This is a genomic window from Salinibacterium amurskyense (genome assembly GCF_002797685.1).
Lineage (GTDB): Bacteria > Actinomycetota > Actinomycetes > Actinomycetales > Microbacteriaceae > Rhodoglobus > Rhodoglobus amurskyensis.
The window spans coordinates 168,477-226,147 of the sequence record NZ_PGFH01000002.1 but is presented as its reverse complement, the minus strand read 5'-3'; the positions used below and the strand labels follow the sequence as shown (position 1 = coordinate 226,147).

Genomic DNA, 57,671 nt, shown 5'->3' with positions numbered 1-57,671 from the left:
CAACGCCATCGCGGTCCTGCAGCAGCTGAGCCACGTCTTCGATGGCGGGGGTGCGCAGCCGAACACTGCGCACGCGCGAGCGGATCGTCGGAATGAGATCTGCTTCGCTGGGCGCACAGAGAATCCAGACGGTACGCGGCGGTGGCTCTTCGAGCGCCTTCAGAAGAACGTTAGAGGTGCGCTCGACCATGCGGTCGGCATCCTCAATAATCATGACGCGGTAGTGGCCAACCGAGGGAGAGAATTGCGACGAGGCGACGAGCTTGCGCACTTCGTCGATCGAGATGATGACGCGTTCGGTGCTGAGCACGCTGAGGTCGGGATGCGTGCGGGCGACTACTTGCTTGTAGACCGACTCTTCGGTCTCGTCGCCACGCGTACCGAGCAGCGCCGCCGCAAAGGCGTAGGCAATGTTGGAGCGGCCCGAACCGGGAGGCCCCGTGATCAACCACGAGTGCGTCATGGACGATTCCCCGGTGCTGCCCAACGCCGAGGATGAGGCCGCAGCCTCAAGAACGGCGATCGCTTCAGCTTGGCCCGTTAGGCCTTCCCACAACGACATGCGCCCAGTCTAGGCGGGTTGCGGGAGGTGATTCTGGATGCGCTCACGGATCGCCGTAGCGATCTCGCTGATCTCGCGCGCGGCATCCACCACCAGGATACGTTCGGGCTCTTTGGCGGCACGTTCGAGGAACGCGTCGCGCACTCGAGTGTGGAATTCTTGTTTCTCCGCTTCGAGGCGATCGTAGCGAGTGCGAGCACTGTCGAGCCGCTTGCGGGAGTCGGTGGGGTCAAGGTCGAGCAACACCGTTACGTCGGGAAGAAGGCCCTCGGTTGCCCACAAAGACAGCTCGCGCACTTCGTCCGAGCCGAGCACTCGCCCGGCACCCTGATACGCCTCCGAGGAGTCGATGTAGCGATCCTGCACGACGATCTCGCCGCGTTCGAGCGCCGGGCGCACGACGGTGGCGATGTGGTGGGCACGGTCTGCCGCATAGATGAGCGCTTCCGCGCGCGGGTCCATATCGCCCCGGCGATGCAGCACGATCTCGCGCAGTTCGAGTCCGAGATCGGAGCCACCCGGTTCACGGGTCACTACAACGGTGTGCCCCGCTTCGGTAAGCCAATCGACAAGAAGCTGCGACTGCGTGGTCTTGCCCACGCCGTCGCCGCCCTCGAGAGTGATGAAGAGCCCGGGCACGCTACTCCGCTTCGGGAGCGGCCGACGCTGAGGCCTTAGCGGCAGGCTTGCCTGCTGCCGGCTTCTTCGCTGCGGGCTTTTTGGCCGCGGTGGTCTTCGCTGCCGCAGACTTCGCCGCCGTCGCCTTAGCTGCTGTCGTCTTAGCTGCCGCGGTCTTGGCCGCCGGCTTCTTCGCAGCAGGCTTCTTGGCCGCGGACTTCTTCGCTGCCGGCTTCTTCGCCGCAGGCTTCTTAGCCGCCGGCTTCTTCGCTGCCGTCTTGCGCTTGACCGGCCCCTTGGCGCGCTTGTCAGCGAGCAGTTGAACGGCGCGCTCGAAGTCCACGTCTTCCACGGTCTCGCCGCGCGGGATGGTGGCGTTGGTGGTGCCGTCGGTTACGTACGCACCGAAGCGGCCATCCTTGATCTTGATCGGCTTTTCGCTCACCGGGTCAGCGTCGAACTCTTTCAGAGCACTGGATGCTGCGCGGTTGCCGTACTTGGGCTGGGCGTAGAGCTCGACGGCTCCGGCTACATCGATGTCGAAGATCAAGTCTTCGCTCGGCAACGAACGGGTGTCGGTGCCCTTCTTCAAGTAGGGGCCGTAGCGACCGTTTTGGGCCGTAATTTCGGCACCAGACTCGGGGTCTACGCCCACCACGCGGGGCAAGCTGAGCAGCTTGAGCGCGGTGTCGAGGTCAACAGTGTCGAGGTCCATCGTCTTGAAGATGGATGCCGTACGCGGCTTGACCGCAGCAACCTTCTTCGGCTTCTTGGCCTTCTTCACTTCGCCGGTCTTGGGGTCGATCTCTTCGACGGGCTCCGGAACGGGTTCGGGATCTGGCTCAAGTTCGGTCACGTACGGGCCAAAACGGCCATCCTTCGCGACGATCTCTTTGCCATTCTCAGGGTTGACGCCAATGACACGGTCACCGATAACGGGCGCTTCGATGAGTTCGACTGCCTTGGCGAGGGTGAGCTCGTCGGGCGCAAGCGCTTCGGGAATGTTGACGCGGCGCGGCTTCTCCGGGTCGTCACTGGGGGTCTCCAGGTACGGGCCGTACTTTCCAATGCGCAGGGTCACGTCATCCGACAGCTTCATCGAGTTGATTTCCTTGGCATCGATCTCGCCGAGGTTGTCGATGACTGTACGCAGACCCCGGTATTTGTCGTCGCCGAAGTAGAACGACTGCAGCCACTCAACGCGGTTCTGGGTTCCTCCCGCGATGCGGTCGAGGTCGTCTTCCATGCCGGCAGTGAAGTCGTACTGCACGAGGTCGCCGAAGTACTCTTCGAGCAAACGGATCACGGAGAACGCAATCCAGTTGGGCACGAGTGCCTGGCCGCGCGGCGTGATGTAACCGCGGTCGATGATCGTGGAGATGATCGACGCGTAGGTCGACGGGCGACCGATGCCGAGCTCTTCAAGCTTCTTGACGAGGCTTGCTTCGGTGTAACGCGGGGGCGGGCTGGTCTCGTGACCCTTCGCTTCGATGTCGAGAAGCGTGAGGGTCTGGCCTTCCTTGAGCGGAGGCAGCTTCGCTTCCTTGGGCTCAGCGGTGGCGTTACGCTCTTCGTCTTGGCCTTCTTCGTAGGCCTGCATGAAGCCGCGGAAGGTAATGATGGTTCCGCTGGCCGAGAATTCGGCAACGGGAGCTTCGCCAGCAGCGATCGTGATGGATGCCGTTGAACCCTTGGCATCAGCCATCTGCGAGGCGACGGTGCGCTTCCAGATGAGTTCGTAGAGCTTGAAGTCGTTTCCGCGCAGCGTGGACTGCAGTTCGCTCGGCGTGCGGAAGGTGTCTCCCGAGGGGCGAATAGCTTCGTGGGCCTCTTGAGCGTTCTTGCTCTTGCTGGCGTAGACGCGGGGCTTGTCGGGCACAGCGTCAGCACCGTAGAGGGCAACGGCTTGGGTGCGGGCGGCGGTGATGGCCTGCTGCGAGAGCGACGAGGAGTCGGTTCGCATATAGGTGATGTAACCGTTTTCGTACAGCGACTGGGCAACGCTCATGGTCTGGCGGGCGGAGTAGCGCAGCTTGCGGCCGGCCTCCTGCTGCAGCGTTGAGGTGGTGAATGGTGCTGCGGGGCGACGAGTGTAGGGCTTGGTCTCGACCGTTTTCACGGTGATGGTGGTGCTCGGCATCCGCAGGGCGTCTGCGAGCGTTTGAGCGGCCTTCTCATCGAGGGCAACCGCTTCGCCCTTGAGGTTTCCGCGGTCGTCAAAGTCGCGACCGGCAGCAACGCGCTTGCCGTCGAGGCGTACGAGCTTTGATTCGAAGCCGTTGGTTTCACTGTCGGGCGAAAGCTGGGCGATGAGGTCCCAGTAGTTGGCGGTGATGAAGGCGAGACGTTCGCGTTCGCGTTCGACGACGAGGCGAGTAGCGGCGGACTGCACGCGGCCAGCGGAGAGCCCGGGGCCGACCTTGCGCCAGAGCACTGGCGAGATTTCGTAGCCGTAGAGACGGTCGAGGATGCGGCGGGTTTCCTGAGCGTCAACGAGCGCGGTGTCGACGTCGCGAGTGTTGTTGATGGCCGCTTCGATGGCGTCTTCAGTGATCTCGTGGAACACCATGCGCTTGACGGGGACGTTGGGCTTCAGCACTTGAAGCAGGTGCCACGCGATGGCCTCACCCTCGCGGTCCTCATCAGTTGCGAGGAAGAGTTCGTTCGCTCCGCTGAGCGCTTTCTTCAGTTCGCTGACGGTTTTCTTCTTGGCGTCAGAGACGACGTAGTACGGCTCGAAGCCGTTATCGACGTCAACCGAGAACTTACCGAGCGAACCCTTTTTGAGCTCGGCCGGCAGATTGCGGGGCTCGACGAGGTCGCGGATGTGACCGACCGAGGAGAGCACTTCGTAGTCGTCACCGAGGTACTTTGAGATCGTCTTGGCCTTGGTGGGCGACTCAACGATGACAAGTTTTTTGGTGCCAGACACGGGACTCCTTGGATGATGACGCACTAGACCGGTGGCAGCGCCACTGTCAGCGACACAATACACACACCGACCGCTCACTTGCCTAATTCGCCCCGGTTGGGGGTGGGCCTGCTGTGGCGCTCGTTGTGACCAGTATGCCGAGGATGCGGCGACTGGCGGTAACTGTCACGATACGCCCATCTACAGTGCACTCCTTTATATGGGCGTCATTTACGCGTGCGAGCAGTTCAGCGTTGTCGCAGGGGTAGCCGGCCACGAGCCCGCTCGCGGTATCGGCGGCGGCGAGCGCCGCAGCATCCGTTGCCGCAGCGAGGGCGTGACGAACGCTGAGTGCCCAATAAAGGGGAATGACGACGGTGGTGATCGCTACGACGGTGGCGATAAGCCCCACCATAAGAATGGTGCCCGCACCGCGCTCGTCGCTCAGGCGTCGGCGCAGGGCGCTCCCCAGCAGAGGAGCTCCCTGAATGCGCATTGTCAGCATTGTCATCATTTACCACCGGCAAGAGCACAACTGCTGGCACTGAGCGTGATCGGAAGCAGCCCGAGCAGTGCGTTGCGCGCGGGGGCGCTCACGGTGGCGCACACAAGATCGTCGCGGTGGTGAGTGGCAAGTCGTGATGAGGGAACGAGAGCGGATGCGGTGGCCGCGACCGTGCCGGAGCTTTCGTCTCGTGCCAGGCTGCGGGCTGACGCGGCTGCCGCATCCTGCAAGCGAATTTGCAGCCCGGCGAGCTGCACCCCGCTAAGGCAGCACACGAGCACGAGAGCGACGGCGGGCATCGCCAACGCGAACTCTGCGGTGACGCTGCCTCGCTCGGTGCTGAGTGCGAGCGAGGGTGCTGGCGTTCGCACCGTCGCTCGCTGGCGCGTGTGGCGGTGCCCGCGCTCAAGCAGGGATAGAAAGCGCACTGCGCACGATGTCGGTGAGCATGCCGCGCACTTCTCCTGAGCGCAGTACGACGACGAGAAGACCAGCGAACCCGACCGCAGCAAGAGTCGTGATGGCATATTCGGCGGTGGCTGCACCGCGCTCAGAGCGGAGACGAACGCGCAGGCTACGCGAAAGTGAAGTGACACCGTTGAGCCGCGAGCGCTGAGCGCGCCCTGGTTCAAGGGCAGGAAAGTTGATGAGGTGCGGGTCGTTCATGAGGTACTCCTTCGTGCGCTGTGCGCAGTCTGCGGCCGAGTGATTCCAGCCTGTCGCCTACAGCGACCGCGCAGCGAGGAGGCGCCCGATGTGTGGAACACCGCTAGAACCCTTCGACCGTGGAGGAGATAACCGCCACCATGAGCGGCAGCACGCCGAGCACCATGAACGCGGGAAGAACGCACAGCCCGAGCGGAAGCATGAGCTGCACCGAAAGCGCAGCGGCGGCGGCACGGGCATCCGCATCGGCGATCAGGCGCAGTTCGTCAGCCTCGGCGCGCAAGAGTTCAGCCGCGGGGACGCCTGCCTCGTGGGAAAGCTGCAGCACCTCGTCGAGGTGATCCCCGTCTCCGGGTAATGCGAACCGCTCGAGTGTTGCCGCGACGATCGAGCGGGCCTGAACGAGTGAGCCACCGCCGGAAACGGCGACAGCCATCAGCTCGCACTCGAGCCCCGGGGCCGCGCGCTCGGGTGTCGCCGAACGAACGAGCCTGCGGTTCCACCGCACGGCCACGAGAATCAGCCCGCCACCCACGACCAGGCAACCCCAGCCGATGGGCGTCGTAAACAGTACGCCTAGGGTGTCGAACCCGAGCAGCGCTCCAAACACGAGCCCCACCGCCGGCAACGCCAGAACCATGCGTGCGGTGGAAACCGGAGCAGCCAGAGCGGTGGCCACTTCGCGCTGGCTGTGCACGAGCATCCGCAATGCCCTCGCCTGAGTACGCAGCGCACCAACCAACGGCGCTCCCACTTGCGCGGCCACAAACCACGCTGCAGCGAGAGAGTTCCACGCTTGCCGATCAAGCACCGCAAGCCCCGCGGATGCCCGAAAGATGCGCTCTGGCGCCCCTCCCGGTTCGCCGCTCTCCACCGCTACCGCCGCGGCTACGTTGCTCTCGGCGCGGCCGCGCGCAACGTGCTGCCATGCCGAAGTGGGAGTCAAGCCTGCGTGCAGCAGTACGGCCAGGCGCTGGGTGGTGCTGGCAACGTCGGGCAGCTGACTGGGTGGGGCTTTCATTCGATTTCGGCGATCGTGAGGCGGTCGTTGGCGTCGAGTTCTAGCCGGCCGAGATGGGTGAGTCTGCGGCGACCGTCAACGCGGTCGACGTGCAGTACGGCGCCGATGGCGCTCACGGCTTGGCGGGCGATGGCGCTTGCATCGAGTCCGGCGAGCGCCCCGAGCGCTTCGAGGCGGCTGGGCACATCACGCAGTGAGTTGGCGTGCAGTGTTCCCGCGCCGCCGTCGTGACCAGTGTTGAGGGCACTCAGCAGTTCGCGAATTTCGGCGCCCCGGCATTCGCCGACGACGAGGCGGTCGGGCCGCATTCGGAGGGCTTCGCGCACGAGGGTGGGGAGCCCATAGCCGCCGGCCCCTTCGAGGTTGGCTTGGCGCGCCTCGAGGGAGACAAAGTGGGGATGGCCGACCCGAAGCTCGGCGACGTCTTCGATGGCGACGATGCGTTCGGTGGGGGAAGCCGCGGCGAGAAAGGCTCCGAGGAAGGTTGTTTTTCCTGCCCCCGAAGCACCGGAGATAAGCACGTTCTCGCGCCGGTCGATGAGCGACTGAATGCGTTCGCGAGGCACGTCGTTGAAGAACCCGGCGAAGTCCAACTCGGCAAGCCCGAACGGTTCGCGGCTGGGTACTCGAATCGAGAGCAAGGTGCCGTTCGCGGAGATGGGAGGCAGCACGGCGTGCACCCTCACCCCACCGGTGAGCCGAACATCCACGCACGGGGTCGCTTCGTCGATGTGTCGGCCACCGAGGCTGATGAGACGGACGGCGAGCGCGCGCAGGTCGGCCTCGGTCATGCCGACGTCCCCGACGGGTTCAAGGCCACCGCCGCGGTCGATCCAGACGTTGTGAGCGCCGTTGACGAAGACGTCGGTGGTGTTGGGGCGCCCCACGTAGGGCGCTAGTGGACCGAAGTCGTGCAGTGCACTGGCAGACGCGGCGGCTGCGCCCGACGCCGCTACAGACCGCAGCACCGCCGCCCCCACCCCAACACCGCTGCGGTGTCGCGCGCTTTCAACACTGTCGGGTTCAGCGGTAAGTAATCGACGGGCGACGAAAGGAACAGGGGCAGCGGTAGGGGCAGGGGCAGGAAGGCGCGAAGTGTCAGTCACCCCGCCACGCTAGAGAGTCCTCCGCAGCGGGAGCAGGGAAGCTGTGGTGCGCGTAACAAAACACTCCCCCTCGCCGTTGGGGAGGAGGAGTGCTTGGGTCACGCGAGACCTCCGCGACCGCCGAGCGATCACACGGAGATCGTGGCACGCTAGTCCTGAGCGACCGTGATGGTGACCTCGATGTTGCCGCGCGTTGCGTTCGAGTATGGGCAGATCTGGTGGGCAGCATCCGCGAGCGCTTGTGCCTGGTCGGCGGCAAGGTCGGGGATGACTACTTCGAGAGTTACGGCGAGCTTGAAGCCGCCGTCATCCGTGGGAAGCAAGTGAACTGCGCTACCCACGGAAGAGTGCTCAATGGCCACCTTCTGGTTGCGGGCGACGAGCTGAAGTGCCGAGTGGAAGCATGCGGCATAACCGGCGGCGAAAAGCTCTTCAGGGTTCGATCCGTTACCTGATCCCCCCATCGCCGTGGGCATCGCCAGATCGAGGTCGACGATGCCGGATGTTGTCTTCACGTGTCCATTTCGGCCTGCGCCGGTCGAGAGTGCTTCTGCGGTGTAGAGAGCTTCCATTAGTTCTGCCTTTCAATGACATCGGCTCCAGCTGCGGATGCGGTGGAGAGGTGTGAGGTGACGTTGTGCAGCGTCGACAACGTCGACGTAAATTCGGGAAAAGTGATGTTCGTGGCGTCAGCGATGCACGCGGGAATGTGCGCCAATTGCTCGCGCATGGCGAGGCCTTGTTCCGTGGCGCGGACGACTACACGGCGCTCGTCTGAAATGGACCGCTCTCGGGAAAGAAGGCCGCGCTCGTCGAGCCGCTTGACGAGAGGCGATGTGGTGCCGAGGTCGAGCATCAGCTTGTCCGCGATCTCGCTAATAGTGACCGTTGGTTGCTCCCACAACACAATGAGAACCAGATATTGCGGATACGTGAGCCCCCACGGCGCCAGCAGCGTTGTGTACCGACGATTCATGGCTCGGGCCGCTGCGTAGAGCCCGAAGCAGAGCATGCTGTCGAGCGCGGAGGGGCCGTGCTCTTCCGTGCTCTGATCGTCATCCATTATTCAAGCTTTGCACACAAACACTTTGTGCACAAAGGAATGTGAAAAAGGAACTCGGCGACGAAAGAAGAGCACACGCCGAAGCGTGCCCCGAGAAGGTCCCGTTAAAGAGAGAGGGGCGGCGCCCAGTGGGGGGAAAGGGCGCCGCCACAGCGGCCGACGATTGGGGGGAATCGTATTGGCCGCTTGCTGAACTTGCGCCCAGCGACTTTCAGTGTAACGCAACGGTATGGGCGCGCAACGGAGGTTCTAGAATCGGTGGAATACTTTCAGAAAGCTTGTGATCGAGAACCGCAATCACACGATCGAAGAGGATCAAATGACCAGTAATTCTATTGACAGTCTTTTGCATGAATCACGACGTTTTGCCCCGTCAGAGGCCTTTTCTTCCAGCTCCGAAGCGAGCGCCGATCTCTACACCGCCGCAAAAGAAGACCGTCTAGAGTTTTGGGCTGACAAAGCTCGCGAGTATGTGCACTGGCACAAGCCATTCACAGAAACACTCGATTGGTCTACCCCGCCCTTCGCCAAGTGGTTTGCCGATGGTGAACTCAATGTCGCCTACAACTGCCTCGACCGCCACGTGCTCGCCGGCAACGGTGACCGCGTCGCCATCCATTGGGAGGGTGAGCCCGGCGATAGCCGCAGCATTACGTACGCCGAACTGACCGCCGAGGTCAAGCGCGCAGCCAACGCCATGGCTGCCCTAGGCGTGGGCCAGGGTGACGTTGTCGCCATCTACATGCCCCTCGTTCCCGAGGCGGTTATCGCAATGCTGGCGACGGTTCGCCTCGGTGCCGCTCACTCCGTCGTTTTCGGCGGCTTCAGCGCCGAGAGCCTGCGCAGCCGCATCGACGACGCGAGCGCCAAACTTGTTGTCACCGCCGATGGTGGCTGGCGCAAGGGCAAGGTCTTCCCCCTCAAAGCGGCAGTGGATGCCGCACTCGCCAACGGGGAATCCACCGTCACGAATGTGTTGGTCGTCAAGCGCGGCGAGAACGACGTGGAATGGACCGAGGGTCGCGACCTGTGGTGGCACGATCAGATCGAGGCAGCGGAGCCTGAGCACGAGGCGCAAGCGTTCCCCGCCGAGAACCCTCTCTTTGTGCTCTACACCTCGGGCACGACGGGCAAGCCGAAGGGCATCCTCCACACCAGCGGTGGCTACCTCACGCAGGCCGCGTTCACCCACAAGAACGTCTTCGATCTCAAGCCGGAAACCGACGTGTACTGGTGCACGGCAGACGTCGGGTGGATCACGGGCCACACCTACGTGACCTACGGTCCCCTCGCGAATGGTGCCACTCAGGTGCTGTACGAGGGAACCCCTGACGCCCCGAACCCGGGCCGCTGGTGGGAGATCATCCAGAAGTTTGGGGTGAGCATTTTCTACACGGCGCCCACCGCCATCCGTTCGTTCATGAAGGCCGGGCGTCAGATTCCGGAGCAGTACGACCTCAGCTCGATTCGCGTGCTGGGTTCGGTGGGCGAGCCCATCAACCCCGAAGCGTGGATTTGGTATCGCGATGTGATCGGTGGCGGTTCAGCTCCCATCGTTGACACGTGGTGGCAGACCGAAACCGGCGCGATCATGGTTGCGGCGCTGCCCGGCCTCACGACGTTGAAGCCGGGTTCGGCACAGGTACCCATCCCGGGAATCAAGATCGACATCCTGGGTGAAGATGGCACGCGCGTTGACCCGCCCAACGGTGGACTGCTGGTTGTTTCCGAGCCGTGGCCTGCCATGCTGCGCGGCATTTGGGGCGACCCCGAACGCTTCAAGGAGACGTACTGGTCGAAGTTCCCGCAGCTCGATGGCGAACAGTACTTCGCTGGCGACGGCGCCCATGTTGACGAGGATGGCGACATCTGGCTGCTCGGCCGGGTGGATGATGTCATGAACGTCTCCGGTCACCGTCTGTCGACCACTGAAATCGAGTCCGCTCTCGTCTCCAACCCCATCGTGGCTGAAGCCGCCGTGGTGGGAGCGGCGGATGAGGCGACCGGTCAAGCTGTCGTGGCGTTCGTCATCATCAAGTCGAACCAGGAACACGCGCAGACTGCCGCCGAAGCGAGCGCGCTGCTGCGTCAGCACGTCGCGAAAGAGATTGGCGCGATCGCGCGCCCGCGGGAAATCTTCATCGTCTCGGAGCTACCCAAGACGCGGTCGGGCAAGATCATGCGCCGTCTGCTTCAGGATGTCGCGGAGGGCCGCGAGATCGGTGACACCACCACGCTCGCCGACACCACGGTGATGCAGATCATCTCCGACAAGCTCAACTAGCTCTCGCAGAAACGCTGAAGGCCGGGTCCCCGCGGGGACCCGGCCTTCGACGTTAGTACGCGGCAGCACTGCGTTCCGCTACTTCGCGCGCTCCTTGAGCAGGCGAATAGCGGTGTCGATGTCGCTGAACGGCACGCGCTCATCGCCGACAATTTGGTACGGTTCGTGACCCTTGCCCTGCAAGAGCACTACGTCATCCGAATTCGCGGCGTCAATCGCGTAGGCAATAGCGGTTGCCCGATCGCGGATCTCCACAACTCGCTCCGGATGCTCGAACCCAGCCCGAATATGCGCCACGATCTGGTCGCCATCTTCGTTGTGTACGTCGTCGTCCGTGACCACGATCACGTCGGAGGCTTCTTCCACGATGCGTGCCATTTCGGGCCGCTTGCCCGGATCGCGGTCGCCCGTGGCACCGAAAACGGTCACGATGCGAGCGTGACCCGATTCGCGCAGAGCGGTCACGGCCTGTTGCACGGCGTCAGGGGTGTGGCCAGCATCCACGACCACCAACGGCAGTTGGTCGTTTTCGCGGATGCGAGTCATGCGACCCAGCACCGGCTGCAGCGGAGCCAACACCTCGGCGATCTTTCGCGGCTCGACACCTTGCGCCCACAGCACCGTGGCGCACGTCAGCAGGTTGTCGACGTTGAAGCGCCCGATGAGGCCGCTCGCGACGTGGTGGCTCTCGTCCTCGATCACGAGATCGAACTCGAGACCCTCGGTCGTGAGCTGCACGTTGTCAGCGCGAACGCTTGCTTCGGACTGACCCCGCGAGCTCATTCCGATCGCACGCACTCCGGCCGGAACCGTGTGGTGAAAGTGGTTGAGCGCAGCATCGTCGTCAAGATTCAACAGCGCCGTCTGGATGCCCGGCAGCGTGAAAATCTTGGCCTTTTGTGCCGCGTACTCTTCCATCGACCCGTGATAGTCGAGGTGGTCGCGCGTGAAGTTCGTGAACGCCACGATGTCGAAGGCAACCCCATCGACCCGGCGCTGTTCGAGCGCGTGAGAACTGACCTCCATGGCAACGTTCTTTACGCCAGCACGGTTGAAGTCATCCAAGAACTGGTGAACAGCCGTCACTTGCGGCGTCGTCATGCCCATGTTGATGCGACGCTCACCCGTGATACCAGCACCGAGCGTGCCAATCGTGGCTGAGCTCGTACCGAGCTGAGCCCAGGCCTGCGTCAACAAGTGCGCGGTCGAGGTCTTGCCGTTGGTGCCGGTGATGCCCACCATCGCCATGGCTGCAGAGGGATGCCCTAGAAAAGCATCCGCCTGAGCCCCGACGACGTCGCGCAAGTTCGCAATCGCATACACACGCTCATCAAGCTCAACGCCCTCAGCCGCCTTTGCATCCACCAGTACCGCGACGGCCCCCAGGGCGAGAGCGGCGTCAATGTACGGCAGAGCCGACGACGCACTCGTACCGATGGCGACGAACACGTCATCCGCGCCCGCCTCTCGGCTGTCTTGCACGAGGCGACGAGCCTGAAGCGTTACTCCGCTGTGCGCCGCATCCCACAGACCGAGGTCTAGCGGGCGCAGCGGCGCGTTCTCTCCGGCTTGACCGGAGGACCACACTTCGATCACGCGAACTCGAATACGAACTCGACTTCAACAGGAGCGTCGAGGGGCAGAACAGCAACGCCGACAGCGCTGCGAGCGTGCTTTCCCATCTCACCGAAGATTTCAACAAGAAGCTCAGATGCTCCGTTGATGACTCCGGGCTGGCCGGTGAAGCTCGGGTCGGAGGCAACAAAGCCGACAACCTTCACGACGCGGGTGATGCGGTCGAGAGATCCGATAGCGCCCTTGGCCGCAGCGAGGCCGTTCAAGACACAGGTCTTGGCGTATTCGTGGGCATCAGCAGCATCCACTTCAGCGCCGACTTTGCCGGTCGCAGGAAGAGCGCCGTCGACCATGGGCAGCTGGCCGGCCGTGTAGACCAAGGTTCCCGAAACCATAGCTGGCAAGTAGGCAGCAAGAGGCTTTGAGGTTTCTGGGACGCTCAGGCCGAGTTCTGCGAGCCGTTCATCGAGCTGCGACATTTAGTTGTTCTCTTCCTTGATCCGTTTGAAATAAGCGACCGGGCCCCCTTCGGGGCCGGTACCGACCTGCACAAGTTCCCAACCCTCTGAACCCCAGTTATTGAGGATCGCGGTGGAATTGTGCACCATCAGTGGTGTTGTCAGGTACTCCCATTTAGGCATATTTGCGGCTCCCGTTCAGCATGGCGTTATCAATGATCCCCTACTGTTGATCATATGTCTGCCCTAAAAACTCCGCGTCGCGGCATCGTCTCGGCTGTAGCCGGACTGATCGGCTTCAGCGCACTCTCAGGCGTGCTCGTTACCGCCATGGTTGCGCCCGCGCTCGCCGTCACCGGCATCACCGCTTCTAGCACCATCGGAATCTTCGATGGGCTCCCCGATTACCTCGAAATCGACCAACAGCCCGAACGAAACACGATCTACGCCCAGTACACGGGCAAGGGCAATGTTGACGGTTACCTCCCCATTGCCACCATCTATGACCAGAACCGTCAAGAAGTCAGCTACGACGAGATTTCGCAGTATGCGATCGATGCCGTGGTCGCCGGTGAAGACCGCCGCTTCTTCGAGCACGGTGGCGTCGACCTCCCGTCGCTCGTGCGTGCGGCTGTCGGCAACGTTGTTTCATCCGGCATCGAGAGTGGTGCATCCACCCTCACGATGCAGCTCGTCAAGAACACGTTCATCTCCAAGGCTGAGTCGCTCACCAACGAAGACGAGCGAAAAGCTGCCTACGAGGATGCCGTGCGCACCTCCTTCGACCGCAAGCTGAAAGAAATGAAGCTCGCGATCGGCCTCGAGAAGCGGTACACGAAGAAGGAAATTCTTACGGCGTACCTCAACATCGCTAACTTCGGTAACGCTACTTACGGCATTCAAGCCGCCGCCCAGCGTTACTACAGCGTTGATGCCAAAGACCTGAACCTCGAGCAAGCAGCGAGCCTCGTGGCCATTGTTCAGGAACCCAGCATTCGCAACCTGTCTGATCCCGAGTACTTCGAGGCCAACCAGGAACGCCGCGACGTCATTCTGTGGGCAATGTTGGACTCTGGCGCGATTGATCGCGAGCAGTACGACGAAGCCCTAGCCATTCAGGTCGATGAAGAATCCGTAGTTCCGTCGGCACCGAACAATGGCTGCACCTCGGCGTATAAGTACGCCAAGTGGTTCTGCGACTACGTCGTCAAGAGCGTGCCCGACTTCGAGTTCCTCGGCGCCACCAAGGACGAGCGCAACGAGAACTGGAAGCAGGGTGGTTACAAGCTCTACACGACCCTCGACCTCGACGCTCAAATCCCGTCCCAGAAGGCCACGTGGACTTACGCCCCCAACAACGAGACCGCTTTCAACCTCGGAAGCGCCACCTCCACTGTGGAGGCCGGGACCGGTCGAGTTCTTGTGATGGCGGAGAACAAACTCTTCAACGACACCCTCGACGGTGGCGGCATCGAGAGCACAGCTGTGAACTACAACACGAGCTATGAATACGGCGGATCGAGCGGGTTCCAGCCCGGATCGACGTACAAGGTCTTCACGCTCATCGAGTGGCTCATTCAGGGCAAGGGAATTAACGAGCGGCTCGAAGGTACCGCCCGAGATATTCCCGGCTCACAGTTCCTCGATAGCTGCAACGGCCCTTACGGCGGCACCGTCGAGTTCGGTAACAACGCGAACGAAGCCGGAATCTATACTGTGGCCGAAGGTACCGCCGAGTCGATTAACGGTATTTTCTTCTCAATGGCGACCCAGCTTGACCTCTGCAACATCCGCAACGTCGCCGCCAGCATGGGCGTCGAGCGCGCCGATGGTAACGAGCTTCAGAGCTTCCCGTCATCGATCATCGGTACTAACGATGTGACGCCGCTCAGCATGGCTTCAGCCTACGCCGCAATTGGCGCTGGTGGATACTGGTGCGAGCCGATCATCATCGACAAGGCAATCGACGCTCGCAACAATGACCTCGGTGGTCAGGAGCAGAACTGCCGCCAGGCAATCTCATCTGAGGTCGCTGCAACCACGGCCTACGTGCTCACTGAGGTGCTGAACCGCGGTAATGCTGCGTACTCCGACCCCAACGACGGAATCCCGATCTTCGGTAAGACCGGAACGACTGACGGCGCCGTTCACACGTGGATGGCCAGCGGGACGACGCGCTACGGCACGGCGACCTGGGTAGGAAACATCTCGGGCTTCCAAGACATCAGTCAGGTGTACTACGCCGATGTTCAGGGCTACCGCCTGCGTCACTACATCACGCGTGCCACCGACAGCGCTCTGAACATCAAGTACCCGGGTGGTGCGCTGCCCGAGCCTGACGCGAAGTTGCTGACCGGCTCTGGAACGGAAGTACCAGACCTAACGCTTCAAACGCTCGAGCAGGCGAAGTCCGTCCTGGTCAGCCTCGGCTTCAACTTCGCGGATGGTGGCGAAGTCGATTCAGAGCTGCCCGCAGGCCAGGTAGTGAAGACGAACCCTGCGGCCGGCACACAGTCTGCAGCGGGCGCGACCGTCACGGTGTATACCAGCAAGGGAAACAAGGTGAAGATTCCGGATGCCGTGGGCGACGGTGAATCGAACGACTTTGCGACGGCTCAGGGAATCCTCGGCGGTTCTGGTTTCTCGAATGTGAGTCAGTCCTGTGAGGAAGTTCCGCCGGGTGACCCGAGCGACGGCAAGGTGACCGCTTCGAGCCCCTCGGCCGGCAGCTTCGCCAAGACGAGTTCAACGATCACTCTCACAGTGGCACAGTCAACGCCGTGCCCGTAAGTAAACACGTCTCCCCCGCAGCTACCGCACTCGGTGCGGTAGCTGCGGCAGGGGTCGCCGCGTTCGCGTGGGGTGCTCTCGTCGAACGCAATGCGTTCACCGTGCGGCACGAAACTCTGCCGATTCTTGATCCCAGCGCACGCGACATCACTGTGCTGCACATCTCGGATCTGCACATGGCGCCGTGGCAAACACGCAAGCAAGACTGGGTTCGCGCGCTCGCCATGTACGAACCTGATCTCGTTATCAACACGGGCGACAACCTCGGTCACACCGACGGCATCCTCGGCATCAAGCGTGCCTTCGAGCCATTCGAGGGAACTCCCGGTGTCTTTGTGCACGGGTCAAACGACTACTTCGGTCCGCAGTTCAAGAACCCCTTTGCGTACTTCACCGGGCCGTCGTCGGGGCACCGCCCCGTGGAACACCTCGACACGGATGCCCTCAATACGTTCTTCGAAGACGAACTCGGCTGGCTGTCGCTTAACAATCACGCGCGTGCCATCGAACTTCGTGGTTCGCGACTAGAGCTTTTCGGCACCGCTGACGCTCACCGCGGCTGGGAACGGCTTGATCGTCTCCCCGCCAATGTCGAAGAGATGCGCGAGAACGTGGGCTGGGCGGATGACCCGCACGGCCCCGAAACGGTAGCCCTCGGCGTGACGCACGCCCCATACCGTCGCGTGCTCGATGCTCTCGTCACGAACGGAGCCGACGCAATCTTCGCGGGCCACACTCACGGAGGCCAAGTTCGGGTTCCTGGCATGCCAGCGCTCGTCACGAATTGCGACATTCCTCGCGAGCAGGCTAGCGGTCTCAGTATCTGGCATCACTTGCGTCGGGCGGCATTCTTGAACGTCAGTGCGGGCCTCGGAACATCGATTTATGCCCCTGTTCGCTTCGCCTGCAAGCCTGAAGCTGTCGTAGTGACGCTCACTGCCGGAGATATCGGCTATTCTTGATCTATTCGTCGCGTCAGTGACGGATGATCGGGGTGTGGCGCAGCTTGGTAGCGCGCTTCGTTCGGGACGAAGAGGTCGTGGGTTCAAATCCCGCTACCCCGACAAATCACTGGCTCTGAGCCGCAGAATTGCGAGTCTCAGACAGTTCACTAATCGCTCTCCTTCGGGAGGGCGATTTGTGTTTGGTCACGGTGCGCGGCCGGCCGGCGCCGCAGCGCTTTAGCGGCGTTCGATTGACCCCCGAGCGGTGCCCTACTCTTGACAAGTGGCCGACGTAACACTTACAGCCGAACGAATCATTCGCCGCTTCGCCCGCGACACTAACCTTTTAGTCGCCGGCCGCAGCGTGCGCATCAGCGCAGCTCAGCCCGACACTGCTGACCTCAGCGCCACTTCTCGCGAACTGACGCGCATGTTCAGCGCGCTCGGTGCGCACGTTGTCACCGCTAGCCGCCACGACGCCACTGCCACCGCATCCGCAGCCGCATCCGCTCATCTCCTCGACATCCAGTTGGATGCCGCTGGCCCCGATTCAGAGATCACCGCCACGCTCCTTCTGGGTGGCGCTCCCCTGCCGTCGCGCGGAGACGCCGACGGACGCATCGACTTCGCGGGCGAACACATGCCCGTTTCGCGACTCGTAGCGAAGGGTCTCGGCGAGCGCGGCTCTGTACAGGGCTTACGCATCGGCATTGCCATGGTGCTCGAACCCAAAACTGCCCAGTTGGCGCTGCTGCTTGCCGCCGCAGGAGCTGAGGTCGCGGTGTACGCGCACCCGGATGAAATCGATGCGTCCGTTGCGGAAGCACTTCGGGCGCGCGGTATTGCTGTCGACGGCTCCGAGACGCTGAGCGGCCTAGCCGAGCGCGCTGCTGCGCTGGCGTTCCTCGAACGCGGTTTCGACATCCTTCTCGACGATGGTTCGCACCTCATCCGCCTTGCTCATGAAGATGCGCCGCACCTCGTGAAGCAGTGGATTGGCGCGAACGAGGAGACGACGAGTGGCTTGACGCCGCTTCGCCAGATGAGTGCTCTAGGCATCCTCGACACTGCTGTGTTTGCGGTCAATGACGCTCAGATGAAGACTCGTTTCGATAACCGTTACGGCACCGGCCAGTCGTGTGTGTTTGCGATTGCGGATGCTCTTGACCGGGTGGGCGTGACGGTGCGTGATCAGCCCGCTCTCGTGATCGGCTATGGCCCGGTGGGTGAGGGCGTCGCCGCTCACCTTGCGGCGCTCGGAGCCGAGGTGCGCGTGGCCGAGGTTGACCCCGTATTGGCGCTTCGTGCTGCCCATGATGGATACGACATCGGTGAGGCTGCCGAGCTCGGTGCCGGCGCCCTGGTCGTCTCGAGCACCGGCGTTGCGCACACGATCAGCGCCGACCTCGCCCGCACAGCGCGGGCCGTTGCTGTGGCCGGCGGAGTTCCCGGAGAACTCGATCTCGACGGAATGCTCATGGGCGATCCCGCCGAACAACTCACGCCGCTCGGCGCCCACGTTGATCGTGCTGATCCGGCGGGCACTCTCGTGCTCGACCGTGGCGGCTGCATCAATATCACCGCAGCCGAAGGCAATCCGATTGAGATCATGGATCTCTCGTTCGCTGTTCAGCTCGCCGCCGTCGAAGAACTCGTCGTCACGCGACCGGCCGTCGGAGTGCACGCACTGCCCGCCAGCATCGACGACACTGTCGCGCGCGCCGCCTTGGCCGCCCGCGGTGAACACATCGACACCCCCGCCGACGCCCAACTCGCCGCGGCCCACGACTGGCGCTCCCGCCGCTACCTCAGCTCTTCACCGAATCAGGAAACCCGATGAGTAACCTCCATCCCGAGGCACCCGCGAGCACCACTGCGGATGCCGACCACCAAGTCGTGCTGTACACCGCCGGCCTCGTGATCCCCATCACTGCTCCCCCACTGCTGAACGGTGCTATTGCCGTGCGCGACGGTCGCATACTGCACGTCGGCGAGCGCGACTGGGTACGCCGCTCCCTCGCCGACCGCGGCATCAGTGCGCGCGAGATCCACTGGCCCGGCGTCCTGCTGCCCGGGCTTGTCAACGCGCACTCGCACTTGCAGTACACCGGTATGGCTGAAGTCGGCCTCGGGCAGTACAACGGTTTCGACGACTGGTCGACCGCGTTCAATCCCGTGTACGACCAGCCCCACGACTGGGCTGCGGATGCCGCGGCAGGCGCTCAGCTCATGATTGAAGCGGGCACCACCGCCGTCGCCGACATCGTGACCGACGTTGAGGCATCTGCTGCGCTGCACGACGCCGGGTTGCACGGCATCACGTACTGGGAGGTTATGAGCTGGACCAATGACGACTGGGCTCGCACCGGCCGTCAGCAGGTCGAGGCTGCTCTGGATGCACTGCCCTCGCCTCCCGGAACCGGGCTCTCTCCGCACGCCCCGTATTCGCTCGAGGTCGTGCCGCTACTCGAAATCCCCGACATTGTTCGCGAGCGCGGTAGCCGCCTGCATTTGCACCTAGGCGAAGCGGCATTCGAGCGCGAGTTCCACCACGAGCACGGTGACCCGTGGCATGGCCGCGAACTGGGCAGCTTTCGCGAACTGCGCGCCGCCGGTTTCGGCACCGGCGCCACAGAGTTCGTCGACCAGCTCGGCGTGCTCGGGCCCGACTGCCACATCGCCCACGGCATCTACATGACCGCACGCGACCGTGCCCTTCTGCGGGCTCGCGGCACGAGCGTGGCACTCTGCCCCCGCTCCAACGCTGTTATCGGTCTCGACGAGCCTCCCGTGGCCGCCTACTTGGCCGAGGGCAACGCGCTGGCCATCGGCACGGACTCGCTCTCGTCGAGTCCTTCACTTGACCTGATGGCGGATGTCGCGGAGCTTTCCCGCATCGCCCACTCCCAAGGGCACACGATGCGTGACCTTCCCGAACGCCTACTGCGGGCAGCGACCCTCGGCGGCGCTCACGCCATGGGCATCGACGTCGGCCCCGACCGCACCGGTCACCTCGCTGTGGGCGCGCTCGCCGACCTCGCGTTCTTTGACATCCCCGTCACCGGAATCGAAGACACCATCGTTGCCCTCGTCGAGTCCGGTACCGGCCGCGCCGCTGCCACGCTCGTCTCCGGCCGCGTACGTTTTGCCAGCACCTCCTTCATGAACCAGACCGGAGTAACCGCCCATGACTAATCCCACTGCTGCCTCCGGCGCCGCTAATGCTGCCGATGCCGCTGATGCCGCCGATGACACCCGCCCGGCGACTGCGCAGCTGCTCAACCTCGAAGCGCACCCTGAGGGCGGCTGGTTCCGTCGTACCTGGGCAGGCACTAGCCCCGTCGAGACTCCGAACGGCGCACGGCCCTCGGCCACGTGCATCCACTACCTGCTCGTTCCTGGCGAGCACAGTGACTGGCACGTCGTAGCCAATGATGAAATTTGGATGTGGCACGGCCCCGGAACGCTTGAGCTCTCGCTCGGCGGAAGCGGTGACCTGCCCGACGCAGAGAACGTTCAACGCTTCGTTTTGGGCCCTGATCTCGCCAACGGGCACGTCGCTCAAGTCGTTGTTCCGGCCGGCGTCTGGCAAGCAGGCCGACTGACCGCCGACAGCGAGGTGCTCGTGAGTTGTTTTGTGTCGCCCGGTTTCGACTTCGCTGACTGGCGACTTGTAAACTAGCAAGTCTGTAATCCGTTTCTCCGCCCGAGGACAGCACCACTCGGGTGACGTTTGTTCAACCACCTCACGCACCGCAACTGGAGACTTCCATGACCTCATCACGGCATTTTCGTCGGGCCCTCGTCGCCACCGCAGCAGCAGCTGTTCTGGCATTGACCGCCTGCTCCGCAGACACCACCGCTGACACGAGCTCGACCGTCGATGAGGGATCGCTACCCACCCTGACCGCGGGCAAGCTCACCATCGCTACCGGCGAGCCCGCCTACGCCCCGTGGATGGTCGACAACGACCCCACGAACGGTGAAGGTTTCGAAGCTGCTGTGGCTTACGCTCTCGCCGACGAACTCGGCTTCACCGCCGATGACGTTGTCTGGGTTCGCTCGAGCTTCGACAGCGCGATTGCACCGGGCCCCAAGGACTGGGACCTCAACCTGCAGCAGTTCTCGATCACCGAAGACCGCAAGCAAGCCGTTGACTTCTCCAGCCCGTACTACACGACCACCCAGGCGATCATCGCGACGGAGAGCTCGGCAGCAGCCGACGCCACCACGCTCGACGACCTCAAGGACGTCGTTGTCGGCGTTGCCAGCGGCAGCACCAGCTACACGATCGCCGCTGAAGCTCTGGGCGACGACCTCTCGGTCTTCAACTCCAACGAAGACGGCGTTCTTGCGCTGACCAGCGGTCAGATCGATGCTTTCGTCATCGACCTGCCCAGCGCTTTCTACCTCGCCAACGTTGAAATTGATGGCGGCGTTATTCTCGGCCAGTTCGAGTCCTCCGCCGGTGGCGACGAGTTCGCTTTCGTGCTGCCGAAGAACTCCGAGCTCACCTCCGCTGTGAGCGAGGCTCTCGACGCTTTGGCTGCTGACGGAACTCTTCAGGCCATCCAGGACGAGTGGCTCAGCGCTGCCGTCGACGTTCCTGTTCTGAAGTAAGACCACGCCGATGAGCACCTCCACGAGCACGCCGTCGTGGCGCCCCAGCGAGCTTGAGCTGTCACGACGGAACGTGCGCCGGCGCGCCACCGGTCGTTCGGTGCTCATCGGCATCGTGAGCACGATTGCTTTTGCCACGATTGTCGGACTACTCATCGTCAACACCCCCGGTTGGGAGAGCGTCAAAGCATCGTTCTTCAACTTCGAGGTGGGGGCGGCAAGCGTTCCGTCGATCCTCGTTGGGCTGTGGCTCAACATTCAGGTGCTCTTTATCTCAGCGATCGGCGTTGCCATTTTTGGCACCCTGCTCGCTGTAACGCGATCGCTGCGCGGACCGGTTTTCTTTCCGCTCCGCGCAGCGGCAACGATCTACACCGACCTCTTTCGCGGGATGCCGCTGCTGATCGTTCTCTACCTGGTCGGCTTCGGGCTGCCGGCGCTCGATATCTTCCCGCGCATGCCCGCCATGTTCTGGGGAACGATCGCCCTCATCCTCACCTACTCGGCCTACGTGGCTGAAGTACTGCGAGCGGGCATGGAAGCCGTGCATCCGTCGCAGCGCATGGCGGCCCGCTCGCTGGGTCTGAGCCATGCCAAGACCCTGCGCATCGTCGTGATCCCGCAGGGCGTTCGCAAGGTCGTTCCCGCTCTCATGAACGACTTTGTCTCTATGCAAAAAGACGTGGGGCTCATCTCAATTTTGGGTGCCGTGGATGCCGTGCGTGCTGCCCAGATTCAGGTCGCCCAGAGCTACAACTTCACGCCCTACGTGATTGCCGCCCTGCTCTTCGTCGCCATGAGTTGGCCGATGATCAGGCTCACCGATTGGCTCACCGCACGACTCGCTAAGCGCGAGCAGATCGGAGGCGTCGTATGAGTGTTCTCGACGTGCGCGGAGTGCGCAAACAGTTCGACGATCACGAGGTTCTGCGCGGCGTCGACCTCTCGGTCAACCAGCACGAAGTCGTCGTGCTCATCGGGGCTTCGGGCTCGGGCAAGTCGACGCTGCTGCGAACAATCAACCTCATCGAGCGTGTGGATGACGGCCAGATCTTGCTCAATGGCGACGACATCACCGACCCCGGCATGAATGCCGACTCGGCCCGCAGCCGCATCGGTGTGGTGTTCCAGCACTTCAACCTCTTCCCGCACTTGCGCGTAATCGACAACATCACGTTGGCCGCGCGCGAGGTGCACGGAATGTCGAAGGCGGATGCCACGGAGCGAGCGATGAAGCTGCTCGTCTCGCTGGGCCTCGGCGACAAAGCGCGTGACTACCCCGATCGCCTCTCCGGCGGCCAGCAACAGCGTGTGGCCATCATCCGTGCGGTGCTCACCGACCCTGAGCTGCTGCTTCTCGACGAGATTACGAGTGCTCTGGACCCTCAACTGGTCGGCGAGGTTCTCGACCTCGTACGGCGCTTGAAGACCGACGGCTCGACGATTCTCATGGCGACCCACGAGATGTCCTTCGCGCGCGAAGTCGCTGACCGCATCGTCTTCATGCAGGGTGGCCGCATCGTTGAGCAAGGAACCCCTGCCCAGATCTTCGACTCACCTCAAGAGCCTGAAACCGTGCAGTTTCTCTCGCGCGTTCGCCACTAGGACGCGAGCAGCGGCAGCGGCAGCGAGAGCGAGACAGGAACGCGCGCCGGCACCGGCACCGGCAAACAGTGCCTACGAGAAGTCTGCGTCGGGCGCGCTTCCGTAGCTGAACTCGACCTTGGGGCGCCAGCCACTGTTGAGAACGCCACCGCTCTCTTCGAGGTAGCAGGCTCCGCAGAGCGACTGGTAACCGACATCCACACCATCGATGGCAACCTGGTCGCCATCGAAAATGAACTGGTCGCCGACCGTGCGCGCATTGAAGACGGCCTTGCGGCCGCAACGGCAAATGGTCTTGAGTTCTTCAAGCGAATGCGCGATCTCGAGCAAACGACGGCTGCCGGGGAACGCAACGGTCTGGAAGTCAGTGCGGATGCCGTAGGCCAGCACCGGAACCTTCTCCACGATAGCGATACGCAGCAAGTCATCGACCTGAGCCTCGCTAAAGAACTGGGCCTCATCCACGAGGAGACAGCTCACAGGCAAGCCGGTCTTCTCAAAGACTTTCGCACGCTCCCGCGCAAAAACGTCGTACACCTCATCGACGGGCGAGATCGTGAAATCTACCTGACGAGTGACTCCCAGTCGCGAGACGATCGCATTGTCGCCCTTGGTGTCGATGTGAGGCTTGGCGAGCAAAACCTGTTGGCCACGCTCTTCATAGTTGTAAGCCGCTTGCAACAATGCGGTGCTCTTGCCACTGTTCATTGCTCCGTAGCGAAAATACAGTTTGCTCATCAGCGTAGAAATCCATCCTCAGCGGCCCGACGAATCAGGTCTGCCTTTTTGCTAGCCGGCCGGTTGGCCTTTGCGTACTTTTCCCGCACTCGCCGCAAGTACGTCTTCGCGGTCTCATACTGAACATTCATGCGCTCAGCGACCTGCGGTGTGCTTAGTCCAGAAGCGTACAGGGTGAGAGCATCCGCCTCACCGGCACTCAGCTTCGGCTTGGATTGATCGGCCGAGCCCGAGGGCAGCGGGCGCCAGTCGTGCTGTTGCGCACCCTCCGCTTCGACGCCCATGATCTGGCGGGCGGCATCCATCACTTCATGCATGGGAAGCGACTTGGAGAGGAAGGTTGCTGCGCCGGCAGCGAGCGCCCGATCGCGCGCCTCGCGGCTATCGAGGCTCGAGAGCACGATCACTTTTGCTCCAGCTGCGCGACACGTGCGCACGCGCGCTTCGATCGAAACCGGCTCCTTGAGCTGGAAGTCCAAGAACACCAGTTCGGTCGGGAACTTGTCGCTGTGCACGAGCTCGAGCCAGGTGCTCGCGGTGAGCACGACATCGAAGTCGGGAGCGTTGTTGGTGATCCAGCTGTTGAGGCTATCGAGCAGCACTTCGTGATCGTCGAGGATGGCGAGCCGGATCGGCGGACGGTCACCGAGGCGAGCGCTGAGGTTGGTCTCAGGGGGTGTCATACGTGAACCTAACAGTGAGGGAGGGCGAGCGATAGGAAATGCGCAGTCCAGTAAAAACTACGCGCAAAACGGCAATGTAGGGCGCCAGCGTCGAACGCCAGGAGGATTCGTTCGAACCCACGCTGCCCGTTACGGTGATCGCGGCACCCGTGGGAGTTTTCTCGATACGCAAACGCACAGTGTCTGCGATCAAATCGGTGCCCGAAGCCACAGCGAGAACGGCCGCTCGGAGCGCCGTGCGTTGGTGAGGCGTCATGGCGGTCGCTAGACGCTGTGGGTCTTGCACTCGTCGCCCGTCATCGAGAGCGCCAAACGAGGTGGCAACCACAGATTCCAGCCAGCTGCGGTTCACTTCGCTCACCATCAGACTGCGAATGGATTCAGAATACTGAGCGGCGCGAGCGCGATCCTCGGGCGAGACGATTCCTCGCTGAGCAAGTTCGGTGAACAGCGGCACGACGTCGCGGTTGAGAATCGTGACGCGGTCTTGCTGCACAGAACGGGCGACGCTGTCGTGTTCACGGTCCAATTGACGACGCGCTGCCCGCCGGGCACGCGCTTCCCAGCGCTTGTGAGTGCTTGCCAAGGAACGAGCGAAGGCTGCACCGCCGAGCGACATCGTGAGCACGGGAGTCATCGTGAACAGCACCACGATCATCGGCGGTGCTGCGACGTCGGCCACCGACGATTGCACTAGACCAATAAACCCGGTGAAGATCGACGCCACAATTCCGAGAGTCACCAGTTCGGCAATGGGACGATAGGGCGCGAGCGCCATACACATCACCCCAATGACGAGCGGGCCCCAGAAGTCGGTGAGCAGTGCTCCCCCTGAACCGATGGATGCCGAGCTCAGTGCGAAGGCAATGATCAGCAATCCGACGATGAGGGCGTGCAGGCCGCCACTGAACGGCGGACGAATCGGGCTCGTCGTCACGATGTAGAGCACGGCGGATACGGCGATGAAGAACAACGCCGCGTTCGCAAGGAACGGATCCTCAATCTGCCCCGCCCGGTTGGCAGTCACCACGACGCTAAAGACTAGGGAGCCGACGACGGCGACGATCCCCGCCGGGCGCCCGTCGAGGGTTCCTAGCGGATCCAGCTGTTGAACGGTGGTGGTGTCGACGATCGATCTCATTCGCTCACCGACCCAGTAAGCGCTGGCTGATTCTCCGAGGTGGGCACTCGGATCATCACCGAGGTACCGAGGCCCGGCGTCGACCAGACCTGAACAGTGCCCGAAACCAGTTCAATCCGGCGACGAACAGACTGTCGAAGGCCCAGACGATCGTCCCCTGTTTCAGCCTCATGAAAGCCCTTGCCGCCGTCGACAACAAGCACGCTGACTTCATCGGGAGAACCGAAGACGGCGACCTCGGCTTGCATCACGCCCGAGTGCTTGATCACGTTGACGAGACACTGCTTCACTGCGGGGCCGAGCGCGGCCGCGCCTCGAGCATCCAACCGCGACAGTGCGGCGAGGTCGCCCGTCACCTCGACTCCAAGTTCAAGCGCGCGAGCTTCACTGATGGCGGTGTACAGCGGGCTGCCCTGCCAGTCAAAACGCGGATCGTCGACCTCGTCCGACGCCGCGGTGGAGAGCCATTCCTCACCGATGAGCACTTCAAGGTCACGCTTGATCTCGCGCTGGAGTTGCTCGCTCATCGCGCCGAAGGGTGCGTTCGCGATGGCCGCGAGATGGCTGAGCACGGTGTCGTGCATGACTGCAGCCGAGGTCGCCTCAATTCCGTAGCGCAGACTTGCGAATTCATCATCGCGAGCCGCCCGGTGCAAGTGAGACTGCACTCGGCGCACGCCGCGTTGGCTCGACCGAAGGATGAAGAGAACCACGACTACGGCGGCAAAGACGATGTAGCCAGTGGGGTGCCAGTGAGGGTCGCCGGTGAGCTGCCACGCAGCCAGCGCAGATGTACCTTGCGCCGCAACGAGCCCGAGCGTGACCCAGAGCACGCTCCAGGGAACAGTGCGCGCTGCCCCGCCCACCAGCATGAGGCCGACAACGGGCAAGTTGAGGAGATAGCCCCCCACCGGTCCCAGCGGACTGAGCTGAGAAACCACGGTCAGGGTGTACCAGTAGAGCGCCGGGGCTCCAATGATGAGGTGGGCCACCGTGAAATAGGTCGTGCGGTAGCGATTGACGAGAGTGACGGTGACGAGCATCGGCACTAATGCGAGTGCTGCCGGCCACATGACAAGGCCGATATCTCTCGCTTGCAGGCTGATGACGCCCAGCAACGCGATACTGAAACAGACGAAGGCCACCGTGTTGATCGTTCGGGCGAACGCTCGACTCACGCTTTCTTTGCGCAGGTGGGCAGGCAGGCCGATAGACATGCGTGCTCCCCTTCGCCGTGTCGCAGATGCAACTGCTCCAGTATGGCAGCATTCGGGGTACGCGGTGTACCCCGCAGACGGGGTACGTTTGCTCGAATATCCGGTTAATCAGGGTACAAAATGACCCTTATTGCCGACCTTACGGGTTAATGTGTAGCGTCTTAGCCGTGCGCTCGAGCGTGGCCTGAGCAAGCTCGGGCGAATCAGACAGCTGCTGACCGAAGCTCGGAACCATCTTCTCGATCTTCGGACGCCAGTCATTCATGCGTTCGGGGAAGCACTTTTCGACGAGCCCGAGCATGATCGGCACAGCCGTGGATGCTCCGGGTGATGCGCCGAGAAGACCCGCGATGGTGCCGTCAGCCGACGAGACAACCTCGGTACCGAACTGCAAGACACCGATCTTCTTCGGGTCTTTCTTCATGACCTGCACACGCTGTCCGGCGGTAATGCGGTACCAATCTTCTGGCTTCGCGTTCGGCACGAACTGCTTGAGCTCTTCGAACTTGGTCTCGGGGCTCGCCATGAGCTGGCTCACCAAGTACTTGACGAGAGAAAGGTTGCTGATGCCGGCCGCGACCATCGGCAACAGGTTGTGCCAGCGGATGGAGGCGAACAGATCGAGAACAGAACCGGTCTTCAAAAACTTGGGGCTGAATCCCGCATACGGACCGAACATGAGGCTGCCCGTGCCGTCGACGACGCGAAGGTCGAGGTGAGGAACAGACATGGGCGGCGAACCCACGGCCGCCTTGCCGTAGACCTTGGCGCTGTGCGCGGCAACGATCTCGGGGTTGTCGGTGCGCAGGAATTCGCCGCTGACGGGGAAACCGCCGAAGCCGCGGATCTCTTTGATGCCCGACTTCTGCAACAGGTTGAGGGCGTAACCGCCGGCGCCTACGAACACGAAGCGAGCGTTGATGGTGTCAACCGGAGTGCCACCGATGTCGTGGCGAAGTTTGAGATCCCACGAGCCATCACGCTGGCGCTTGAGGTTCTTGACCACAATTCCGGTGCTGAGTTCAGAACCTGACTCAACAAGATTGTCGATCAGATAGTTCGAGAGCGCACCGAAGTCGACGTCGGTGCCCGACGGGATGTGGGTGGCAGCAACCGGCTCCGACTTAAGGCGGCCCGGCATCATCAGCGGTGCCCACCCGTGAATCACGGCGGGGTCTTCGCTGTACTGCATTCCCGCGAAGAGCGGGTGGTCCTTGAGAGCGTCGAATCGCTTGCGCAGGTACTCGACGTTGGTTTCGCCCCACACGAAGCTCATGTGCGGGGTGGGGTTAATGAACGAGCGTGGCTCGGGCAGGGCACCTTCGTCTACGAGGTACGACCAGAACTGGCGCGATACCTGGAACTGCTCATTGACCTTCACCGCGCTCGAAATTTCGATCGAGCCATCGCTCTTTTGCGGGGTGTAGTTCAGCTCGCACAGCGCGGAATGTCCGGTGCCAGCGTTGTTCCACGGGTTCGAACTCTCTTGGGCCAAGTCGCCCAAGCGTTCGAAGATCTGGATCTCCCAGTCCGGCTGCAGTTGCTTCAACAGCGTTCCGAGGGTGGCACTCATGATTCCGCCGCCGATAAGCGCGACGTCGACGGTTTTCTTCACACCACCACTTTAGCCGTCTGTTAGAGCCCTAACGTGCGAAGAGCCTGATCCATCTGTGTTGCCATCTCGGCGTAACCGTCATCGTTGGGGTGCAGCCCGTCACTGGCCATCCACTCGGGGTGCCCTTCGATCCAGTGCGAGGCTCCCGGAATGTAGTCGGCACCGCTGGCCGCGGCCGCAGCTTCGACCCACGAAATGATGGTATCTACCGAGTCGGGCCGCTCATCCGTGTACCAAAACGGCTCAACAACAATGAAGCGGGCATCCGGCAGCGCAGTCGTCAGACGATCGAAGTCGTCAGTAATTTGAGCTTGGATGTCGCTTGCTCGCGCACCGAAACTGAAGTTGTCGTTCAGTCCCATTGTCACAAACACGATGTCGGGGTCATCCGCGATTATTTGGCTGGGCAGATCGCCATCACCGAATGTCGTGCGATTGTTGATGAACCCCAAGCCATTGACGCTCGGATTGAACTCGCTCCAGTCGCGCTGCTCGCTCACGACCGTCGACCAGCGGTTGTCGGTATCGGATGCTCCTGTTCCGAGCGTGTAGGAATCGCCGTAGAAGGCGACGCGCACGGCGTTCGGATCGCGCTCCTCCGCTGGTTCGGGCGTGCTGCAGGCTGCGAGGCCAAACGACGCCGCCACGACGACGGTTGCGGCAATGGTGCGGGTTACAGAGTCGAACTTCATGTCTAGGGTTCGGTGCGGGTGCCCCGATCGGTAGGGAGAACTCCCCCGCCAGCTGCCTTACAACCCCAGAACGCGCAGCGCTCGGTTCATGTGTCCCGCGATAGCGGCGTGGCCTTCGTCGTTGGGGTGAAGCTCATCGCTGGCCATCCATTCGGGATGGCCCTCAAGCCAGTACGAGGCGTGGGCGATGTATTCCGCGTCGACCGACTCAGCAGATTCGCGCACCCACGAGATGATTGTCTCGACCGACTCGGGGCGCTCATCCTTGAACCAGAATGGCTCGACCACGATGAGGCGCGCCTCCGGAAGCTCTGTCGCCAACCGCGTGAGATCGGTCGCGATGTTCGCGCGGATCTCGTCGGCTTGAGAGTCAAACGTGAAATTGTCGTTCAAGCCCATCGTCACAATCACCACATCGGGATTGTCGGCAATAATGAGGCTCGGCAGGTCTCCGTCGCCCACGATCGTGCGGTTGCGGGCGTAACCGAGACCACTCACGCTCGGATTGAACTCGCTCCATTCGCGCTGCTCGCTGAGCAGCGTCGACCAGCGCAGTGCTTGCACGGTGGCGCCGGAACCGCGCGTGTAGGAGTCACCGTAGAACGCGACGCGCACGGCGTCAGGGTCACGATCATCCACCGCAACGGCCGTCGATACGCACGCCGAAAGTCCGAGCGTCACGGCAACCATCACGGTTGTCAGGAACGCGCGCACTATCGAAGAGAAGCGCATCGCGGTGAAAGCGGAGTGCGGGGAGAAGGCTCCCGCTACACCGAAGCCTTCGCGATGATCTTCGCTGCGACGAGTTCTGCAATCTGCACCGCGTTGAGAGCGGCGCCCTTGCGCAGGTTGTCGTTGCTGATGAACAGCGCGAGACCGCGACCGTTCGGCACGCCCTCATCCGTACGGATGCGACCCACAAAGCTGGGGTCGGCACCGGCGGCTTCGAGAGGCGTCGGGATGTCGCTGAGGCTCACACCCGGAGCATCCGCCAGCAGTTCCGTGGCACGCTCGGGGCTCAAGGGCTTGCTGAACTCCACGTTGATCGACAGCGAGTGGCCGGTGAAGACGGGGACGCGAACGCACGTGCCGCTCACCAGAAGGTCGGGCAGCTCGAGAATCTTGCGGCTTTCGTTGCGCAGCTTCTTCTCTTCGTCGGTCTCGTTGAGGCCGTCGTCGACGATGCTGCCGGCGAGCGGAACCACATTGAAGGCAATGTTCTTGGGGAACTTATTGGGGGCGGGCATCGAGACGGCAGCGCCATCTTCAACAAGGCCCATCGCGTTCTGCGACACCGCGGCCGCAGCCTGCGCGAGCAGCTCTTCGCCACCGGCAAGGCCTGCGCCCGATACGGCTTGGTAGGTGCTGACGATCAGGCGTTCAAGGCCGGCTTCGGCATGCAGAACCTTCAGCACGGGCATCGCTGCCATCGTGGTGCAGTTCGGGTTCGCAATGATGCCCTTGACGGCCTGGTCGATCGCGTGCGGGTTGACCTCGCTGACCACCAAGGGAACCTCGGGATCCATGCGCCAGCCCGACGAGTTATCGATGACGGTGACACCGGCAGCAGCGAAGCGCGGTGCCTGAGCCTTCGAGGTCGTCGCTCCCGCAGAGAAAATCGCAACGTCAAGGCCCGTGGGGTCGGCAACAGCGGCATCTTCAACGGTGATCTGCTCACCCTTGAACGGAAGAGTCGTGCCAGCGCTGCGCGATGACGCGAAGTAACGAATCTCCGCTACCGGAAAATCGCGCTCTTCGAGCAGACGGCGCACAACAGCACCGACCTGACCGGTCGCCCCAACAACACCAATACGGATGCCTGCATTACCCATGAAAACCTCTACCTACAGTCTGCGTTCGGCAACACTAGCGCCGAACGGCCCAATCTACGACAAGCGGTGGCCGTGAGGCCAACGGGAAACTAGCGGCCCGTTCCCGCGTGAACGACGGCTTCTTCGTCACCGTCAAGCCCGAACGCGGTGTGAACAACGCGAACAGCTTCAGCAACAGTGTCGGCACGCGTCACTACAGAAATACGAATCTCACTCGTGGAGATCATTTCCATATTGATGCCAGCCTCGAAGAGCGCCGTGAACAGTCGAGCCGAAACTCCGGCGTTGGTACGCATACCGCCGCCGACAACGGACAGCTTGCCGATCTGGTCGTCGTGCTGCAGCGACTCGAAGCCGACTTCTTCTTGGCGGAAGGTCAGTGCACGCAGCACGTCTTCGGCATCCGACTTCTTCAGAGTGAAGGAGATGTCGGTGCGACCCGTGGATGCCAGAGAAACGTTCTGAACGATCATGTCGATGTTGGCATTGGCCGAGGCCACGATCGTGAAGATCTGCGCAGCCTTACCGGGAACGTCAGGAACTCCCACCACCGTGATCTTCGCTTCGCTCAGATCGGAGGCAACACCTGTGATGATTGCTTCTTCCACGCTCTCTCCATCCTTCGGATTGACCACTAACGTGCCCGTGTTGTTATTGAACGACGACCGCACGTGAATTGTGACGCCGTGACGGCGCGCATATTCCACCGCGCGCACATCAAGAACCTTGGCGCCGGCCGCAGCAAGCTCCAACATCTCTTCGCTGGTGACGACATTGACCTTGCCGGCCGACTTCACGATGCGGGGATCCGCCGTAAAGATTCCGTCAACATCGGTGTAAATCTCGCAGGTTTCAGCGCCGAGGGCGGCAGCCAAGGCTACGGCCGTGGTGTCTGAACCGCCGCGACCGAGGGTCGTGATGTCCCCCGTGACGCGGTTGAAGCCTTGGAAACCAGCAACGATGGCGATAGCGCCGTCATCGAGAGCTTCTTTCACACGGCGAGGAGAAACCTCCACGATGCGGGCGGAGCCGTGCTGGGCATCCGTGACCATGCCGGCCTGACTACCGGTGTAGCTGCGGGCGTCAACGCCCAAACTCTTGATCGACATCGCCAGGAGCGCCATCGAAATTCGCTCGCCGGCGGTGAGCAGCATGTCGAGCTCGCGGCCCGTGGGCACCGGCACTACCTGTTCGGCGAGGTCGAAGAGCTCGTCGGTGGTGTCGCCCATGGCAGAGACCACTACTACGACGTCGTTTCCCGCTTTGCGGGTCTCGACGATTCGCTTTGCGACGCGCTTGATACTCTCAGCGTCGGCAACGGACGAGCCACCGAACTTCTGAACGATGAGGCTCATTGTTCTCCTGAAGCTTGCGTTTGCGGGCGATTGCTGCCCGAAGTGCGAGTCTAACGGTGCAGGCACACCCGGCGAACTTCGTTACGGGAGTGCTAGTTGTCGATCGTTCGACGACCCTCAAATGCGCGACCCAGAGTTACCTCGTCGGCATATTCCAGATCTCCACCAACCGGGAGACCGGATGCGAGGCGCGAGATTCGAAGGTTCGGTTGAACGAGAAGCCGCGTGAGGTAGGTCGCGGTTGCTTCACCTTCGAGATTGGGGTCGGTCGCGATGATGACTTCTGTGACGACACCGTCAGCCAACCGGCCCAGCAGTTGTTTGATACGCAACTGGTCAGGGCCGATTCCGTCGATAGGGCTGATGGCCCCACCGAGTACATGATACAGGCCGTGGAATTCGCGGGTGCGCTCGATGGCGACGACGTCTTTCGCCTCTTCTACGACACAGATCGTGGCCGGTGAACGGCGAGCATCACGACAAATAGAGCATGTCTCCTGCTCCGTGACATTGCCGCAGATTGCACAGAAGTGAACCTTGTCGCGGATGTCGTTGAGCAGCTCTGCCAGGCGGCGAACGTCAAAGCTCTCGGTCTGCAAAATGTGGAACGCAATGCGTTGTGCCGATTTGGGCCCGATGCCGGGGAGCCGACCGAGTTCGTCGATCAGTTCTTGAACAATTCCGTCGTACACGGGTTACTCGTCTCTCGGCTGCGGAACCACGCGGGGCTCCACTTGCTGTTCTTCAATAAAAGTGGCGTTCAACAATTCGCGCACAACCGCTTCGCCGTAGCGCGAGCGATCCATACGAGCGGCTGTTGCCGACATCGCGACCCGTGCTTGCGACTCGGGCGGCGCGGGCGGTGCTGCGGCGGCTGCGGCGGCGAGGCGATCGACGGCGGGCCCATCACTGCTCTGCTGAGCGCGCTGCGCTTGCTGCTTCACGGTTTCGTGAGCGGCTGCGGCACCGCGCGGTGCTGACGGGTCGATCTCAGGTTCTGGCTCGGATTCCGGGATAGCGGCTACAGCCCATCCCCCGGGCTCACGATCTTCGGCCGGCGCAGGTTCCTCAGGCTCGGGGCCTTCGTCGACGGCGGGAGTCGTCTGCTGCGGAGCACGCGAGGGAGCCGAGGGCTCGGTCGGTGCCGCTGAGGGGCGCGAGTCGTGACTCGGCGCTGCCGGAGCAGCGGCTGCGGGCGGGCCGGCGGGCGGCGTAGACGGCGCTCCCTCAACCTTGGCGATGAATGCGGGCTCGAAACCGAGCACGTGCACGAACGCCTTCTTGAGGTAGTCGCCGACACCTTCACCGGGCGCGCTTCGCTGCTTGAGGGCTTCGACATCCCGTTCGCTCGGGAACGAGAGCACCAAAATCTTGTCATCGCGCAACTCGAGCGGCTTAGCGGTGAAGACGACCATCCAGGCGGTGCGCTTGAGAGTCTCGACGACTTCGAGAATCTCCGGCCAGGCATCTTTCACCTGCTGGATCGACACGGGAGTGGTGCGCGGTGCAGCCGGAGCCGAAAGGCCCGAGCTGGCGGCAGGAGCAGTAGTCGGAGCGGATGCCGGAGCTGGCTCTGCCGTGGGAGCGGCAGGAGCCGTAACTGGCGTCGCACCAGCGTCGCGCTCGCTCGCCGGAACCGAGGCCGGTGCAGCGCTAGGTGCCGAGGTGACAGGTGCAGGAGCAACCGAAGGAGCGGGGGTCGCCGTACGCGCGGCCGGGGCGGCAGCACGAGGCGCTGCAGGCGGCGTCGAGGCCGCAGCACCCGATCCGTCGCCTTCGATACCGATACGGCGCTCAAGGCGCTCCACACGAGCAAGAGCACCACGCTGGGTATCGTCGCTGGCGGGCACCATGATGCGCGCCACCATGAGTTCGAGATGCAGTCGCGGCGACGTTGCACCGGTCATGTCAGAGAGAGCCGCGTTGATCACGTCGGCTGCTCGCGAGAGTTCTGCCGCTCCCAGAGTGTGCGCTTGCTGCCCCATACGTTCGAGTTGGTCTTGCGGGATGCCGCGAAGAACTTCGGCAGCGCTGCCTGCGGTGGCGGCCACGACGATGAGGTCGCGCATCCGCTCAAGCAAGTCTTCGACGAAACGACGGGGGTCTTGACCGGTCTGGATCACGCGGTCGACCGACGAGAAGGCGGCACCGGCATCGCCGGAACCGAGAGCATCAATAACTTCGTCGAGCAGTTCAGCGTGGGTGTACCCGAGCAGCGCAACAGCGCGTTCGTAGCCAACAGTTGCGGTGTCGGAGCCAGCGATGAGCTGGTCGAGCAGCGACAACGTATCGCGCACAGAACCGCCACCGGCACGCACGACGAGCGGCAGCACTCCCGGCTCGACCGTCACGCTTTCGCTTTCACACAGCTGCTGAACGTAGTCGAGCATCTGGGCGGGCGGCACCAAACGGAAAGGGTAGTGATGGGTGCGCGAACGAATCGTGCCAATCACCTTGTCGGGCTCGGTGGTCGCGAAGATGAACTTCACGTGCTCCGGCGGCTCTTCAACAATCTTGAGCATCGCGTTGAAGCCCTGAGGCGTCACCATGTGCGCCTCGTCGAGAATGAAGATCTTGAAACGGTCGCGGGCCGGCGCGAACACGGCGCGCTCACGCAAGTCACGGGCATCCTCAACACCGTTGTGACTTGCCGCGTCAATCTCGACAACATCGAGCGAACCGCCACCATCACGCGACAGCTCAACACACGACGCACACACACCACACGGAGTGTCAGTCGGACCCTCGGCACAGTTAAGACAGCGCGCCAAAATGCGGGCGGATGTCGTCTTGCCACACCCACGCGGACCACTAAACAGGTACGCATGATTGACCCGATCGGTACGCAACGCTGTGCGCAGCGGATCGGTCACTTGAGATTGGCCGATGAGTTCAGCAAAAGTCTCGGGCCGGTATCGGCGATATAAGGCAGCAACCACGCCCCTAGCGTAGTCGTGCCCGCTGACGATCCCAACGCGCGGTGAGCGAACAGGCGCAGCCCGCACTCATCTCAAAGTTTCTCGAAATCGACCAAACTACCCGGCGGCCGGTTCCGAATCATCTCTGGTCGGCTGGTTACCGACCACAGCCACACCTGATCCGTGGCAAGCGTTACCCGAATAGACGTGCAGGGCCAACCCGGGGGGTGGGAAAACCCTGCACGCACTTAGCTCTCGAAGCGAGTGATTGGGTGGCAGCGCTCCAGTACGCTGCCACCCCTATTCACGCCCGGTGGCGACCGGTAGGGCGTCGAGAAATCATGAGCAGTCCGCCAGCGCCGAGGAGCGCGCCAGCGAGCCACGCAACGTGGTAGCCGGACGAACCAGTGAAGGCGAGTCCGTCATCCGCAGCCGCAAGCGTGGTGAGTTCGAAGGTGAAGCCAGGCGTGCTGACCTCGAGTGCGCCCGATGCGACCATCGCTGGAACCCACATTGCTTCGTGTTCCGGTGTGACCACGGTGGCGACGGTGTCGCTCAGTACTGTGAAGTTGGAGCCCCACACAGCACCAAAGCGGGCTCCGGTAGCAGTCGAGAATCCGGTTCCCCGAAGCGTCACGAGAGTGCCACCATCATCGGGGCCGACCAGAGGCGTCATCGACATGACGACGGGCGTTACGACGTAGGTGAAGTTGCCACCGTCAGCATCACCAATCGGATGCTGCACTACCACTGCCGCTGTGCCTTCAGAACCTGCAGGTGTGGTCACCGTGATTTCGGTATCACTCACGACCGTGAACGACGTCCCGTCATCCCCATCGAAGGTCACGCCCGTCGCCCCGGTGAAACCGGAACCGATGATCGTTACTTCGGTGCCGCCCGCGAGCGGGCCTTCATCCGGGCTGATCGAGGTCACTGCGGGCGGTGCCACGTAAGTGAAGTCAGCAGGGGCAGAGTTGCCAACTGCGTGAGCAACCACGACATCGATTTCTCCGGCCGAGTGTGCGGGGCTTGTCACCGTGATCTCGGTGTCGCTCACGACCGTGAACGACGTTCCGGCATCCCCGTCGAATGTGACGCCCGTCGCTCCGGTGAAACCAGAGCCGGTGATGGTGACGACCGTGCCTCCCGCTGTCGATCCGGTTGCGGGAGCCAGCGACGCAATCGTTGGTGCCGAAGTGTAGGTGAAGTCGCCGGCCGCGGCATTGACGATCGGATGCACGACCACAACGGCCGCGTCACCCGCTGCGTGAGCGGGGCTCGTGACGGTGATCTCAGTGTCGCTCACGACAGTGAACGACGTTCCGGCATCCCCGTCGAATGTGACGCCGGTCGCCCCGGTAAAGCCGGTTCCCGTGATGGTGACTTCAGTGCCGCCAGCCAAGGGTCCCGAGGTGGGAGCCAGATCCGAGACGCTCGGGTTCGCGAGGTACGTGAAGTCGCCGGCCGCGGCGTTTCCACCCGCGTGCTCCACGACGACCGCGACGTCTCCCGCAGCATGAGCTGGGCTGGTGACGGTGATCTCGGTATCGCTCACAACCGTGAACGACGTTCCGGCATCCCCATCAAAGGTCACACCAGTCGCCCCGGTGAAACCGGTGCCCGTTATCGTGACGGCAGTGCCGCCTGCGATTGGTCCCAGGTCAGGGCTCATTGCAGAGACCGTCGGTGCAACAACGTAGGTGAAGTCTCCTGCGTTGGCGTCGCCGGCAGGGTGCTCGACCACGACCGTGGCAGCACCCACCGTGCCCGCGGGTGTCGTCACAGTGATCTCGGTATCGCTGACGACGGTGAACGACATTCCGTCATCGCCATCGAACGTCACGCCGGTTGCTCCGTTAAAGCCAGTGCCCGTGATCGTGACTTCCGTGCCACCAGCGAGCGGGCCCTCATCGGGAGCGATCGAGGACACTGTCGGTGCGGCTTGATAGCTGAAAGTGCCCGGCGACGAATCGGATGGCGTGTTCTGCACGATGACGTCAACAACGCCAATAACGTGTGCCGGGGTAGAAACGGTGATCTCGGTGTCGCTCACCACAGTGAACGACGTTCCGGCAGCCCCGTCAAAAGTGACGCCCGTTGCCCCAGTGAAGCCCGAGCCGATGATGGTCACGGCAGTACCGCCAGCGACCGGGCCAATGTTCGGTGACAGCGACGAGATGATGGGCGCTGCAGTGTAGGTGAAGTTACCCGCCGCAGCGTTTCCAATCGGATGCTGCACAACGACCGCAATGGTTTCTGCAGCATGCGCGGGGCTCGAGACGGTGATCTCAGTGTCACTCCCGACAGTGAACGATGTTCCAGCATCCCCATCGAAGGTGACTCCCGTGGAGCCGGTGAAACCGGTACCTGTAATCGTCACTTCGGTGCCGCCCGCGAGCGGTCCCTCGGTCGGCGTCAGGTCTGAAACCGTTGGTGCTCCGCGGTAGGTGAACGTGGCGGGAGCTGAATCACCGGTTGCGCGTTCAATAATCAGGTCGACAGCGCCCAGGGCGTGTGCCGGGCTCGTCACCGTAATTTGAGTGTCGCTGTCGACGGTGAAGGACGTGCCATCGGTTCCGTCAAAGGTGACACCCGTGGCACCCGTAAATTCAGAGCCGGTGATGGTCACGACAGTGCCTCCAGCGATCGGGCCGAAGTTGGGTGTCAGGGATGAAATGAGCGGCACCGGTGTGTAGGTGAACTCGGCAGCATCCGAAGCACCCGCGGGATGTTGGATGATCACATCGACGTCGCCCGCAGCATGCGCGGGGCTCGTCACGGTGATTTCGGTGTCGCTCACGACAACGAAATCTGCGGCTGCGACGCCATCGAAAGTGACGCCGGTTGAGCCTCCGAAATCGGTTCCCGTGATCGTGACCGCTGTGCCGCCGGTTGCCGGTCCACTCGTGGGATCGACATCGGCGATAGCGGGGCGAACGCCAACACTATTGGGGCCTACGGCCGAGCGTGCGACATCCAGTTGAAGAAGCTCAGTCACCGGCCCTTGTTCGAGCAGGCCTACGCGAAGGGCAGTTTCTACAAACTCTTGGGCCGGGGCGACACCGAGCAGCTGTTGGTTGTTGACCGTGAGCGCGAGAACAGTATCAAGAGCTTCGAGCACCGGGTTGAGGAGCGTCACTATTGGGGTGATGACACCGGTCTGGAGTCCGTCGATGAACGCCTTGAGTGCGGTGGTACTTGGATCCAGGAGGTCCGACGCCAGCGGCGCAATGGCTGCGCCAACGATCGCGGTCGTGAGCGCAGAGATGTCTACGAGACCAGAGAGCGCTGAAATTCCGATAGTCGCCGTGGAGGTGGCAATTTCGCCGAGCGTGCCATCAACGGTGACCTCGACGATCGATACGACGCCAAGGACGGCTCCAAGGTCGAGACCCAACTCGACGGTGATGCTCACTTCGGCGGCCGTGAGCGCCGCCGTGACGGCATCTTCGACATTGTCAGCAAATTGCCCGACCAACGTTGTTACCGACGCTGTAATGGCAGCGAGCTCGGCGGAAGTAAGAACAGAGGTGTCCGCCGGCAGCCCCGACAGTGAACCACCTTTGAGCTCCGCCAAGTCCACGATGATCTCACCCGTGCCGAAATCAATCGTGACGGCGTCGGAGGTGAGCGGCGTGTACACAGGAGCCAACGCAGCCGGCAGGTCGAGCGTCACACTTGCTGAGGTATTCCCGACAGAGAGTACCCCCAAGCTGCTGAGGGTGCTGAGAGCGATACCGGAGACACCGCTCACTAGCGAACCGCTGGGCCCAGCTACGGCATCAACAGCGCCGGACAGAGTTGAAGCAAGGCCGTCCACTGTGGCGCTTACTCCGGCAACAGTGTCGCTGGTGAGTCGAAGTTCGGCGCCCACGATCTCGTAGGAGCCTGTCGGCGCGGCGGGAGCTTCGACAGCTGCCCGAGAGCTAGCTGCTCCAACCTCGAGGGAGAGCGCCGTCAGCTCGGTCGCAAGATCGGTTCCCAAAGCCTCGGCGAGACCTAAGGAAAGAGACGACGGTTGGTCTGTCAGATCGAAGAGGGAAGCCCCGATGTCTCCCGAGAGATCAGCCAATCCTGTAGCGGCGATAGAGCTGCCGTCATCCGCAGCTTGAGCGAACGTGCCAAGAACCCCAGCATCGGCAAGGGCGATAGGCACACCGATTCCACCGGCAGTGGCGGTTACTGCGGCGAGCACGCCGACCCCCGAGGTTTCGGTCTGAAGCGCCTGCGTTCCATCGTTGCTTGCTGCTGATGCTCCGAGAAGTTCAATTTGCGCGGGAAGGAGGCCCGCAAGAAGCGTGCCAGACAAGAAGGTCGCATCCGCGGTGGAGTCATCACCCGCGACCGCGTGCGCCGGAGCACCGGCAGAGAATACTGAGAGCGCGACAAGCCCCGCAGCGGCGAATGTAGCAACACTCGCGCGAATGGTGCGCGCCTGACCGCTCGCCCGATTATGTGTACTAAAAATTGGTTTCCCGAAAACCACAATGCCCCCTGATCGCGAGACCGCTGTGCAGTGTGCACACAGTCTCAACTCGAGTAGTGGTGAGCTACTCGCAGGGTGGTGAGCCCAACGCTGAGGCCGCCCGAATTCGGTCTCGAATCCATAATAAAAGCTCACGCCACGGCATAACAAGAGTCCACAACGGGGGACAACAAAATTGGTCTATCGGGTTACAGCTTCAACTGACCCTCGTGCTACGAAATAGCTAGCCAACAAGCTCGACGAGCATATTTCGAAGCGAGGGAACTTGAGTCATGGTCCACTGCCGCGAGAGATGGTTGTAGTCGCGGTAGACGGGCACATCACCATCCATCACCTTGCACACTTCCTCGTCGCACAGCGTGTCATTAGTCGTGTAGAACACCGCAAGATCATGACCAGCGATGGCTTCTTTCGCCACTGTCTGAAGCACGGCGGTCATTTCCAGAGCCTCGTCTCTGGGCGACGCACAGCCCTCAGCGTCTCCGCCTGAGCGCACTAGGCAGGTACTGGGATCGTAGCCGACGCGCGGGTTGTCTTGAATCACGCCCACCCGAGCACCCAGTGTCTCAAAAAGAGTGATCGTGTTGTCGTAGGAAGCACGCCACAGGTCGAGTTGTTCGGACAACACAAGGGCTCCCCCGTCGGGTTCAACGATTCGCCCGTCGTAGGCCTCAGCTTGGGAGATGAGAACTGCATCAGGTTCGATTTCCTCGATGATGTTTTCGGTGTCTTGGACGAAACCTTGGCACCCTTCAGTGAACTTACCCTTAGAGTCCAAAGTATCCACACCAATCGCCGCGCAGGCGGTGAGCCACCGAACAACCAGCCGAATATTCTCTTGTTTCGCTGCTTCAGCTAAGGCATCTTTCCATTGCCCCGCATGAGAATCGCCCACCAGCACAACGGTCACCGGGCTATCCACGTCGCCCATCTCACAGAGATTGACGCCGCTTACGACAGTGGTTTCTCGGTCGCACTCCGGTGCAGGTTTATCAGCCCGAGCTTGCTCGATCAGCTGGTATTCCTGAACCGCAAGGTTTCCCTGCACCACGGCGCCACCGGCTAAAAGGAGCCCGACGACGGTTACGGCTGCGGCTGAGATGAAGGTGCGCCGAAGAGAACGGACGAGTGCCGGGTTGAAGCGAATGGGGTTCTCAACCAAGTAGTAGGTGATGGCAGCCGCCACGAAGGACGCAGCGGCAGCTCCTACGGTGACTCGAAGGCGTTCTGACTCGAACGCCACCCCTGCTAGCACTATGAATGGCCAGTGCCAGAGGTACCAAGAGTACGACAAGTTGCCGACCCACTGCATCGGTGCGACCGCGAGCACACGCGCCGGCAAAGCAGGAACCTCGTCATCTGCGCGACGGCCGCCGAGAATGATCAGCATCGTCGCCACGACGGGAAGAAGCGCTGCGAAGCCGGGAAACGGCGTGGTTTCAGGGAGCAAGACGACGGTCGCCAACAAAACGGCCGCACCGATCACGGTCATCAGGGAGCGGAGCATTCTCGCGCCGAGATAGCGGCCGGGAAGCAGCGCAAGCAGGCCTGCCGCTGCGAATTCCCACGCCCGTGCGGGCAGAAGATAGAAAGCGGCCGATGGTGCCGCCTGAGTCCAGATGAGCGCGAGTACGAATGAGAGCAGAATTGTGGCGGAGAAAGCGATGAACAGCACTCTGCGGATCGCAACCCCCTGGCGATGGGCGATAACGGCAGCGACAATCACCAATAGCGGCCAGAGGACATAGAACTGTTCTTCGACACCAAGAGACCACGTGTGAAGGAAGGGGCTCGGATCGCCGAGGTCGACCGTGAAATAGTCTGTCGCTTGTTGAGAGAACAGAAAGTTAGACACGTACAGCAGGCTGCTTGCGGCGGCTCGCCCCAGATCGGCCCATTGAAGTGGTGAAAGGAGCCAGGCCGCTAGAGGTAGCGTCACGAGCACCATGAGCACGGAAGCAGGCACAAGCCGGCGCACACGTTTGGCCCAAAACTGCCCAATGTTGATCCGGCCGGTATTTTCAACTTCGCGCAGCAAGTTTGTAGTGATCAGGAATCCGGATATCACGTAAAAGACGTCAACGCCGATGAACCCGCCACCAAAGCCGGGGAAACCCGCATGGAACGCTACAACAGGAACGATTGCCAGAACTCTGAGCCCGTTGATATCTCCGCGGAACCATGAAGCGAGACGCGTTGGCGCCTTACTGTTCTGAACTTTCGACACGGTTCCCCTGACACGACCGGACTGCCCGGACCGACGGCAGACTATCAGTTGAACACGATGCAGCTAGACCGAGCGATGCTCTGCAAGCCCCAGCCGACGCCTCGCTACAGCGCTACAGCTTCGACCGATTCTCGTGCTATCTGTAGTTCTTCATTGGTGGGGATCACGAGAACCTTCACGGGTGAAGCGGATGCCGACACCACACGTTCGTCTCGTCGCGCTTCAGAGTTGGCTGCGGCATCCATCACGATGCCGAACGACTCAAGCCCTTCGACGGTGGCCAAGCGAGTGTTCGCATTGTTCTCGCCGACGCCGGCGGTGAAGACGATTGCGTCTGCTCCACCCAGCGCCACGAGGTACGCCCCGAGGTAGTGACGAAGCCGGTGGTAGTAGACCGCGAGCGCCGCCTGCGCACGCTCGTCGCCAGCATCCGCCTTCGATTGCACGTCACGCATATCGCCCGTGCCGGTCATGCCGAGCAGGCCGCTTTCGCGATTGAGAAGGTGGTCGAGCCCGGGGAGATCCATGCCCGAGCGGCCCAAGTGAAAGAGTGCGCCGGGGTCGATATCGCCCGAACGCGTGCCCATCACGAGGCCTTCCAACGGGGTCATTCCCATTGACGTTTCGACACTGCGCCCGCCGTCGATGGCACAGACCGAAGCACCGTTACCGAGGTGGAACACGATCAGCTTGAGATCAGCGAGATCCTTGCCCAGAACGGCAGCGGCCCGTTCCGCGACGTAGCGGTACGAGGTGCCGTGAAAGCCGTAACGTCGGATGCCGTGCGTGCGAGCCAGCTCGGTGTCGATCGCGTAGGTGTACGCCTTGGCCGGCAACGTGCCGTGGAACGCGGTATCGAAAATCGCGACGTGAGGCACCGTGGCGAACGTGGCGCGCGCAGCTCGAATGCCTTTGAGGTTGGCCGGGTTGTGCAGCGGCGCCAGCACCGAAATCTCCTCGAGACGATCCTCGATCTCGTCAGTAATGACGGTTGCGGCGGTGAATTCCGCTCCCCCGTGAACTACACGGTGGCCGACTACGGCCGGATGCTCGTCCCCCAGCTCCGCCAAAATTTGACGCATGCCGTCGTCGTGGTCCGCTGCGCCTCCGCCGGGTTCCCCGATGCGTTCCACGATGCCGCCGCTGTAGACGGAACCGGACTCGGCATCCAGCAGCTCCCACTTGATGGATGACGAACCAGAGTTCACGACGAAGACGGTGGTCATGCTTGCTCCTGCTTCTCAGCCGCGACGGCCTGTGCCTGGATAGCGGTGATCGCCACGGTGTTCACGATGTCTTGCACGAGCGCTCCTCGCGAGAGGTCGTTGATGGGCTTGCGCAGGCCCTGAAGCACAGGCCCGATTGCGACGGCGCCCGCACTGCGCTGCACAGCCTTGTACGTGTTGTTTCCGGTGTTGAGATCGGGGAACACGAAGACCGTGGCGCGGCCAGCCACTTCAGAATCGGGCATCTTTGACTTGCCGACCGCGGCGTCCACGGCGGCGTCGTATTGGATGGGGCCGTCGACTGCGAGGTCGGGGCGACGTTCGCTCACCAGAGCGGTCGCAGCGCGTACCTTGTCGACATCCGCGCCGCTGCCCGAGGTTCCGGTGGAGTACGAGAGCATCGCGATGCGCTGGTCGATTCCGAATTGGGCTGCCGTGGCGGCGGACGATATTGCGATGTCGGCGAGCTGGGCGGCATCCGGGTCGGGGTTCACAGCACAGTCGCCGTAAACCAGCACGCGGTCTTCGAGACACATAAGGAACACGCTCGACACGATCGACACATCGGGCTTCGTCTTGATGATCTCGAAGCTGGGGCGAATCGTATGCGCCGTGGTGTGCGCAGCGCCCGACACCATGCCGTCGGCGAGGCCCAAATGCACCATCATCGTGCCGAAATACGACACATCGGTCACGGTCTCGCGGGCGACATCCATCGTCATTCCCTTGTGGGCTCGCAGCTTCACGTATTCGGTAGCGAAACGGTCGCGTAGTTCTTCATCAAAGGGGCTCAGGATGCTCGCGCCCGAGATATCGAGACCGAGCTCAGCCGCACGCCCCCGCACTTCGCCCTCGTCCCCGAGAATCGTGAGCTTGGCCACGCCTCGACGCAGCAGCGTGCTCGAGGCGCGAAGGATGCGGTCGTCGCTGCCCTCGGGCAACACAATGTGCTGCGGGCGTTGGCGGGCACGATCAAGCAGGCCGTACTCAAACATGAGCGGCGTCACGACCGTGGGCGGATGCAAGTCGAGGCGGCGCATGAGCTCGGCGGCATCCACGTGCTGTTCAAAGAGCGCGAGCGCAGTGTCGAACTTTCGCGGCGACTCCGCAGCCAAACGACCTCGGGTCTTCGTGATGATGCGGGCCGTGTCATACGTGCCGAAGGAGGTGCGGATGACCGGCAGCGCCACATCCAAACCGTCCATGAGGCGCTCGATCTGCGGCAACAGGTCGAAACCACCGTTCAGGATGATGCCCGCCAGTGACGGGAACGTCTCGGAGGCGTGGGCCATCAGTGTCGCGAGCAACACATCCGAGCGGTCGCCGGCGACCACCACGACCGAGCCCTCGATGAGACGCAGCAGCACGTTCTCCATCGTCATGCCGGCCACAACGACGCCGAGTGCTTCACGCTGCAGCAGGTCAGCGTCACCGCGCAGCAATTCGCCATCGACAGCGGCCAATAGCGAGCCAAGGCTCGGAGCAATAAGGAAGGGGTCTTCGGGGATAGCCCAGACCGGAGTATCGTCGCCGACCGCAGCGCTCACTCCCCCGATGATGTCGTCGAGATGATCGGGGTCTGACCTATTAACTACAACGCCGACCAATTGGGCGTGAGCGGCATCCAACTCTTGATGAGCGATCGAATAGACCTGAGCCATGTCGGCGGGGCTGCGGCTCTCGCCATCCTCCGACTGACCGCCCAAGACTAGGAGCACCGGCGCACCGAGGTTCGCGGCGACGCGCGCGTTGTACGACAGCTCAGTGGGGCTGCCGACATCCGTGTAGTCAGAGCCAACAATGACAACAACATCGCACTGCGCCTCGACGGCCTTGAAACGTTCGATGATGCGGCTGAGCGCGAGATCGGGATCAGCGTGAACATCGTCGTAGCCAACACCAACGGCGTCGTCATAGCTGAGGTTGACGGCTTCGTGACCCAGCAACATCTCTAAGACGTAGTCGCGCTCATCACTGGTGCGAGCAACCGGACGGAACACCCCCAACCGTTTTGCTTCACGGCTGAGCGTGTCGAGCAGACCGAGGGCGATCGTGGACTTGCCAGCGTGACCCTCGATGGAAGTGATGTAAATGTTCCGCGTCACAGCTTCAGCCTACGCGTCGAACATGCTGATCAGCACAAAAGAAAAGACCCCTCGCGCACCCGCCAGAGCCCGGTTACCCTTGCTACGTTTCCGTCCTGGGGGAGTTGGCCTGGATGGCGCCACGCGAGGAGCCACCTCCAGTCTACCCAAAATTAGAACGCTGTTGCGCGCCCTCGTCACTGGCCTAATTCACAGCGATTGCCGCGCCGATTACCGCTGAACCCCCGACCCCGTTATGATCACTTGAGGTTGTTTGCGCTAACGCGTGTTCAACTTGCCAGGAGAATTCGCCTAGTGGCCTATGGCGCACGCTTGGAAAGCGTGTTGGGTGCAAGCCCTCGGGGGTTCGAATCCCCCATTCTCCGCATTTGAAGGCTGATGTCGCACGGCGCGAACTGACGAAAGGGACTGCCGTTGTCACGGAACAGCACCCCCTACGATCTTTCAGCGCGCGATCCTCGTCAGCGCATTACCCCGCCGCGTAGCCTGTTTCACCGCGGAGTTATTGCGGGTCTCGCGTTCCTCGGGCCCGTTTTCGGCGTGCTCTACATCATCGTTCTCCCCGATGGGCCTTGGCTTGCGGTCGTGATCACCCAGATCGTGGCCATCCTTGTGGCGGTCGGCGCGATCATCGCCTACTTTCGCATTGGCATCTGGTTCTCCCCCGACGCCCCCATCGTCAGCGAACGCGGTTTCTTCGGCCGCACCGTGCACTTCGCGAAAGCGGATGCCAAATACATGCTTCTTGCCGAGGTCTATACGAGCGACGGCCTAGAGTCGCGGCCCACGCTCGCCGTCATGGGAGCCGACGATCGCCGCCTGCTCCGGATGCGCGGCCAGTACTGGTCTCCCGAACACTTCGATCAGGTTGCCGCCGCGTTCTCCGTGCCCACTACGCGGATTCCGGGCACCGTGTCGACGGGCGAAGTTCGCGAAGATTACCCTGCCTCGCTGTATTTCTTTGAACGGCATCCGACCGCCTTTATCGCAGTCGCGATTGGCGCTACTGCAGCCACCGCGGCGATCTTGATGGTCGCGCTAACGTACCTGCGCTCGCTCGGCGCTTAGCCCCCTGCGCCAACGACAAAAGCCGCGCCACCCCACCCGCCGAAGCGGAACAGGATGACGCGGCTTACTGCCGTACGGGGTACTTAGCTCTTGACCGAACCGCTCATCAGCCCGCCGATGAAGTACTTGCCGAGCACGATGTACACGACGAGGGTCGGCAGCGAGGCAAGCAGCGCTCCCGCCATCGCGGCACCGTAGTTGGCCAATTGCGCGCCCTGAGCGAGGTTGTTGAGCGCGAGCGACACCGGCCCCTCGTTCTGGTTCGAGAGGAACAGTGCGAACAGGAAGTCGTTCCAGGCCGACGTGAACTGCCAGATGATCGTGACCACAAAGCCGGGAAGCGACAGCGGCAAGACGATGCTGCGGAACGTGCGCAGCATCCCCGAACCATCCATGCGAGCAGCTTCCATGAGCTCGTGAGGGATGCCGGCGTAGTAGTTGCGGAAAATCAACGTACAGATCGGCAAACCGTAGATCACGTGCACGACCAACAGGGTGGAGACATCGCTCGGCAACCCGAGGCTCGTCTTCATCTGCACGAGCGGCGTCATGATCGCCTGGTACGGAATGAACATTCCGAACAGGATGAAGGTGAACACGACATCGGCGTACGGGAAGCGCCAGCGGGCGAGAACGAAACCGTTCATTGCTCCGAGGAACGACGCGATCAGTGCGGCGGGAATAGCGAGCAAGAACGTGCGACCGATGGATGCCGAGAGCGCGTTCCACGCGAGTGCCCAGTTATCGAAGCCGGTGGGTCCACCCTCAAAGGCGGGTTCCCATGGCCAGCGAACCGGCAGCCCCCACGAGGTAGCGGGGTTGACGTCCTGCGGCGGCTTGAGGCTCGTGACGATGAGCACGTACACGGGCATCAACACGATGATCAGGAACAGTACGAGCAAGACGTACTTGGCGGTGCGACTCAATCCAGCGCGAACGCGGATCGACGACTGTTGCGGCATTCCCGACGTGCGTGAGGTTTCAGTCGAGCCGGGCTTCTTTTCGAGTCCAGTGCTGACACTCATCCTTGCCTCTTCTCTGCGCGAGCGGTGTAGATCAGGTAGGGAACGATCACGACGGCAACGAAGAGCAACAGAATGGTCGCGATCGTGGCTGATTTGGCGTAGTCGTTCGAGGTCAAGGCAACCCACAGGTAGGTTGCGGGAACCTCGGTCTGGTAGATCGACTTCGTGATCGCCATGATGAGGTCGAAGACCTTGAGCGACATGTGGCCCACGATGATGAGGGCGGAGAGGGCTACGGGGCTCAACTGCGGGAAGATCACGTAGCGGTAGAGCTTCCACTCGGTAGCGCCATCCATGCGGGCTGCTTCACGCAGCTCTTCAGGGATGCCACGGAAGCCCGAGAGGAACAGTGCCATAACGTAACCGGCGAGCTGCCAAATGGCGGGCAGTGCGATGGCGGCCATGCCCCAACCGGGTTCGTTCCACCAGGAGTTCTGGAGAAAGTCCAGCCCCAGGTTTTCGAAGACTCGGTTGAGTCCGGATGCACGATCACCCTCAGCGCTGTTGAGCAACCAGCGCCACACGACACCGGAGGCCACGAACGAGATCGCCATGGGGAACAGGAACACCGAGCGGAAGACGCCCTCTGCGGTGACGCCCTTGTCGAGCATCCATGCCCACAAGAATCCGAAGATCATGGTGCCACCGATGAAGAAGACGGTGAAGACACCGAGGTTCTGCAGCGAGTGGATGAAGCGCTCTTCAGCGAAGAGCGCGAAGTAGTTATCGAGTCCAACGAACTCGGTTGCCGGAACCAGGCTGTTCCGGTTGCTGAGCGACACCGAAATGTTGGCGCCAATCAGGCCGTACACAAAGATGCCGAGAACGACGATCGTCGGGGCAATCAGTAGGAGCGGCGGCCCCCAGTTTTTGTATCCTTTTTTCACGCGCGAGCTCCTCGGTTTGCACGGTAGTGGGTGGGGGCGCGTGCCCCCACCCACCGTTATCTCGTGGTGCTAGTTAGCCCTGAGCCTTGTCAGCTGCGGCAACGAGGCCGGAGAGCAACGAGGCTGCATCGCGGTCTGCGCCGAACTTACCGATAGCCGAGGAGATGTCTCCCGACCAGGCGATGCTGGCTGCTGCGCCGTGAGCAAGCGAGCTCACTACGGTGTCTTCACCGAAGGAGGTGATGGCGGTCTGCTGGTACGCGGGGTAGTCAGCGGCAACCGTGTCGGTGCGAGCCGGGATCGAACCCTTGGCGAGGTTGAATGCCTTCTGGCCTTCAGCCGAGCTGATGGTCGTCAGCCAGTCAATGGCAGCTGCTTCGTGAGGAGCGCCTACCGAGAGAGTGAACGAGTCAGCGAGGAAGTCGAAGACTCCGTCGGTGCCGGGGGTTGCCCAGGTGGTGTACTCGTTGTCGTAGGTCCAACCAGCCTGCTGGAATGCAGACTCGGCCCAGTCACCCATGACGTTGTACGCAGCGTTGCCATCGAGAACGATCTGCGTTGCAGCATCCCAGTCGAGGCCGGCGAAGTCGCTGTTGGTGTATTCGAGCAGCTCGCCGTAGTGGCCGATTGCGGTCTCTACGCCAGCGTCGTCCCACGAGGTGTCGCCGGTCCAGAGGCCCGAGTAGCCCTCAGCGCCAAGGTCAGCGATGAGAACGTTTTCGAAGAGCTGCATCTGAGTCCACTCAGTACCGAGCGCGAGAGGAGTCTCGACTCCGGCATCCTTGAGCTTCTTCAGGTCAACGAGCCAAGCGTCGATGTCAGCGGGAGCGGCCATCGGGTCGATTCCGGCATCCTCGAGCACCTGGGTGTTGGCCCAGACGACGTTGGCACGGTGGATGTTGCTGGGCACGGAGTAGATGGCGCCATCAACAGTGATGCGCTCGATCAGGCTCTCGGGGAAGACATCGGTGAGGCCGTTCTCTTGGTAGAACGAGCTGAGGTCCTGCAGCTGACCGGCGTTGATGTAGTCAGTGAGTTCTGCTCCGGCGTGAGCCTGGAACGTGTCCGGCGGGTCATTCGACTCGAGGCGTGACGCAAGAGCTGCCTTGGCGTTGGAGCCGGCGCCGCCAGCTACTGACGCATTGATGAACTCGATGTCGGGGTTCTGCTCGTTGAAAACGCCGACGAGAGCATCGAGACCGACCTTCTCTGAACCTGAAGCCCACCAGGTGAATACCTCAACCTGGTCAGCGTTGTCGGGGTCTGAGCTTGGGGTGCTCGAGCAGCCTGCAAGAACGAGGCCTAAGGCCACCGCCCCTGCGATCATGGAAAGTGGCTTACGCATTCTGTGTTCCTCCATTGGAAAGTGAGTGCTGTTCCGTTCAAGAAGTGAATCGGACGTACATCAGTAAAGTGCCTCACCCTTGGGTTTGACAAGTGAACGCAGCAGATTTCTTCAGAATTTGTTGGTTACGATTTGGCAACAGCGACGCTATAGCGCCGCTGTCCCCGATGCCCCTACCCGAGGTGAGGCACGTAAAAAGCCCATGAATACTGGGAAGTAACGGCCTGCGTCGCAGTTTCTCTCGCGCCTAGGCCACCTGGAATGCCCGCCCCGTTAGCGCCGTTTGAGCGTGGAGAAAATTCCGCGCAGCACTTCACGAACGACAGTTTGTCCAGTTCGTGAACCCAGGACGTCACCCAAAACGTTCGTATCCTTACGCGTCGAGGTGCGCGTGGTGGTGCGGCTAGAGCTCGACGATGACGACTTTTTGTTCATGTCTTTCAGCGCGCGTTCGTACTCAGCCTGCACCTTCGCTTGCTCTTTGGCCTTGGCCTTGGCGAGCTTCTCGGCTTCCTTCGCAGCGTCTTCCGCTGCCTCCGCCGCTTCGGCAGCGGCATCCGCTTCTGCCGCCGCGTTCATCTTCACGGCCAGAATCTCTCGGGCCGATTCGCGGTCAACAGCGGTGCCGTACGTCGCCATGAGCGGGGATGCCGCAACAGCCGCTTCCATGACCGCGGCGTCGGTCGGAGACATCGAACCTTGAGGCGCGCGAAGCCGAGTCCACGCCACTGGCGTTGGCGCACCCTTCTCGTTCATCACCGTGATGATCGCTTCACCGGTCGCGAGCGTTGTCAGCACTTCGCCGAGGTCGTAACCCGAGGTGGGATAGGTCGAGACTGTCGCCTTGAGAGCCTTAGCCGAATCCGGGGTGTGGGCTCGCAACTGGTGCTGGAATCGTGAACCGATCTGCGCCAGAACATCACTGGGAACGTCCTTGGGAGTCTGCGTGACGAAGACCACACCAACACCCTTCGAACGGATCAAGCGCACCGTCTGCGTAATCGAGGCAATGAAGTCCTTCGACGCATCCTTGAACAGCAAGTGAGCTTCGTCGAAGAAGAACACGAGCTTGGGCTTATCGATATCGCCGACTTCGGGCAGGTCATTGAAGAGGTCGGCCAGCAACCACATGAGGAACGTCGAGAACAGCGCCGGCTTATCGCTGACGCCCGGGATTTCGAGCAAGCTCACGATTCCCGCTCCACCGGCGTTCGTGCGCAAGAACAACGAGGTGTCGATCTCAGGCTCACCGAAGAAATCATCGGCACCCTCATTGGCGAACCCGATCAGCTCACGCAGGATCACGCCAGCAGTCGCCGACGAAAGCCCACCGAGGTTCTTCAACTCAGCCTTGCCCTCGTCGCTCAGCAGCCACTGCACCACGGCACGCAGATCGCTCAGGTCAACCAGCGGAAGCCCGGCCTGATCGGCGTAGTGGAAGATCAGGCCCAGGCTTGATTCTTGAGTGTCGTTGAGCCCTAACACCTTCGACAACAACAGTGGCCCAAAGCTCGATACGGTGGCCCTAATCGGAACCCCCGTGCCCATCCCGCCCAGCGTGAAGTACTCGGTGGGGGATGCCGCGGGCTGCCAGTCTTGACCGATCGAGTCGGTGCGCTCCAGCAGTTTCTCACTCGAGGTTCCTGCCGTCGCGATGCCCGAAAGGTCACCTTTGATGTCGGCCGCAAACACCGGAACTCCCGCAGCGGAAAGCTGCTCGGCGAGCACCTGCAAAGTCTTCGTCTTACCGGTACCCGTAGCGCCGGCCACGAGACCGTGACGGTTGAGCATCGCAACAGGGATGCGTACGGGCACACCGGCGAGCGCATCGCCGTTCACGAGGGCACCCATCTCAAGCACCTCGCCCTCAAAGGCGTAGCCGTCGCGAACCGCAGCAACTTCATCGGCGGACAGCGGGCCGTCGCCAGTCTCGGTTAGTGCGCCCGTGGGGGCGGATGCCGGAGCGGCTTTCGGCTTGCTCGTGGTGGTCTCGGAGTTCGCGCTCGTCTCGGCAGCAGGCTCGGACTCAGCAGCGGCCTCCGAGTCTGCGGCAGCGGCTGCCTGCTCGGCGGCAAGCGCGGCTTCTGCCGAAGCGAGTTCGGCAGCCGCGAGCGCGGCCTGAGCCTCGGCTAGGGCCTTCTTGGCTGCTTCTACTTGGGCTGCGGCATCCGTCATGCTTCTAGCCTACGGAGTGGCGCCAGTCACGACCATCGATTCACCGAACTGCGCGCGAACTACTGAGGTTTCTCCGCCTCGAGCTTGCGCGCGAACGGGGCCCACAGAATGACGGCAACCCCGATGCCCACCAGTACCCCACCGATCGTGTCGCTGAGCCAGTGCGCTCCAAGATAGGTGCGGCTGAGGACCATCAGAATTGTGTATATGACACCGACGATGATGATCCACCGGCGTTGCAGCAACAGGATGAGCACCACCGTGAGAGTGGCGGCATTTGCTACATGCCCCGAGGGGAATGAACCGAAGTCTGCGGTGACAAGAATCTCGTCGGGGCGCGCTCGACTAAAGAGTGATTTCAGAAGCTGAACGACTCCCGCGCTCACGGCAGAGGCCAGTAGGAAGTACAGCGCAGCCCAGCGCCGCTTCAGCAGGAAGAACGCGAGCGCTCCCCCCAGCGGAACGACGAACACCCCAAACCAGCCACCGCCCAAGAAATTCATGGCGAGCGCTGGCACGGTAAACACGTCGGCACGGATGCTGAGAAAGTCGTCGAGAACGAGCTGGTCGAGGCTGAACGGCGTGCTGCGCGTACCGATGAGTAGCCCGAGCGTTACTGCTAAGACGACTGCGCCGATCCCGCTAATGAGGGGCCAGCGGGTGGTGATGCGGCGCGCCTCCGCCTGCGAGATCTCAGTTTTCACAACATCACGTTAGTCGCTCGACCTCAGCGACTGCCGAGAACGCGGAGAGTCGGCCGCTCTCGGGCACTGCTTGTCCAGTCCCCGGACACTGCGCGCCCGCTCGCCACGTTTAGCGTGAGAGCGCCGGTACGGTGCGCGGACGCACCACGGTCCACATGACGATGATGGAGACAATCGCCGTCGAACCCATCACGATGCCCATGGGGATCGCGTTAGTGATTCCGAACGCACCGACGATCGGCGAGGTGAGGCCGGCAAGACCAAAGTTCACGGCGCCCAAGACAGAGGCAGCTGTGGCAGCCTCTCCCCCGTGGTTAGCAAGCGCGAGCACCTGCGTGCAGGGGAATGAGAAACCACACGACATCACGAAGACGAAGAGCGGAATAAGCACGGTAATCAGATCGCCGTTCACGATGTCCAAGAAAACAATGGTGGATGCCGAGAGCAGCAACATGACGCCGGAGCCAGCAAGGATCCACTGCGGCCCGATAAAGCGCATGAGGAACGCACTCGTTTGCACGCCGATCACAACGCCGATTGAGTTGACCGCGAAAACGAGCCCGAAGGCTTGCGGGTCGAGCCCGTAGACGTTCTGCAGCAGGAACGGGGATGATGCGAGGTACGCGAAGAGGCCCGAGAACGTCATACCGGCGATCACCGCGGTACCCACGAAGACGCGGTCGGTGAAGAGCGCCTTGTAGCGCTGCCCCGCGGTGGCATGACCAAGATCACGACGGCGAGCGGGCGGCAGCGTCTCCACGATGAAGAACCAGGCGGCGAGCAGCACAAGGCCGCCATAGATAGCGAGGAAGACAAACATTCCGCGCCACGGCGTTATAAGAAGTAGCTGCGAACCGATCAGCGGCGCGAGGATCGGGGCAAGCCCCTGCACGAGGGCGAGCCTCGAGAGCATCCGCACCAGAGGAAGACCACCAAAGAGGTCGCGCACGACAGCCATCGCCACGACTGCACCGGCCGCGGCGCCCATGCCCTGAATCAAGCGGAAGACAAAGAGCAGTTCGATGTTGGCGGCGACAGCTACGCCGAGGCTTGCGACGAGGTGCACCGAGGTGGCGACAATAAGCGGCAGTCGACGACCGAGGCGGTCGCTGAGCGGGCCGACGATGAGCTGGCCGAGCGCGAAGCCCAGTGTGGTCGCGGTGAGCGTGAGCTGAACAATCGCCGCCGTCGTATCGAGATCAGCTTCGATCAGCGGGAACGCCGGCAGATAGAGGTCAACGGTGAACGGCCCGAGCGCGGTCAGCGCTCCGAGCACCAGAACGTAGACGAGACGCTGGCGCGCAGAAAGAGAGTCACCCGGATGAACAACGGTAGTCAAGCGATTCCTAGCTATAAGAGAGGCCCTGTGCGGGCGCGGTAAAGAGAGAGTGCCCGCAACGCCGAGGACTCCCCCAGCCTAAGCCCCTGCATGGCCTGCGCTGTGTCGCGGGCGGCGAGTGGTCTCGACGCGCTGACGGGGCGCCGACGAGACCGCCGAACGCTCGCCGACACTGCGCTAGTCGGTGCGGTTTTGCTCCGCATACAGCCGCGAATACACGCCGCCGCTCGCAATGAGCTCGCTGTGGGATCCCCGCTCCACGATGGAGCCGCCCTCCACCACGAAAATCACGTCGGCCGAACGCACGGTCGACAAGCGGTGCGCGACCGCGATCGTCGTCCGGCCGCGGGATGCCGTGTCGAGCGCTCCTTGAACGGTGCGTTCCGAAATGGAATCCAACGCGCTCGTCGCCTCGTCAAGGATCAGAACGCTGGGGTCTTTGAGCAGCACGCGCGCGATCGCGATGCGCTGCTTTTCGCCGCCCGAGAGCCGGTAACCGCGCTCCCCCACGACGGTGTCGTAGCCCGCGGGGAACGACATGATGGTGTCGTGGATGTTGGCGGCACGGGCCGCGGCTTCCACTTGCTCTGTCGTGGCATCCGGTCGCGCATACGACAGGTTCTCGGCGATGGTGGCGTGAAAGAGGTAGGTCTCTTGACTCACGATGCCGATGTTGCGAATCAGCGAGTCCTGCGTGAGATCCCGCACGTCGTCGCCAGCGAAGAGCACACGGCCGCCGCTCGCCTCGTGCAACCTCGGGATCAGGTAGGAGACCGTAGTCTTGCCGGCTCCCGACGGCCCCACGAACGCGGCGTACTGCCCTGGCTCGATGCTGAAGCTCACGGAGTCCAACGTCGCCTTGGTGGATGCATCAGCATCCGGATAGCGGAAGGTGACGTTGTCGAACTCGACCGCCCCCAGCGCATCCTCCCGTACCGTGTGCGCGTCGGGCTTATCGGTGATCGCAGGTGTGAGGTCGAGGTACTCGAAGATGCGCGCGAAGAGCGCCGATGAAGTTTGAAGATCGAGTGCCACGCGCATCAGGCCGAGCAGCGGGAACATCAGCCGCGCTTGAACTGTGGTGAATGCCACGATCGTTCCGGCGGTCACATCGACGCCCCCAGTAATAAGGTACGCAGCGACCATGTACACGATCGCGGGGATGACCGAAAGGAAGATGTTGACGGTGGCGAAGAACCACTGGCCACTCATCTGCTGGCGAACCTGCAGATCGATCTGCTGTTCGTTCTCGTCGGAGTATCGCTGAGTCTCGACCTCTTGCTGGTTGAAGCTCTTCGACAGCAGGATGCCAGACACACTCAGTGATTCTTGGGTGATCGCGGTCATGTTGCTCAGCGACTCTTGCGTCTTCGTCGCAATGCGAGCGCGGATCTGGCCTACGCGACGCTGAGCGATCACGATGCCCGGCAGCACGATGATCGCCACGATCGTGAGTTGCCAGCTCAACACGAGCATGCTGATGAAGGCGGCGATAACGGTCACTGTATTGCCGATGACGCTCGACACCGTGTTATTGAGAACGCCGGCTACGCCACCGACGTCGTTCTGCAAGCGGGATTGGATGACGCCCGTTTTAGTTCGCGTGAAGAAGGCAAGTTCCATGCGCTGCAGTTGGTCAAAGAGTCGAACGCGCAGCGCGCCCATGACCTTATTGCCGACCGTCGCTGTGAGGTAGGTCTGCCAGACGCCGAGAGCCGCCGAGGCGACCCAGAGGCCCACCATGATGAGCACGAGTTGGGTGAGCACCGGGATATTGGGGGTTCCGGATGCGGGGAACAGACCTTCGTCGAACGCTTGCTTAGTCAGCAGGGGCGGTAGAACGCTGATTGCGGCACCGATAAGTACGAGCGTGATGGTGAGAGTTAGCGTCGCTCGATGCGGTTCGAAGAGAGTCGCGATGCGTCGAAGGAGGTTGGGGATCTTGGGAGCGGCTGCGTTCTCCGCCTTCTGTGCGGAGTAGTCTCCGCCACTCACTCGGCCACCGCGTCGGGGGCCGCCACCTGCTGTGCTCATTCTTCGAGACTAGTTTGCCGAACTGCCCTTAACGGCCAATCGCACAGCGCCCGAGTGCGCTGTGCGAGAAACCTTAGAAGGGAGTTCGGTGGGCAACTAGGGTTACCCACCGAACAGTCAGGATCAGCTGCCGCGAACTACCGAACGTCGTCGCGCAACGCTGAACCCTACGAGCACCAATCCGAGCTGCAGGAACCCGAGTCCAGCGAGTGTCGGAGCGATTGTGCTCGAGCCTGTGTATGCCAACGTAGGCAGCTCAGGAGTTGGCAAGCCGAGGGTCGGCAGGTCAACTGTGGGAGGAGTAGTCACCGGGGGAACCTCTGTGGGGGGCTCCTCGGGAGGAAGCGGGAAGGTCGGGAGGTCGCACTCTTCGAGCGTGACATCTCCTTCCGCGCTCAGCGTCTTCGCGGCGTTCACGATGGAAACCGTGTAGGTAGACCCGTTGGGCACCTCAGTGAAGGTCAGAGCATGAGTCGGCAGCTCAGCTTCGAAGCTGATCGGCGCAACAGCGTCGAGCGATGCACCTGTTGCCTTGTCAACGATGCTCACCGTGTAGGTCTGGCCTACGGCGAGTTCCTTAGCCGATACAGCGACTTCGGATGCTCCCAGCACGTTGCACTCGGCTTGGGCGATCATCAAGATTGGCTGCTCAGGGCACGGCGCGAGGTAGATGTCGGCCGCCGCTGTCACCGTTGGCGTGGACTTGGTATCGGTAACCACTACGCGGTAGTTCTTGTCGACCTCGAGGCCCTTGAAGGTGAACTTCTGAGCGTCGCCCTGCGCCGAATTGAACTTCTTAGCCTCACCGACAACGACGTTGTCGAGCATCAAAGCGACGCTGTAGTCGCGACCGACAGCGTAGTTGGAGATCACAGCAGTGATCGAACCCTCTTCGCCAGGAGCGGTGCACTGCTCAGCGGTCAATTCCACCGTGGTGTCGCTCGTGGCACACGGGATCAGCACTACGGAGGTGCTGTTCGCGTACTCCGGCTGAGACGCGTCGGCAACCGTCGCGGTGTACTTACCCGGCGCCATGCCTGTCAGGTTCGCATCGAAGCGATCAGCGGTGGCGAGGTAGTTGTTCTCCGAAAGAACAGGCTTCTTGTCTGCACCGATGACGACAATGTTGTAGGTACGGCCCGGAACCAAGCCCTCGATAGCTACGGTAATTTCACCTTCAGCGTCTGATGAAACTGCGTCACACTGCGTTGCCATCAATACGGGCTCCGGAATGACGCCAGGGCACGGGAGGAAGGTGTGGGTGCTGCTCTTCAGCGGTTCTATGCTGGGTTGGCTCGTGTCTACGACGGTCGCGTAGTAGGTAGCGGACGGCGTCGCCGGGGAGTTGTACGTGCCAGTCGCCGAGTTGGCCGTGAACGTGTGGCTATCGACTACTGCGTTCGAGCTCGCGTTGACGATGTCGATGCGGTAAGTGCGACCTACGGCGAGGTCACTCACCTTCACTTTGATCGAAGCGCCTTCGCCAGGAACGGTGCACTCGTTCGCAAGAATTGCAATTCCTACGACATCGGGGCACGCAATCGTGATGACGCTTTTGCACGCGCTCAGATCACGATTCGTCGTGTCGGTAATTGTCACTTTGTAGGTCGAACCAGCAGCGAGGTCGCTCCACGTGTAGCTTCCCGTGCTCTGCTTGGGGGTGTAGATCACGGTCTGAGGAGCCATTCCGCCACCCTCGAGTGTCAACTCGTACTTTCGGTCCGCAACAAGGCCCTTGAAAGTCGCGGATACATCTGTCGATCCGCCAGGCACTTCGCAACTCGTCGCAGTGACATCGGTGATGACGGGAGTGGCACACGGGGTCGAGGTCTTCGTCCACGTGCGGTTCCAACTTGAGTGCGTGGGGTTGTTCCACGCAGTTACCGACGCAGTGAACGTGTGAGCCTCGGTGGAGTTGGGGAACGCGAAGTAGTGCGAACCGTTCTTGCTGAACGGGATTACCTGCTCTTCGCCGCCTTCAAGCTGGAACTTGATGAGGTTCTGCTGACCTTCACCCGAACCACTCGCCTCGTAGTAGCGGCCGGTGACCGTAACGCCTTCGCACGAGACTTCGATGCTCGGCGTGTGTGCCTCAGCTGCGGAGGACACCGAAACAACGGCAAGTCCGGAG

Annotated in this window: 46 protein-coding genes, 2 tRNA genes and 1 other RNA gene (2 of these 49 cut by a window edge); 12 read left to right on the top strand and 37 right to left on the bottom strand. The window is 62.1% G+C overall.

Going from position 1 to position 57,671, the window contains the following annotated elements; translation table 11 throughout:
• From CLV85_RS10230 to CLV85_RS10185, 10 genes are all read right to left on the bottom strand, one after another.
• On the bottom strand, positions 1–562 hold the 5' end (the start) of the coding sequence (locus tag CLV85_RS10230; protein WP_100389529.1) for a DNA polymerase III subunit delta'. Its footprint begins 605 nt before the window's first position; 562 of the gene's 1,167 nt are visible here — the first part of the coding sequence; it begins with the start codon at positions 560–562; its stop codon lies off the left edge, out of view.
• Positions 563–571: 9 nt separating this feature from the next.
• Positions 572–1,201, bottom strand: coding sequence for a dTMP kinase (gene tmk, locus CLV85_RS10225; protein WP_100389528.1), 630 nt, complete (start codon positions 1,199–1,201; stop codon positions 572–574).
• 1 nt (position 1,202) lies between these two features.
• Positions 1,203–4,112, bottom strand: a complete 2,910-nt coding sequence (topA, locus tag CLV85_RS10220; protein ID WP_100389527.1) for a type I DNA topoisomerase — start codon at positions 4,110–4,112, stop codon at positions 1,203–1,205.
• Positions 4,113–4,194: 82 nt separating this feature from the next.
• Positions 4,195–4,596 carry an Rv3654c family TadE-like protein gene (locus tag CLV85_RS10215; protein ID WP_244899825.1) on the bottom strand — a complete coding sequence of 134 codons (402 nt, stop codon included), beginning with the start codon at positions 4,594–4,596 and terminating at the stop codon, positions 4,195–4,197.
• A gap of 5 nt (positions 4,597–4,601) precedes the next feature.
• Positions 4,602–4,967 (bottom strand): TadE family type IV pilus minor pilin, encoded by a 366-nt coding sequence (locus tag CLV85_RS10210; protein ID WP_229820554.1) that lies wholly within the window; start codon positions 4,965–4,967, stop codon positions 4,602–4,604.
• A 34-nt stretch (positions 4,968–5,001) separates the two neighbouring features.
• Complete coding sequence (locus CLV85_RS10205) at positions 5,002–5,262, bottom strand: DUF4244 domain-containing protein (protein ID WP_100389526.1); 261 nt, start codon at positions 5,260–5,262, stop codon at positions 5,002–5,004.
• Between the two features lie 103 nt (positions 5,263–5,365).
• Positions 5,366–6,283: a hypothetical protein gene (locus tag CLV85_RS10200; RefSeq protein ID WP_100389525.1), complete on the bottom strand. Its 918-nt coding sequence runs from the start codon at positions 6,281–6,283 to the stop codon at positions 5,366–5,368.
• Entirely contained in the window at positions 6,280–7,389 is a 1,110-nt protein-coding gene (locus tag CLV85_RS10195) for a TadA family conjugal transfer-associated ATPase (RefSeq protein WP_100389524.1), read from the bottom strand. Before CLV85_RS10195 ends, CLV85_RS10200 begins: the two co-directional genes overlap by 4 nt.
• Positions 7,390–7,538: 149 nt before the next feature.
• The gene (locus CLV85_RS10190) at positions 7,539–7,961 is read right to left on the bottom strand and encodes an organic hydroperoxide resistance protein (RefSeq protein ID WP_100389523.1); all 423 of its coding nucleotides are present in this window, start codon (positions 7,959–7,961) and stop codon (positions 7,539–7,541) included.
• Positions 7,961–8,452 carry a MarR family winged helix-turn-helix transcriptional regulator gene (locus CLV85_RS10185; RefSeq protein WP_100389522.1) on the bottom strand — a complete coding sequence of 164 codons (492 nt, stop codon included), beginning with the start codon at positions 8,450–8,452 and terminating at the stop codon, positions 7,961–7,963. The genes CLV85_RS10190 and CLV85_RS10185 overlap by 1 nt, the downstream gene beginning before the upstream one ends.
• 319 nt (positions 8,453–8,771) lie before the next feature.
• Here CLV85_RS10185 and acs point away from each other — a divergent pair, with 319 nt between their 5' ends.
• Positions 8,772–10,736 carry an acetate--CoA ligase gene (gene acs / locus CLV85_RS10180; RefSeq protein WP_100389872.1) on the top strand — a complete coding sequence of 655 codons (1,965 nt, stop codon included), beginning with the start codon at positions 8,772–8,774 and terminating at the stop codon, positions 10,734–10,736.
• A gap of 78 nt (positions 10,737–10,814) precedes the next feature.
• Here acs and CLV85_RS10175 read toward each other — a convergent pair whose 3' ends face one another.
• From CLV85_RS10175 to sp36, 3 genes are read right to left on the bottom strand one after another with little or no spacing between them, the layout of a single operon-like run.
• Positions 10,815–12,332, bottom strand: a complete 1,518-nt coding sequence (locus CLV85_RS10175; RefSeq protein WP_100389521.1) for a UDP-N-acetylmuramoyl-L-alanyl-D-glutamate--2,6-diaminopimelate ligase — start codon at positions 12,330–12,332, stop codon at positions 10,815–10,817.
• A complete protein-coding gene (locus tag CLV85_RS10170; RefSeq protein WP_100389520.1) occupies positions 12,329–12,790 on the bottom strand; it encodes a RidA family protein in 462 nt (153 codons plus the stop codon). Before CLV85_RS10170 ends, CLV85_RS10175 begins: the two co-directional genes overlap by 4 nt.
• A complete protein-coding gene (gene sp36 / locus CLV85_RS13650; protein ID WP_192893583.1) occupies positions 12,791–12,952 on the bottom strand; it encodes a Sp36 family protein in 162 nt (53 codons plus the stop codon).
• A gap of 54 nt (positions 12,953–13,006) precedes the next feature.
• On the opposite strand from sp36, the gene CLV85_RS10165 reads away from it, so the two are divergent.
• The 9 genes from CLV85_RS10165 to CLV85_RS10125 all read left to right on the top strand — a co-directional run bounded on the left by CLV85_RS10165 (position 13,007) and on the right by CLV85_RS10125 (position 22,728).
• Complete coding sequence (locus CLV85_RS10165; RefSeq protein WP_100389519.1) at positions 13,007–15,559, top strand: transglycosylase domain-containing protein; 2,553 nt, start codon at positions 13,007–13,009, stop codon at positions 15,557–15,559.
• A complete protein-coding gene (locus CLV85_RS10160; protein WP_100389518.1) occupies positions 15,550–16,521 on the top strand; it encodes a metallophosphoesterase in 972 nt (323 codons plus the stop codon). Before CLV85_RS10165 ends, CLV85_RS10160 begins: the two co-directional genes overlap by 10 nt.
• A 28-nt stretch (positions 16,522–16,549) precedes the next feature.
• Positions 16,550–16,623 (top strand) — tRNA-Pro (locus CLV85_RS10155).
• 163 nt (positions 16,624–16,786) lie between these two features.
• Positions 16,787–18,343, top strand: coding sequence for an adenosylhomocysteinase (locus CLV85_RS10150; RefSeq protein WP_100389517.1), 1,557 nt, complete (start codon positions 16,787–16,789; stop codon positions 18,341–18,343).
• Positions 18,340–19,698, top strand: a complete 1,359-nt coding sequence (locus CLV85_RS10145; RefSeq protein ID WP_100389516.1) for an amidohydrolase family protein — start codon at positions 18,340–18,342, stop codon at positions 19,696–19,698. Before CLV85_RS10150 ends, CLV85_RS10145 begins: the two co-directional genes overlap by 4 nt.
• Positions 19,691–20,185: a cupin domain-containing protein gene (locus CLV85_RS10140; RefSeq protein WP_100389515.1), complete on the top strand. Its 495-nt coding sequence runs from the start codon at positions 19,691–19,693 to the stop codon at positions 20,183–20,185. The genes CLV85_RS10145 and CLV85_RS10140 overlap by 8 nt, the downstream gene beginning before the upstream one ends.
• Before the next feature lie 89 nt (positions 20,186–20,274).
• Entirely contained in the window at positions 20,275–21,123 is an 849-nt protein-coding gene (locus CLV85_RS10135; RefSeq protein ID WP_100389514.1) for an ABC transporter substrate-binding protein, read from the top strand.
• A 10-nt stretch (positions 21,124–21,133) separates the two neighbouring features.
• Complete coding sequence (locus tag CLV85_RS10130; RefSeq protein WP_100389513.1) at positions 21,134–22,000, top strand: amino acid ABC transporter permease; 867 nt, start codon at positions 21,134–21,136, stop codon at positions 21,998–22,000.
• Positions 21,997–22,728, top strand: a complete 732-nt coding sequence (locus CLV85_RS10125; RefSeq protein WP_100389512.1) for an amino acid ABC transporter ATP-binding protein — start codon at positions 21,997–21,999, stop codon at positions 22,726–22,728. The genes CLV85_RS10130 and CLV85_RS10125 overlap by 4 nt, the downstream gene beginning before the upstream one ends.
• A 72-nt stretch (positions 22,729–22,800) precedes the next feature.
• On the opposite strand, the gene CLV85_RS10120 is transcribed toward CLV85_RS10125, so the two are convergent.
• The 16 genes from CLV85_RS10120 to ffs form a co-directional block, all read right to left on the bottom strand.
• A complete protein-coding gene (locus CLV85_RS10120) occupies positions 22,801–23,466 on the bottom strand; it encodes a thymidine kinase (RefSeq protein WP_100389511.1) in 666 nt (221 codons plus the stop codon).
• Complete coding sequence (locus tag CLV85_RS10115; protein WP_100389510.1) at positions 23,466–24,149, bottom strand: response regulator transcription factor; 684 nt, start codon at positions 24,147–24,149, stop codon at positions 23,466–23,468. Before CLV85_RS10115 ends, CLV85_RS10120 begins: the two co-directional genes overlap by 1 nt.
• Positions 24,136–25,290 (bottom strand): hypothetical protein, encoded by a 1,155-nt coding sequence (locus tag CLV85_RS10110; protein WP_100389509.1) that lies wholly within the window; start codon positions 25,288–25,290, stop codon positions 24,136–24,138. Before CLV85_RS10110 ends, CLV85_RS10115 begins: the two co-directional genes overlap by 14 nt.
• Positions 25,287–26,507, bottom strand: a complete 1,221-nt coding sequence (locus tag CLV85_RS10105) for a sensor histidine kinase (protein ID WP_100389508.1) — start codon at positions 26,505–26,507, stop codon at positions 25,287–25,289. Before CLV85_RS10105 ends, CLV85_RS10110 begins: the two co-directional genes overlap by 4 nt.
• 139 nt (positions 26,508–26,646) lie before the next feature.
• Positions 26,647–28,122, bottom strand: coding sequence for a malate:quinone oxidoreductase (locus CLV85_RS10100; RefSeq protein WP_100389507.1), 1,476 nt, complete (start codon positions 28,120–28,122; stop codon positions 26,647–26,649).
• Between the two features lie 20 nt (positions 28,123–28,142).
• Positions 28,143–28,814, bottom strand: a complete 672-nt coding sequence (locus tag CLV85_RS10095) for an SGNH/GDSL hydrolase family protein (RefSeq protein WP_100389506.1) — start codon at positions 28,812–28,814, stop codon at positions 28,143–28,145.
• 57 nt (positions 28,815–28,871) lie between these two features.
• Positions 28,872–29,504 carry an SGNH/GDSL hydrolase family protein gene (locus CLV85_RS10090; protein WP_244899829.1) on the bottom strand — a complete coding sequence of 211 codons (633 nt, stop codon included), beginning with the start codon at positions 29,502–29,504 and terminating at the stop codon, positions 28,872–28,874.
• A gap of 77 nt (positions 29,505–29,581) precedes the next feature.
• The gene (locus CLV85_RS10085; protein ID WP_100389504.1) at positions 29,582–30,646 is read right to left on the bottom strand and encodes an aspartate-semialdehyde dehydrogenase; all 1,065 of its coding nucleotides are present in this window, start codon (positions 30,644–30,646) and stop codon (positions 29,582–29,584) included.
• Positions 30,647–30,735: 89 nt separating this feature from the next.
• Positions 30,736–32,001, bottom strand: a complete 1,266-nt coding sequence (locus CLV85_RS10080; RefSeq protein ID WP_100389503.1) for an aspartate kinase — start codon at positions 31,999–32,001, stop codon at positions 30,736–30,738.
• 92 nt (positions 32,002–32,093) lie between these two features.
• A complete protein-coding gene (recR, locus tag CLV85_RS10075; RefSeq protein ID WP_100389502.1) occupies positions 32,094–32,693 on the bottom strand; it encodes a recombination mediator RecR in 600 nt (199 codons plus the stop codon).
• Positions 32,694–32,696: 3 nt separating this feature from the next.
• Positions 32,697–34,940 (bottom strand): DNA polymerase III subunit gamma and tau, encoded by a 2,244-nt coding sequence (locus CLV85_RS10070; protein WP_100389501.1) that lies wholly within the window; start codon positions 34,938–34,940, stop codon positions 32,697–32,699.
• A 283-nt stretch (positions 34,941–35,223) separates the two neighbouring features.
• A complete protein-coding gene (locus CLV85_RS10065) occupies positions 35,224–39,405 on the bottom strand; it encodes an IPT/TIG domain-containing protein (protein ID WP_158592995.1) in 4,182 nt (1,393 codons plus the stop codon).
• A 223-nt stretch (positions 39,406–39,628) separates the two neighbouring features.
• Positions 39,629–41,632: an acyltransferase family protein gene (locus CLV85_RS10060; RefSeq protein ID WP_157847491.1), complete on the bottom strand. Its 2,004-nt coding sequence runs from the start codon at positions 41,630–41,632 to the stop codon at positions 39,629–39,631.
• A gap of 104 nt (positions 41,633–41,736) precedes the next feature.
• A complete protein-coding gene (locus CLV85_RS10055; RefSeq protein ID WP_100389498.1) occupies positions 41,737–42,858 on the bottom strand; it encodes an acetate/propionate family kinase in 1,122 nt (373 codons plus the stop codon).
• A complete protein-coding gene (gene pta / locus CLV85_RS10050) occupies positions 42,855–44,963 on the bottom strand; it encodes a phosphate acetyltransferase (protein ID WP_100389497.1) in 2,109 nt (702 codons plus the stop codon). Before pta ends, CLV85_RS10055 begins: the two co-directional genes overlap by 4 nt.
• Before the next feature lie 39 nt (positions 44,964–45,002).
• An RNA gene (ffs, locus tag CLV85_RS10045) (signal recognition particle sRNA small type) lies at positions 45,003–45,099 on the bottom strand.
• A gap of 144 nt (positions 45,100–45,243) precedes the next feature.
• Here ffs and CLV85_RS10040 point away from each other — a divergent pair.
• Together CLV85_RS10040 and CLV85_RS10035 are read left to right on the top strand one after the other, a co-directional pair.
• Positions 45,244–45,328 (top strand) — tRNA-Ser (locus tag CLV85_RS10040).
• Positions 45,329–45,377: 49 nt separating this feature from the next.
• Positions 45,378–46,031, top strand: a complete 654-nt coding sequence (locus CLV85_RS10035; protein ID WP_100389496.1) for a hypothetical protein — start codon at positions 45,378–45,380, stop codon at positions 46,029–46,031.
• An 83-nt stretch (positions 46,032–46,114) separates the two neighbouring features.
• On the opposite strand, the gene CLV85_RS10030 is transcribed toward CLV85_RS10035, so the two are convergent.
• The 8 genes from CLV85_RS10030 to CLV85_RS09995 all read right to left on the bottom strand — a co-directional run.
• On the bottom strand, positions 46,115–47,056 hold the full coding sequence (locus tag CLV85_RS10030) for a carbohydrate ABC transporter permease (protein ID WP_100389495.1): 942 nt from the start codon (positions 47,054–47,056) through the stop codon (positions 46,115–46,117).
• Positions 47,053–47,943, bottom strand: a complete 891-nt coding sequence (locus tag CLV85_RS10025; RefSeq protein WP_100389494.1) for a carbohydrate ABC transporter permease — start codon at positions 47,941–47,943, stop codon at positions 47,053–47,055. Before CLV85_RS10025 ends, CLV85_RS10030 begins: the two co-directional genes overlap by 4 nt.
• 73 nt (positions 47,944–48,016) lie before the next feature.
• The gene (locus CLV85_RS10020; RefSeq protein WP_100389493.1) at positions 48,017–49,288 is read right to left on the bottom strand and encodes an ABC transporter substrate-binding protein; all 1,272 of its coding nucleotides are present in this window, start codon (positions 49,286–49,288) and stop codon (positions 48,017–48,019) included.
• Between the two features lie 273 nt (positions 49,289–49,561).
• A complete protein-coding gene (locus CLV85_RS10015) occupies positions 49,562–51,463 on the bottom strand; it encodes a helicase HerA-like domain-containing protein (RefSeq protein ID WP_100389492.1) in 1,902 nt (633 codons plus the stop codon).
• 59 nt (positions 51,464–51,522) lie between these two features.
• Positions 51,523–52,167 (bottom strand): phosphatase PAP2 family protein, encoded by a 645-nt coding sequence (locus tag CLV85_RS10010; RefSeq protein WP_100389491.1) that lies wholly within the window; start codon positions 52,165–52,167, stop codon positions 51,523–51,525.
• Positions 52,168–52,276: 109 nt separating this feature from the next.
• Positions 52,277–53,506 carry a multidrug effflux MFS transporter gene (locus tag CLV85_RS10005; RefSeq protein WP_100389490.1) on the bottom strand — a complete coding sequence of 410 codons (1,230 nt, stop codon included), beginning with the start codon at positions 53,504–53,506 and terminating at the stop codon, positions 52,277–52,279.
• Between the two features lie 177 nt (positions 53,507–53,683).
• Positions 53,684–55,540, bottom strand: a complete 1,857-nt coding sequence (locus CLV85_RS10000; RefSeq protein ID WP_100389489.1) for an ABC transporter ATP-binding protein — start codon at positions 55,538–55,540, stop codon at positions 53,684–53,686.
• Positions 55,541–55,663: 123 nt separating this feature from the next.
• On the bottom strand, positions 55,664–57,671 hold the 3' portion of the coding sequence (locus CLV85_RS09995; protein ID WP_100389488.1) for an RTX toxin. The gene runs 140 nt beyond the window's last position; 2,008 of the gene's 2,148 nt are visible here — the last part of the coding sequence; its start codon lies off the right edge, out of view; its stop codon occupies positions 55,664–55,666.

Bases quoted from the DNA above. Each gene is read 5' to 3' on its own strand.
- CLV85_RS10215 (WP_244899825.1), bottom strand. From the start codon at position 4,596: ATGCTGACAATGCGCATTCAGGGAGCTCCTCTGCTGGGGAGCGCCCTG.
- CLV85_RS10205 (WP_100389526.1), bottom strand. From the start codon at position 5,262: ATGAACGACCCGCACCTCATCAACTTTCCTGCCCTTGAACCAGGGCGC.
- CLV85_RS10200 (WP_100389525.1), bottom strand. From the start codon at position 6,283: ATGAAAGCCCCACCCAGTCAGCTGCCCGACGTTGCCAGCACCACCCAG.
- CLV85_RS10190 (WP_100389523.1), bottom strand. From the start codon at position 7,961: ATGGAAGCTCTCTACACCGCAGAAGCACTCTCGACCGGCGCAGGCCGA.
- CLV85_RS10185 (WP_100389522.1), bottom strand. From the start codon at position 8,452: ATGGATGACGATCAGAGCACGGAAGAGCACGGCCCCTCCGCGCTCGAC.
- acs (WP_100389872.1), top strand. From the start codon at position 8,772: ATGACCAGTAATTCTATTGACAGTCTTTTGCATGAATCACGACGTTTT.
- CLV85_RS10170 (WP_100389520.1), bottom strand. From the start codon at position 12,790: ATGTCGCAGCTCGATGAACGGCTCGCAGAACTCGGCCTGAGCGTCCCA.
- sp36 (WP_192893583.1), bottom strand. From the start codon at position 12,952: ATGCCTAAATGGGAGTACCTGACAACACCACTGATGGTGCACAATTCC.
- CLV85_RS10165 (WP_100389519.1), top strand. From the start codon at position 13,007: ATGTCTGCCCTAAAAACTCCGCGTCGCGGCATCGTCTCGGCTGTAGCC.
- CLV85_RS10145 (WP_100389516.1), top strand. From the start codon at position 18,340: ATGAGTAACCTCCATCCCGAGGCACCCGCGAGCACCACTGCGGATGCC.
- CLV85_RS10140 (WP_100389515.1), top strand. From the start codon at position 19,691: ATGACTAATCCCACTGCTGCCTCCGGCGCCGCTAATGCTGCCGATGCC.
- CLV85_RS10135 (WP_100389514.1), top strand. From the start codon at position 20,275: ATGACCTCATCACGGCATTTTCGTCGGGCCCTCGTCGCCACCGCAGCA.
- CLV85_RS10130 (WP_100389513.1), top strand. From the start codon at position 21,134: ATGAGCACCTCCACGAGCACGCCGTCGTGGCGCCCCAGCGAGCTTGAG.
- CLV85_RS10125 (WP_100389512.1), top strand. From the start codon at position 21,997: ATGAGTGTTCTCGACGTGCGCGGAGTGCGCAAACAGTTCGACGATCAC.
- CLV85_RS10120 (WP_100389511.1), bottom strand. From the start codon at position 23,466: ATGAGCAAACTGTATTTTCGCTACGGAGCAATGAACAGTGGCAAGAGC.
- CLV85_RS10115 (WP_100389510.1), bottom strand. From the start codon at position 24,149: ATGACACCCCCTGAGACCAACCTCAGCGCTCGCCTCGGTGACCGTCCG.
- CLV85_RS10110 (WP_100389509.1), bottom strand. From the start codon at position 25,290: ATGAGATCGATCGTCGACACCACCACCGTTCAACAGCTGGATCCGCTA.
- CLV85_RS10105 (WP_100389508.1), bottom strand. From the start codon at position 26,507: ATGTCTATCGGCCTGCCTGCCCACCTGCGCAAAGAAAGCGTGAGTCGA.
- CLV85_RS10095 (WP_100389506.1), bottom strand. From the start codon at position 28,814: ATGAAGTTCGACTCTGTAACCCGCACCATTGCCGCAACCGTCGTCGTG.
- CLV85_RS10090 (WP_244899829.1), bottom strand. From the start codon at position 29,504: ATGGTTGCCGTGACGCTCGGACTTTCGGCGTGCGTATCGACGGCCGTT.
- CLV85_RS10085 (WP_100389504.1), bottom strand. From the start codon at position 30,646: ATGGGTAATGCAGGCATCCGTATTGGTGTTGTTGGGGCGACCGGTCAG.
- CLV85_RS10080 (WP_100389503.1), bottom strand. From the start codon at position 32,001: ATGAGCCTCATCGTTCAGAAGTTCGGTGGCTCGTCCGTTGCCGACGCT.
- CLV85_RS10055 (WP_100389498.1), bottom strand. From the start codon at position 42,858: ATGACCACCGTCTTCGTCGTGAACTCTGGTTCGTCATCCATCAAGTGG.
- CLV85_RS10030 (WP_100389495.1), bottom strand. From the start codon at position 47,056: ATGAGTGTCAGCACTGGACTCGAAAAGAAGCCCGGCTCGACTGAAACC.
- CLV85_RS10020 (WP_100389493.1), bottom strand. From the start codon at position 49,288: ATGCGTAAGCCACTTTCCATGATCGCAGGGGCGGTGGCCTTAGGCCTC.
- CLV85_RS10015 (WP_100389492.1), bottom strand. From the start codon at position 51,463: ATGACGGATGCCGCAGCCCAAGTAGAAGCAGCCAAGAAGGCCCTAGCC.
- CLV85_RS10000 (WP_100389489.1), bottom strand. From the start codon at position 55,540: ATGAGCACAGCAGGTGGCGGCCCCCGACGCGGTGGCCGAGTGAGTGGC.